Below are 57,671 nucleotides of genomic sequence, written 5' to 3'. Positions count from 1 at the left end.
AAAGTATTGAAAACGCTGATTATAACTATGGCTATAGTTCACCCCTCCTGCATATGTACCAACCCATATTATCCCTTGACTATCTTTATATAATGAATATATTGAATAATGGTTCAAAGCTCCCTTTTCACCTAATTCTCCTTCTTCAACTATAGCTTGAAAAGTTCTTTTATGCAATCTATAAAGCCCATTGAATGTGCCTACCAGCATATAATCTGCATTCAATTCAATAATATCCCTTACTTCTCTATTGATAACAGAGTGCGCAGATAATGGATAAGTCTGTACAATACGCGTAACCGGATCATATTTCTGAATACATAAACCTGCCATAACACTCCAGATAGAACCATTGGAATCCACTCTCAATAGGCTAATCAGGCCATCTTCAAGTATCCCTCCTTGAATAGATGTCGGATAAATATGTTCAAGCAACTTCCAATTTTCATTATATACAATAATACCATGGCGTCTGGTCCCTAAATAATATCTGTTCCCACACTTCACAAATGCGGAAAAAAGGAAATTAGCTGGAGCTGTCTGCTTTATATCAAAAGAACCTGAATTTGAATTATACAGTAAAATATCACTTTCAGTAAATGCAGCCAAATCACCATTATCGTCCAGTCCAAATCCCAAGATATGTTTCTTTAACTCCCTCCCATATAAAAAAGACCTTATATGCTGAGTATAATGATCCATCATATCAAGTCCATTTTCATGAAGAATCCACAAAGTCTTGCTTTTATCCTGGATAATCCGCCGTATTCTGTTCCCCCCTAAAGCCGGTTTGGTATTTGAGGACAAGATATCAATATGCTGCCCATCATAACGATTTAGACCATTATCACTCCCCAACCAGACAAATCCATCTTCATCCTGAAAAATGGATAATATATAATTATGCGCAAGACCCTCTTCGGTAGTCAAGTGATCGAAGAACAGTTTACTTGTTGAAAGTTGGGCGTTTCCGGACAAGTAACAAACAAGTGCTAATATCAGCAATATATATCGGTTAAACATGGTACAAATATACAGTTTATTCCTCAAAGATACAAATCAGATAGTTTTTGAGACATAACATAAAGTTCTATAATTCAACCTATTCTAACTTTGCGAATATAAAAAAAGAAACTATTAACTTTAATAATACACAAGCTATGAAATCTCAAGTAACTCTTAAAATGATTGCACAAAAGTTGAATCTGTCAACCTCTACTGTATCCAGAGCTTTAGCAGACCAATGGGACGTTAACTCCCAGACAAAGAAAATTGTTACAGATTTAGCCATCGAACTAAACTATAAACCTAATATTATGGCTGTAAAACTCAAACAATGCCAGAAGAACAACTCCAAAGCAGAAAAACAACCTAAAATCACAATTAAGGAGATTGCCCGCCAACTCAACATCGCTCCTTCAACAGTTTCACGTGCTTTGGCCAATAAAGAAGACATCAGTCTTAAGACTCGTAAAAAGGTACAAGCCTTGGCTAAAAAGCTTCATTACTATCCCAATCCTATTGCTATAGTTTTAAAACAACAACATACAAAACGCGCATCCGCATAATTACAATAAATGATGAATAAAAAACTTTTTTGCATAATCTGCTTTTTATGGCCTTTACTTGCATATTCACAAAAGTATCATTCCTTTCGTCCTGGAGAATTATGGCTAGATAATAATGGAGTACATATCAATGCTCATGGTGGAGGTTTTATCTTCTACAACAATAAGTATTATTGGTTTGGGGAGCATAAAATAGAAGGAGAAAAGGGAAATTATGCCCAGGTAGGGGTACATTGTTATTCATCTTCCGATTTATATAACTGGAATGATGAAGGCATAGCATTAAAAGTCAGCTCAGAACCGAATAGCGATATTGCACAAGGGTGTATCCTTGAGCGTCCTAAAGTAATTTATAACCCCAATACAAAAAAATTCGTTATGTGGTTCCATTTAGAACCTAAAGGAAAAGGATACACCGGAGCATTAAGCGGAATCGCCACAGCTAATAAAATTACGGGACCATACACTTTTATCAGGAGTACCCGCACAACCCCAGGATGTTATCCCGTAAATGTCCTGGACTTACACAAATGTCCTGTAAAACAAAGCACAATTGACAAGAAACTATATGGTGGTGGATTAAACGGGGAACATCCTGATACACTGAATATTCTTGGGCGGGACTTTAAAGAAGGACAGATGGCGCGTGATATGCAATTATTTGTTGATGATAATGGAAAAGCTTATCATATTTTTGCCTCAGAGACCAACAGCACAATACATATAGCAGAACTTACTGATGATTTCCTAGATTATACAGGCAAATATGTCCGGGCATTTGTTAACAGATATATGGAAGCACCTGCCATTTTCAAAAAGGACGGATTATATTATTTTATGGGTTCTGGTTGTACCGGATGGAAACCTAATGCAGCGCGTAGTGCTGTCGCTCCTTCCATATGGGGACCATGGACAGAATTGGGCAATCCTTGCCAAGGGGAAAATAGCGAAACCACTTTTCACTCGCAAAGTACTTATATCCTTCCAGTGTCCGGTAGAAAAAATGTCTTCATATATATCGGAGACCGTTGGAATCCTCAAAATGCCATTGATGGGCGATACATATGGTTACCTATTGATTTTCAAGATAACAGATTCAATATTCATTGGCATAACGAATGGGACCTAAAATATTTCGATTGCAAATAGCTATTGCAATTTCCTAAAGTAAGTATACACACAGACATATCCAATATAAAAATACTCCTCAAAAGTTATTCTATTCCAACTTTTGAGGAGTATTCTGTTTTTATAGAGTAAGATTATAACTCCAGAACTTCAATATGCCTGAACCTGCCATCCTTCTTATTTCAGTAGCATTTTATAACGCAACAATCCTTCCAGAAAATAATAGTCAGCATAAGAAAGAGGTACATCCACCTCGCTCTTTTCCGGGAAATTACCTACACTATGTTTCAGTATAAAATTACAATTGGAGCCCGGTTCTGCCAAATAGTCTGGCGAAGCAAGTGTACGAAGCTGCTTCTCTGCCATAGACAAATAACTTTTTCCTGCGTTTGCATCTTCTGTAAAAGTACTCAATTCAACAAAGGCAGAAGCCATAATCGCACCAGCTGAAGCATCCCGATATTCATCACCGTCAGGTGCATCAAAATCCCAATAGGGAATACCGTCGGCAGGTAAGCGTGAAAGTAACATATTTCCTACGCATTCAGCCTGAGTCAAATATTTCCGGTCCTTTGTCATCCGATACATCATAGTATAGCCATATAAAGCCCATGCCTGCCCACGCCCCCAAGAAGATTCATCCGCATATCCCTGTACAGTTTGTCTATTACGTACATGTCCGTCAGCCGGGTCATAATCAACCAGATGGTAAGAAGAATAATCATCTCTAAAATGATTTTTCATAGTAGTATCTGCATGGGTTCTAGCTATATGGCCCAAAGAATCATTTCCAAAAGTATTGGAAGCAAACATCAATAATTCCAGATTCATCATATTATCAATGATAACAGGATATTTCCAATCACGAGTTTTCGGAACAAAATCCCAACTGCGAATAACACCCGTGAGCGGATTGAAACGAGTAGCCAACGACTTTGCTCCTTGATAAAGCACTTTCCTATAATCTTCATTTCCCGTCAGGCGAAGGCCATTGCCATAACTACAGTTCAACTGAAAACCAACATCATGATCATGGGTTACGTATTGAATAGAATCAAGCTTCAATGTGTTTTTTTCAGCTAACAGCTTAACAGCGTCGCTTTGTGTATATTCATAAATATACCAGAGGGAACCAGGATAAAAGCCGCTACACCACCAATAAATTGTAGAAGGTTTGAATGTACTATCCCGGGCAATGGATTGTGGCATAGTCTTATTATCCAAGCGTGTATCCATTTCAATATATTGCTGTTCAGCCACATAAAACACACGGTCTATCATCTCATCCATTGATTCTTGTTTTGAACAGGAAACCAAAACAACAAGTAAACTAAATAAAAGCAATTTCTGTTTCATAAGTTTGTTTTTATTGATTTATAAATAAGCAATTTATCCAACAGGCACCAACATAACTTTCAGCAAAGACTTCCTATTTGCAGCAAGTTGCGTTTCAAATCCTACGCGTATGCTCCCCGGATTAGGTTCATCATAATCATGAAGAGGATTATTTGACCAGATTTTCATCTCAATATCTTCCAGAGCTTCAACAGTTAGCAACATCCTCTGTCCGTTTTTATTCAGTTCTATCTGATTTCTACCAACAATCTTAGCATCTGCCGGAGTTACCATTATCCATGTAACCATAGCCTGTTCCTCACCTGTAGTCAATTCATCCTCTACAATCAAGCAATCTCCTTTATCCAGATAAATAGTACGTGTCGTTTTCTTTATACGACCAGCGAAGACATCTGTCAAATCAACTCTTGCACCTTTCCGTTCATTGGTTTCAAACGTCTGTTCAAAAGTAGCATGGCCATTAACCAAATGCCGTTTACCATTTATCGTAAGAGTATTATGCGCCATATTGTTGAGACGAAATACATCCCAACGCTGTCCTTCCTGAGATTGATTCCATAAATCCACACCCTTGCTCTCCAGACTGAAATAATTCTGCATTCCAAGATCCATTGCCCAACGCACACCGTTCTTCTCATAAACAAACGATCCAGCATCCATATGCGCATGAGGGGTACGAGGGGAGCCTCCTTTTACAGCCAGATAACTATCTTTCTGACTATCCCATCCACCTCTATAGATGAAAACAGGTGTCGCCCCACGATTGCACCAAAAACGGCGTACCGGCTGCTGAATATTTTTCAGATCCTGGTTCAGAGCAAAAATCATCAAACATGGCAATAAACGCTCTTCAACAAATTCAACAGATGTATTTTTCAAATGCTGATTCTCCAGCCACAGCAAAGATAAATCATTTAATCTTTTGGCAAACCAAAACATCATCATATTGCACTTTACTCCATTAACTGCATCCGAAAAATTGAAATACTCTCCACTTGGCGCCATCATATATTCCATAAAATAAGCAGAATTCAAAAACCCCGGAGCATCGGCAAGTCCCTTATCATCACCAAAGGCACTTTCCAAGGCTGCTATCAGCATGACTTGAAAGCTGGTACCGTATCCCCAATAATGAAAGCCTTCCGGATAACCTCCGTCCGGTCCATATACACCCAGCACTTTCAGATTACTCTTCAGGCACTTCTCTATGACCGCCAAGGCCTTACCTGGAATTTCTTCGTATAGGGCTATCGCCCCATAAGTCAATCCAGCATTGCATACCGAATTCCAATTACTGGCTGAAGTGTAAAAACTCGCATCTGGAGCAGCTGCATCAAGCCCTTTCCTTACAATAGCATCGCAAATAATACTACGTGTTTCCGGGCTTAAATAATCATAAAGCCAATCATACCCAATAGATAATGCCATCACCATTTCACCAACATCCAGAAAATGAGAAGGATTCCAGTCACTAAAATGACTTACCGCCAACATCTCCCGTTCGGCACGTTGTGCATATCTTTCATCGTTTGTCATACGATATGCATATGAAAGATAAAAAATACGTTTAAACGCCATGCGAGATACTCCCAATAAGCGCTTCCCCTCCAAAATACATTCTACCGGTTCTTGAAAAAACATTGCAGTACATTCACGCAAAATACGTTCATGGACACTTGCCAACTGAGGATATTCGGCCATTGCTTCTTTAATAGCCTCACTTCCACCTAAAGGCCACAATAGGCGAGGATGAACCGCTATATTTTCATATTTAAAGGACTGTGCACATAAACATACAAAATAAAGTATACCAATAAAAAATATACAGACCTTTTTCATCACTTCACGTATTGTTGCAGATAAAACGTTCGGGGTCTATCCAAAGGAGCCTGCCGATTAAAATTCTGATTATCAGGAATACCATTTTTTCTACCTACTCCTTTTTGCATTAGTGAGCGTAACTCAGGCAAATGTTGCTGATAAATCAGACGCGGTAATACCTGGTGTTTCTTACATAACGAAGCTGCCATACCTACAACTTCTCCCATCATTCCCGTTGTACGCATCACACGTACAGTACCCAAGGCCACATGGGTTACGCTAATATTACGTCCAGCCATAAAAAGATTATCAATATTCCTGGAATATAAACAACGGTAAGGTACAGCATAAGGATATATATGTATATGTTCGGTCTCCGCCTTAAAGGGAGCTGCTGGGAAATGGCTTGCATTTGTTGAATCGGGAAAGTGCAAATCAAGACTCCAGGTAGTGGTAAAGGAAGCATCTTCATGAAATACATTCTTGTCAATATCATCCTGCTTCAAGATATAATCTCCCAGCAAGCGCCTTGACTCACGTTTACCTGCAATATAAGCAACCCATCCCAATTTACGTTTTAAATATTCATGATTATTCTTCAACTCATTCTTCAAGAAGCTCCAATTGGAATATACCACCAATAAACCATAATCACGAATCCGCTCAAAATCATCAATCTGATTAAAGTTCATTCCTGTTTCCCATTGCCATTCACCCATAGTCACTTTCTCGCAGTTATCCTCATTAAAAGTAATCCCATAATTGAACCTTGGGAAACCGCTTTTCTTGTCGGTTTCAACAGAATACCACTGTACAGATGCTCCCATCGTCATCTTGTCAGCCTTTTCCGGAGCTAAATCCTCTCCATATTCTGCTCTGGCCTCACGCCCCATACGATAATCTGCCCCTGCCAGATAACCTATCGTACCATCTCCTGTACAATCTGAAAATAGAGGAGCACTTAAAATCTGTTCCTCCCCAGTTTCTATATGCTTAATGATAACCGCATCAATTTTTTTACCTTTCATCTCAACCTTGATAGCCCGACAGTTAGCAAACAAGGTAATGTTTTCTTCATCAGCAATCATTTTTGATTTTTTCTCATCCTCATAATTTTCCGCTGATTGCGCATTCCCCTCAATAGAATGACCAAACTCGCGTATCATTCGTCCCAAACCTTTATTAGGTCCTACTTCAATGGTTCCTCCCAAGTGGACACGAATTTCAGAACTATTGTTTCCTCCCAATACCGGACGGTCATTCACCAATGCGACCTTACAGCCTAAACGTGCAGCTGCGGTTGCAGCACATATACCGGCGATACCACCGCCAACCACTACCAGATCATATTCAGATGACTCTATCGGCTCAAATGGTAAATCCAGCATATTCCTCCGAAAGGCCTCTAATTCTTCTTTTGGCTCAGGAGGTAGCTTTCCCATATCTGTGGTCATATAAATAGCATCACACCTACCGTTAAAACCAGTCAGGTCATGCAAGGAGAGGATACTTTTTCCCGCTTTTACAGATACCTTACCTGCACTTTGCCACTGCCATTGTTCACCTTCATCACCTAATACTGGCATAAGTCTCTTATTATCTATTTTCAGAATGAACCTGCCAGGTCCTTTCGCTTTGCTCCAGGGAGAAGTCCAGTTATAAGTACGGGCATACACATAGTAAGTTCCATCTTCCGGAAAGTTGATGGTTGTAGATGCATCCTCAACCGGTATACCCATTCCGTGAGCCATCAGATAAGGAGAGCCCATCAAGTCCATAAACTGTTGGTCAACAACCCAGCCGCCTTTATTTTCAAAACTTTCAGCTTCTATCCAAAGGTGAGAAGCCATTACTATTTGAGAAGCAACCAATGTAACAAATATGAATAAACTACGTTTTATATTCATCTTCAAAATGATATTATATTATGGCATCCTTAAACGCCAGAAGTATTATTTATAAGAAAAAAGCAGGAAGAAAAATATTATTTTCTTCCTACTTTCAAATAAAGGAATGAAAAATTTCAGTTTCACAAAACGTTTACTGTATCGCTACCTCATTAGGAACAGTAGGCCAATACGGATTCTGATAAAGAGGAGAATCTTCTATGTTCCCACTTTTTGTTGTATAATCAAAATGATATATACTCAAAGGAGACAAATAATGAGCCATTTTCCAATGGTATCCATCAAATACTGTGGATGTATTAGTCTTCTCATATGGACGAAGATAATTGCTCAATTCAGGTGACGACACATTTGAAGTTCTGTTATCTGCTCCCCAAATCAATAAGCTCTCCCCTGTCTTTGGATTCTTATAAGCCGGATCATTATGCATTTCACCCCCCCAGAAGTTTATACCTTCAATGTGATAAGGGGTAGTAATCATCTGATCCATTGCCCTCCAGCGATGTAAGTCCATATCTCTCAAACCTTCCGCCATCAATTCACAGCGACGTTCACGACGGATATTAAACAGAGTAGCATCAACTACTACATTTGCAGAATAAGCTCCCCAGTCGTTTGCCTTTTCTTTCTGCATATCAGTCATGGCGATAGTCTTTTCAAAATCAGCACTTACCCCAGCTCGATTACGCAGAATCTTCCAATATTCAGCAGCTGTGGCATCTACTGTTCCATTCGCTTCATAGCTTGCTTCCATATAGTTCAACAATGCTTCAGCCGCACGGAATATCGGACAACCAGTAAATCCCTTGCTTTGCATACAATGAATTTGATCGAAAGAACCTCCTTTACGAAGAGCATATCCTGTGGAATAACACCCATTATCCACACTTGCCAAAATGTCCGGCATCGGTTCAACAGGCACAGCTTGCGTACCGGCCGAGTTCTTTACCAGAATATTTTTCTGCCCTGGTTCTTTCAAGAAAAGACTTAGACGAGAGTCACGGTCTTTACGCACATCAGCAATAGTCAAATCTCCATGATAACCACTACCAACAGCGTATATAGGCATACCATTTTCCATCAAGAAGCCTTCCACTAAACCACGTGTGACCCCTACTCCATAATTGCTCTTATTTACCATCTCATTCACATTATGACATACTCCCAAAGCCTGGCTATACTCCCTCCATAGCAAAACTTCCTTGTATTTTGAAAGGTCGGTATCATAGAACATCGCCATAAACGGATTTTCCGGTTCACTTACATCCTGGGGGACCACTCCAGTATTAACAGTCAGGCTTCCTTTGTAAGTCTCCGCCACTTCCTTAGCAGCCTCCATAGCGATCTTCAAAAAATATAGGCTTTCTGATTCTACACTTCCAGTAGGATATTCATAATTTGCATTGTAGTCCTTTGCCTTTCCCGGCCATCCCGGACCATTAGGAACAAAAGGAGTATCCTTAAAATATTTCAACCAAGTACCTTCATATAAAGCTACACGGGATTTCAACAATATAGCAACATCACGACTTATACGAGTTTTTCTGCCAATCTTACTTGTACTTTTCATCAACTCGCCAGCCTTGTCCAAATCAGATATAATGAAACGGGCTACTTCATTGCGTGGAGCACGTTTGCTGGCCTCAATCAATGCACTTTCCTGGTCAGGAAGGACAGAGGTCACAATCGGGAAATCCCCCATCAGCTGCAAACGCTTAAAATATTCATGGGCACGAAGAAAATAAATCTCACCTATATATTGCTTAACATCCACCTCATTTCCTCCGATGGCTCCTGCTTCATACTTAGGTAGGACTTGTTCCAGAAAGTAGTTACATTTACGGATATTATCAAAATAATATCCATCCGACGTATTCTGCTGTGAAACCATCCAGCGATCCAATGTGTAACGGCTACTTGAACCTCTTGCGGCTTGATTATCGGTATCTTTATCTTTTCCATGTATCCCATAATCTGCCGCAGTCGTATGAGAAGGCAAAAAATCCACATACAAATTATTAGCATAAGCTTCCAAATGAGAAGCATCCGAGAAATAAACATCCGGAAATATATTAGATGTCGGCTTCTCATCCAAGAAATCATTACAAGAAGTTGCACACAAACCAAACGCCAACACAACTCCTGCATTTTTTATCATATTATACTTCATAGTCTTTCTAAATAATTATAATGTTACATTAACACCTACTGATAAAGATTTCGAAATCGGATAAGCCTGTCCATTAAGGCCTGCTCCTGTCGAAACACCGCCAAAAATAGTCTCAGGGTCTAACATATCCGGCAATTTGGTACCTGTCCAAAGATTTTCACCAGAGAAAAATACGCGAAGTTTCGCTATTCCAAATCTACTGGTCAAATTGGACGGTAAGGTATAGCCTATCTGCAAATTCTTCAAACGAATATAAGAGGCATCTTGCAAATAACGGGTCTGCTTTTGGACATTCTTAGAATTTCCTTGCAAAGGACGTGGATAATACGAGTCAATATTAGTATCAAGGCCATAATAAGGTTCTGCCCGGTAATAATCCAGATGTTGTTTAAATCCAACAGCATACCATACATTTTCGCAAGTAGCCCCCCAGAAGTAAGAGTTTCTTGTTGTTGGCCAATAATCACGTTTCATAACTCCCTGGAAGAAAGCACGGAAATCAAAACCTTTCCAATCTGCACTCAAATCAAGGCCAAACTGAAAACGGGGAGTGGAATTACCTATTTTCTTCAAATCTCCATGATCATCAAATTTATTGGCACCCGGATCAATTTTACCATCTCCATTCAAATCAGCATACATTATATCACCAGCACTCCAATTAGTCCCCAGTTTGCTTTGTCCCCCATTGGGCAAACTGGCGATATGAGCATCTATTTCCTCCTGAGATTTTGCAATACCAATAGTTTCATAACCCCATATCTCACCTGTCAAGTGACCGGAAGTATAGGTACCGATTGTCAGATTGGGATTAGGATAATTCAGAATTTTCGTTTGAGAATCAGACAACAGGAAAGTAGCACTATATCCCAAACCATTCTTCAACCGATCTTTCCAGGTCAAACTGAATTCAAATCCGTAAGTTTTCAAGTCTGTATTATTTGTTTTAGGTACATCTGTCCCCAAAATCTCCGGTAATGTCGGTGCCGGGCCTACCATATCCGTTGTTTTACGTACAAAATAATCAAAGCTACCCGTCAAACGATTATTAAATACTCCCCAATCCAAACCTACATTCCAACTCTTCACCCGTTCCCATGTTAATGTAGAACTGATTAGACCCGGCATTTTGGCAATATTAGGTTTTTTGCCATCCTGCAACCACGTACCGGCATTAGTGCTTATATTCAATACCTGATACGTAGGATAAGGTTTAGAAGTGTTCTGATTACCCAATTCCCCATAAGAACCACGCAGTTTTAATGTATTCACAGTTTGTGCCAATGATTCCCAAAAATTTTCACGGGCGACATTCCATCCCAAAGAAAATGAAGGGAACACATTCCAGCGGTTGTCACTACGAAAACGGGAAGAACCATCATAGCGTAAATTGATTTCAGCCAAATAACGTCCTTTATAATCATAGTTGATACGACCGAAGAAACCAGCAGTGGACCAGCGAGTGGTAGAACCACCAATTGTAGGAGTAACAGCATTTCCCTTATAATCCACTCCTGTCGTTATATCAATCTCATCATAACCATTTACTATAATCCCTTGTCTTCCTCCACTGAAAGCATGCCATTTGTTGTGCTCCATCTGGAAACCAGCCATTACCTTAAAGTTATGGTCATCTCCCACTTTAAAACCATATTCTGAATAAGCATTCAAATTAACATAATCTGTTCTTTCCGTATTCTCACGCACACCGGAGGTGTTTCCTTTAGAGTTTATCGTTGCTTCACCCAAAGCATTATGCACATAGGTATAATAAGTAGATTCATGCCAATCGTATCTTTTTGACCTATAGTTAAAGTCAATATGTGTCACCCAATTCTTAATAGGCTCCAGCACCAACCCCAACTGCTGATACATATAATCTGTCTGTGAAGTAGTACGCCCACCATCTTGTAATGCTAAGATTGGGTTGGAATTACCAAACAGATAACCGTTACTATCATATATCGGAAGAACCGGCCAGGTCTGGCGTGGCATATCTTCAAAGAAGGCAGACCCCATCTTAGTAGGTTTGCCATATTCAGTACGAGTAAATCGGGTACCTACATTCAAACGCGCCCACTTTGTCAAGCTGACATTCATCTTGGCATTGACAGACATACGTTGGAATTTTTCCTGATTCACTTTCAACAGACCATTCTGATCCAAGATATTACCGGATACATAGTAATTCATCTTATCCGTACCCCCACTGAAACTAAGATTGTGCTCTTGAGAGAATGCATGATCCTGCCATAAAGCATCATACCAATCAGTATTGGCATTACCTTTTGACCAGGAATCTTCCCAGTTTACTCCATCTGATTTAACCGGAACAGGATCTTTCAGTATACCATTCTGGAAATCCAAGATACGTTGCATGGTAGGGTCATCAAAACGAGCTCCTCCATTATTATTGAGAGCTGCTTCGTTATAATACGCAGCGAACGAATAAGAATCCAGTATTTCAGGAACTACAATCGGAGTGACCCAACGGAAGTTGTTATTATAATTCACCTTAGCCTTTCCCTTAGAACCACTTTTAGTAGTAACCAAGACAACACCAAACGGTGCACGGGAACCATAAATGGATGATGCTGCAGCATCTTTCAAAACAGAGATATTTTCTACATCCTGAGGGTTAATGGAATTCAAGTCTCCTTCCATTCCATCAATCAGTACCAAGGGACTGCCAGAAGAACCATCACCGATTGTACCGGTGCCACGTACATTCATGCTCCCACTCTGATTCAGTTCACCACTCGTAAATGAAATCTGCAATCCAGGAACGACCCCTTGCAACCCTTGAGAAAGGTTAGTAATGGGACGCGCTTCTAAAGACTTGGAATCTACGACTCCTACCGAGCCTGTCAGATTCACCTTTTTCTGTGTACCGAAACCCACAACAACCACCTCGTCCAATGTTTGCGAATCATCTTTCATCGTAACATTCAGAACATTCCCGGTTACTACAATTTCCTGTACCTTATAACCGATATAAGAAAATACCAGCGTTTTTCCTTTTTGGACATTCAAAGAGTAATTACCATCCAAATCCGTGATGGCCCCTGTACTTCCTCCCTTTACTGCCACAGACACACCGATCAATGCCTCTCCTGCGGAGTCTGCAACATGCCCTTTTACAGTAATGGTACCAGCTTGCTCTACGGTTGCAACTCCAGTAGTCGATGTTTCTGCCGCCAGCATGGGAGTTGCCCCCAATACAGCCAGCCAAACTAATGTTTGCGCTAATTTCTGTCTGCGTGCTTTTATCAGACAATGCCATAAATTTTCTTTCATAAGTATCTTATATGATTTAATGATGCCACAAATGTCTAATCTTTGCCGATAAAATAAAAGAATTTCCAGTTAAATCACCGGGAACGTTTTCAAAAGAAAAGTCTGTAAAATATATCAGCCAAAACCGTAAAGAGTTTATAAAGCGATGCGACTAGACTATAGATGAAAAAGAATTATTATCTTTGCCACGCTCAACTTAAAGTGCATAAGATTACTTTTGCGCTTAAATATAACACTTGAAAACATGGTATTATTTTCAGAAGATCATATACAGGAAACCAAACGCAGGGGAAGAATTGAGGTCATTTGCGGTTCCATGTTCTCCGGCAAAACCGAAGAGCTGATAAGGAGACTGAAACGGGCAAAATTTGCCAAACAACGCGTAGAGATATTCAAGCCTGCCATAGACACCCGTTATTCCGAAGCCGATGTCGTATCGCATGACAGTCATTCCATAGCCTCCACTCCCATCGACTCGTCTGCCAGCATTCTGCTCTTCACTTCAGAGATAGATGTAGTGGGCATTGACGAAGCCCAGTTCTTTGACAGTGGCCTGATTGATGTATGCAACCAGCTTGCCAACAATGGTATACGCGTCATTGTTGCCGGACTGGACATGGACTTCCGGGGTATTCCATTCGGTCCTATGCCGGGACTGTGTGCCATTGCAGACGAAGTTTCCAAAGTACATGCCATCTGTGTGAAATGCGGCCAACTCGCCTCGTTCTCCCACCGTACCGTCAAGAACGACAAACAAGTACTGCTGGGGGAAACCGAAGAGTATGAACCGCTATGCCGAGAGTGCTATCAGCAAGCCATCCAAGCCGACCAAAAGGAAAGCGGTCATTAACAAATACAAAAAACAGAGCATTATGGAACGCAAAAAGATTACATTCGACAGTTTTATCCGCGGTGTCATACTCGGTGTCATCATTATCGGCATCCTTATGCTCTTCAAGCGTTTGAGCGGCGTATTGCTGCCATTCTTCATCGCATGGCTCATAGCCTATCTGATTTACCCCCTGGTCACCTTCTTCCAGTACAGATTAAGGCTCAAGAACCGGGTCATATCCATTTTCTGCGCCTTGTTCAGTATTCTGATTGTAGGAGGAACCGCGTTCTATCTGCTCGTGCCTCCCATGATGGACGAATTCGTCAGGGTAAAAGATTTGGTAATAGACTACTTTTCCAACGGAACCCACGACGGCAATGTGCCCAAAACACTCTCTGAATTCCTCCGTGAGAACATAGACACCCAGTTCGTCACCCAATTGTTCAAGGAAGAGAATATGCTGAACGCCATCAAGGAAACCGTTCCCCGGCTCTGGTCCTTGTTGTCAGAATCCGTCAATCTGCTGTTCAGCTTCTTCACTTTCTTCCTCATTCTTCTCTATATAGTTTTCATATTGCTGGATTACGAAAGCATTGCCGAAGGATGGACCCACCTGGTACCGCAAAAATACCGGCCTTTCGTAGTCAGTGTGATGAACGATGTAAAAGACGGCATGAACAGATACTTCCGCGGACAAGCATTCGTGGCATTGTGTGTAGGTATTCTGTTCAGTATAGGTTTTCTGATTATTGATTTCCCACTGGCCATTGGGCTCGGCTTGTTCATCGGCGCTTTAAACCTAGTGCCTTATTTGCAGATTATCGGCTTTATACCTACCATCGTGCTGGCCATACTGAAAGCAGCGGATACGGGAGGGAACTTCTGGATTATCATTGCATCAGCCCTTGCTGTATTCATAATAGTACAAGTCATTCAAGACGGATTCATCGTACCGCGTGTCATGGGGAAGATTACGGGCCTGAACCCTGCCATCATCCTACTGTCTTTATCAATTTGGGGCTCATTGATGGGTATGCTGGGTATGATTATAGCACTTCCGCTTACCACCCTTATGCTCTCCTACTATCAACGTTTCATCATAAACAGAGAAAAAATTCATAAGTTTGAACAGACTGATAATCAACAAGAAGAGTAAAAGCAGAAGTCGTTCCCAAAACTTTTTTCCTTAATCCATTTGTTTTTTAAACAAAAGTACCTATCTTTGCACCCGCTTAACAGCAATAAGGTCTGAATCGCTAGCTCAGCAGGTAGAGCACAACACTTTTAATGTTGGGGTCTTGGGTTCGAGCCCCAAGCGGTTCACCAAAGAAAAGCAATTATCTAAAATAGATAATTGCTTTTCTTTTAAAGGCACCTACGACGTAATGAGTTAGTTGGAAACTTTATAAGCATACCGATGCTTCAGAACAAAAAGCAGAATCACAATGATTGTCAAAGCCTCCGAGAGTGGCATTGCCAACCAGATTCCCGACACATCCAAGAACTTCGGCAACAGAATAAAACTCGGAATAAGGAAAACAAAGCCACGCAACAAAGCAAAAATCGTAGCCGGCTTTATTCTTTCAACACTCTGAAAATAACCTACCACAGCAATATTCACAATGAAAAAGACAAAGCCGCTTGCAAAATAGGGGAAACCGTGTATCGCTATCTTCGCCGCTTCACTGTCAAGACTGATGAAAAGACCGACCAGCAGATAAGGATAAACAGTGAATGCCACCGTTGCAACCAAACCGCAGACCACAGCCGTCAGCAACGCAATACGTTCCGCCGCCATCACTCTTTCCTTGTAGCCCAATCCGAAATTATAGCTGATAATAGGTTGGGCAGATTGTGCAATAGCGTTACCTACCATGAAAACAAAAGGAATATAATAGCACGCTATACCGAATGCCCCTACACCATCGTCCCCCAGATAGGACATAAATACCTGGTTCCCGACGAACATAAGCACAGCAAGCGTTGCCTCTCCCAATAAGGCAGAAGAACCGATACGGCACTGGTAACCAATATTCCGCACGGAAAGCCGCAGGCTCTTGACACTCCATTTGAGTGGTTGTAAGCGCAAATGCCGAGCATAAAACAGTAAATAGACCATCGCCACCAGTCCGCCAACCATGATGCTGATGGAAGTGGCAAATGCCGCTCCCATAACTCCCCAGCCAAGAGGAAAGATAAACAGCCAGTCGAACAACACATTGATTACAGCCGTAATCAGGCTGCACAACATAGCCAGCTTTGGAGCACCGTCCAGACGAATGACGAACAGCGACACCGTTATCCATATCTGAAAGACCCATGACGGAACAAACCACAGCAGATAATCCGCCACCATAGGCAGTAGATGTTCGGAAGAGCCGAGCATCCGGGCTGTTTCTGCCGGAAAAGCCATCATCAAAGCAGAGGGTATCAAAGCAACAATCGTTACAAACAGTAATGCTTGTGTCACATTCAACCGAGCAGACTTGCTTTTGCCTCTCGACAATTGGATAGAAGCGACCACAGAACACCCGGCACCAACCATAAGCCCGATTCCCGTAAAAAGCATCAGTAAAGGGACACAGATATTTACGGCTGCAATCCCGTCGCTACCTACTCCATGCCCGACAAATATCCCGTCAATCGCTGTTACGGCCGACATACTGAGCATACCCAGCAACGTAGGAACAAAATATTTCCGAAACAATGTAAACACATTCAGTGTACTCAAATCAATTGCATCTCTTTTCATGTTCAACTATATTTATAGGTTATTGTCTTGCACAAAAGCAAAAAAATGCCGGATAAAATGATTGGTTTTACCCAGTCATCTTATCCGGCATTTTTACAGCCCTCCGATGAGGATTACAAAACTCTTTTGGTTTTCTAATTCGCGTGCAAAGGTGGGACTTATTTTTCAAGTATCCAAATATTCATGATTTCTTTCACTGAAAAAGCAGCAAAACATGAACATTATCTACCACCATATCACTCTTTTGAAGGTAAACACACAGCCAATGAAAGACAGTCTATCAGTCTTTCATTGCTCTAACATAGGCTGTCAATACACTGAATAAATGATAGTTAGACATGCGCACTATTGTGGTACGGCTTCTTCATGCTTGTGAAGAAGCCGTACCACAATAGTGAAGAAGTTGCATCACAACCGTGCACAATAGTCATTAATAAGCTTTTAGTAGGAGAAAGAGCTGTTCTTTGCGGAAAGAAGACCAGCCATTTGCACAAGAAAAAACAGTATGCAAGCAAAGTTTGCCTACATACTTGCATAGCGTCTGCTTACATACCGTAAAACGCGATATAACAAACAATTAGAAAGCACCATGCAAGCATGTAAGCAAAATGTGTGGTAAACCTATTGTATATCTTTTCATTTTGCGACGACTCCATAGTAAACCATGTTATCAATACGCTTCTGATAAATCTGGTTATTCTGCAGCAGATACCCCAAGGCCAAACACAAATCCACATCCCTGAACTTCGTCAGTTTCTGTAATTCAAAGATTGTACACTTCTTAAGATTGCACAGAATGGAATATACCATTTTCATATTATTGGTCGCCTTCTCAATATTCTTCATATTATTATCTTATTATTAGTTCCTTTCTTAAAATGATATCCTATATTATCTACTCAAATATAAGATAAAGACAGAGCAATGACAAACATTGCCCATTCTTTTCATTTCAGATAACATTCTTTGAACTACATATACCTAAAATCTGCAAAAAATATAGAACTTTATAAATATCAACACTTTATAGAAAGGTATATTCACATTATACTATATCCGGAAACGATTATGCTGGTATAATCAAGGTACTATTATATGCTTGCCTTCGGGAGTGACTACTACCGAGCCCATTTTGATGTAATGTTTCCCTTCCGGCGAAACTATTACCTTTGTTTCGCTACTCTTGTCGGAAGATTCTTTTTTCTCGTCCATGAAACTCTTGTCCCGCGAAGTGGTAACCGGATAAGTATCCTCCAGATAGCTCTTCATTTCGTCCACTTTTCCGTCTTTGAACCACACCTTGACAGCCGACCACCCCGCAGGAGTATAAGCACGGAATGTCCAAGCCTCTCCCTCCTTATTCAAATCTCTAAATGCAGGCTCTCCTAAAATGGTACACACCTCTTTAAAGCTCATACCACGTTCAATGCTGCTCAACTGCTTATAATCAAACCCGTAGCTCTCATAAATGCCACAGCCCGTCACCAAGACAGCGAGTAACAAGCCTAAAACAACTGACATCTTTTTCATAATAGAAAGTTTTAGTATTTATCCATACAGCAAATGTAGTATGATAAAAACCTCCTTTTCCGTGATTCTCTCTATTTATACATAGGGATTTCCCTATCTTCGAAGTTTATTCCTATCTTTACAACCTATGTACAAAGAATATCATCCCAGCCCCCTGCTCTCCCCCTATATTGACAAATATTGGGAGTTTAAAGGACAACCCGGATACGGCATGCATATCAACATCCTGCCGGACGGATGCACAGACTTTATATTCACGTTGGGTGAAGCCCCTAAGGCCGTACACGACAGCCTCGTTATGCAGCCCTACCATACCTACTTCATTGGAGCCATGACCAAATATTCCGAATTAGTGACCCATACGGTAACAGTCCATATGCTGGGAATCCGTTTTCTGCCTTGCGGAATACTTCGTTTCATGGACCTCCCTTTGCAGGAGCTCACCAACTTGCGGTTAAACGCCGATGAGCTTACAAGCCTCTTTACCCACTCTTTTGCAGAGAGACTGGGCGAACTGGGAACCATTCAAGAGCACCTGGTCTTTATTGAAAACTTCCTGCTTCAAGCCTTATGCCGATACAGTCCAAAAACAGAACGGAGCATGCTGTTCGCCATACAGCAAATCAACCGATGCAAGGGTGACTTGTCACTCCTCCGGTTAGCGGAGGAGACTTGCCTATGCCAACGCCATTTCGAACGGAAATTCAAGCAGCACACCGGACTTACACCCAAAGAGTACAGTCGGATTATGAAGTTCAAACATGCTGTAGACTTGTTGCGAAGTACCTCTTTCGACAATCTGCTGTCCGTTGCCATCAAAGCAGGATATTATGATGTTTCCCATCTCTCAAAAGAAATCAAAAAGATGTCCGGCAACGCGCCAAGCCAGCTTCTCACTTCCGCTCCATTGGAAGAAGGGACTTTGAGTTATGTGAAAACATAAAAGTCGATTTTTTACAATAGCTCTTCCTATTACCATGCCTATATTTGCAGCAATCAAATCAATAAAAACATCCAATATGGCAACATTAATCGAGAAAGCAGCAGAAATCTTGGCAAGATGCGAAACCGTCGTCATCACTTCCATCAACCAAGAGGGATATCCCCGCCCCGTTCCAATGAGCAACATCAAGTCGGAAGGGGCCACAACCGTATGGTTGGCGACCGGCAAAGACAGTCTTAAAACAAAGGAGTTTGCAGCCAATCCGAAAGCAGGTTTGTGCTTTCAGGAAAAAGGAAACAGCGTAGTGCTCACCGGTGAGGTGGAGATTATAGAAGACGAAGCCACCAAGCAGGAAATGTGGCAAGAGTGGTTCAGCGCACACTTCAGCAAAGGCCCGACAGATCCCAATTATGTATTACTGAAATTCAAAGGACACCATGCCACCATTTGGATTGACGGACATTTTGTACGCAGAAATCTTTAAGAAGAGCATTCAGTTCCTCATCTGATGTCTTGCATGGGGGGATGAAAACTATAGCCCCTTCGTTATCACCGGCAATCCGAAACCTCCTTTCTGCAAAGTCAGGACTTTCGGTTTGCCTTTTCGTGCTTTGTTGTATGTGGCTGTGGAAACATGCAAGGTCTCTATCGCTCCATCCTCGAAAGCCACCTTTAAGTAATATTCCTTACGTACTCCGTCCGACACATAACGATGCTTGCCTACTTTACGTCTCTTTTCATGTTCTTTTATCAGCTTCTCAAGTACAGTGACCGTCACCTCCTTTGTCGAAGCAGGAGCCGCCATCCGATAATTCCCTACCAGAAAAAGCGAACAACTGATGACACCCACGCACACCACATGGCACAATATATTCACTGCCTTTTGCTCCATCGTTGTCAGCCATATCCATTTTTTATATAGAGGAAGTGTAACGACTGCCACCACAAGTCCCACCCCTACGGGTATCCACACAGCAGCCAACGTATCTTCATAGATGTTATATCCAATGCAGCCCAAAGCTACGACCAGTACAAACATCAGAAAACGGAGTATTTTTATAAACAGTTCTTTCATTGCCGCGTTTATATTTTGCAAATATAGGAAAAATATCATTCGACCGACTGTCAAATCTGTTCAATCTACATGAACTTACTTGCTTGATAGAATGTTATAACTACAATAACTAAAACAGAAAATATCATGGAAAAGAGCTTAATTCATAGTAATGAACTGCATTTTATCAGTAAGAAACGCATTCATCAAGCAGTAGAGAAAATGGTTGAGTCATTGGATTTGGCTGCGGGTTCCACAACCGGCTTCAACATCTATGCAGTAGTGGAGAGCTATTTCACGGATTTGGAAAAACGAAAAGAAATCAATCAGCTGCTCAACCTGGAACAAGATGTCTGCGAAGAAATAGAGGCAGAATTAAGTTATAAATAAACTACGGAGTTACCGACTACTATTAAGTTACGGGCTACAAGTTGTCCTGCAGTATGATAATGCAGGACACTTGTAGCCCGTAACTTATAGTAGCTGATAGCTAGTAAATTGAAACTTGTAGCCCACTCAGTCTTTCGCCTGATGCACCGTCAACTGCGGGAATGGGAAGTCGATACCTTCCTCGTTGAATACGGAGTAAATCTTCTTGTTCATATCAAAATAAACGCCCCAGTAGTCTCCGCTCTTCACCCAAACACGAATCACCACATTCACACTGCTGGCATCCAGGGCATGAAGAGCCACAAACGGCTCGGGAGTATTCAAGATACGGCTGTCTTCGGAGATGATACGACGCACGGTGTCTTCCACCTTATCATAATTTTCACCGTATTCCACACCGATTACCCAATCTACACGACGCGTATCCTCACGGCTGTAATTAGTTACTGTACCACTGCTCAACGCACCGTTAGGGATATAGATTACCTTATTGTCGGCTGTGGTCAGAATCGTATGGAAGATTTGAATTTCACGTACCGTTCCGGACACTCCCTGGCTTTCAATCCAGTCACCTACCTTGAAAGGACGGAACAGCAAGACAATCAGTCCACCCGCAAAGTTCTGCAAGTTTCCGGAAAGTGCCATACCGATAGCCACACCGGCAGATGCCAGCAGAGCGGCAAATGAAGTGGTTTCCACTCCCAGTTTGCCGATAACGGCAATGATTAACAGAATTGTCAGCAAGATATTGACCAAACTTTTCACAAAGCTCTGGATACTGGCATCCACATGTCTTTTTGCCAATAACCTCGCCAGCATTTTCCGAAGAAGGGATATTAAGAATCGCCCCACCACAAAGATTAGAACGGCTCCAATGATACGCCCACCGGCACTTACACTCCAATCTATCAATTGCTGAAGAAATATTTGTAGCTTGCTGAAACCATCGTCAGCAGTTTGGGCGGCAAAGGCTGCCATGAATAAGGATAATAACATAACTATATTTTTAAAATTAACGCTACAAAATTAACAAATAACTCTGATTTTCGTTCACTTAGCTTGTCTTTTTCAACGGAAACTCCTACTTTTGCTCCCGATTTCAACTAAGGGGTGCCCTAATACGACGGGCTGAGATCATACCCATTAACCTGATCCGGGTAATGCCGGCGGAGGGAAAAGAAGAAAAGTTCCCCTTTTCTGTATTCATCTAAACGAAACAATTGCAAATGAAGAGACATGCAATGGCGACCTGCCTCCTTATGGCAGCACTGGGTGTCTGTGCGCAGACACAAGAGCAAGACAGTCTGCGGGTGATAAACCTACAGGAAGTGGAAGTCATCTCCACACGTGCCACAAACAGCACACCGGTGGCATTCACCAATATAGGCAAAGAACAACTGAAAAAACAGAATTTCGGACAAGACCTGCCGTATCTATTGAGTATGACACCCTCCGCCATTACTACCAGCGACGCCGGTGCCGGGGTGGGTTACACCACACTGAGAGTCCGTGGAACAGACGGCACACGCATCAACGTCACCGCCAACGGTATTCCCATCAACGACGCGGAGAGTCACACGGTATTCTGGGTCAACCTGCCGGACTTCGCCTCCTCCGTCAAGGATATGCAGGTACAGCGCGGAGCAGGTACCTCAACGAACGGTGCAGGAGCTTTCGGTGCCAGCATCAACATGCAGACGGGTGATTTTTCCATGAAACCCTATGCAGAATTCAACGGTTCCTACGGCTCCTTCCATACGCACAAGGAGACGGTGAAAGTGGGAACGGGACTCATCAACAATCATTGGTCGTTCGATGCGCGGCTCTCCAACATCAGTACGGACGGGTATATAGACCGGGCGTCTGTGGGACTGAACTCCTATTATCTGCAAGGAGGATACTACAATGACAATACCTCCGTCAAACTGATAACCTTTGCCGGCAAAGAGCGCACTTACCACGCATGGAACTATGCCAGCAAGGAGGAGATGGAACGTTACGGACGGCGTTATAATTCCTGCGGATTCATGTACGCCACCGACCGGGACGGCCATGTATACAACAAAGAATATTATAAAGATGACAACGGCGAGAAGCATTACCTCACGGACGAAGGAGGTGCACTGCATTTCTATGACGACCAGACCGACAACTATACGCAAAAGAATTACCAGCTGCTATTCAACCACAATTTCACCTCACAATGGAACCTGAATATCGGCCTGCACTACACCAAAGGCGACGGATACTATCAAGAATATAAAGGCGAACGCTCGTTGGCAGAGTACGGCATGTCGCCTTTCGAATACAACGGCGGCAAGATAGAAGTAAGCGACCTTATCCGCAAGAAGGCAATGGACAACTGGTTTGGCGGCGGAATCTTCTCCGTAAGCTACAAAGCCGACCGTCTGCATGCCTCGCTAGGCGGTGCACTGAACCGCTATGACGGCGACCACTTCGGAAAAGTGCTTTGGGTAAAGAACTATATCGGCGAACTGAATCCCGACCACGACTACTACCGCAACAACGCCACAAAGAATGACGGAAATATTTATCTGAAAGCCAATTATGAACTGGTAAGCGGCCTCAGCGCCTACCTCGACCTGCAATACCGCCACATCAACTACAAGATAAACGGACTGAACGACAAGTACAACTGGACTGCCACCACTCCGGGAATGCAGAAGCTGGACATCGACGAAGACTTCGACTTCTTCAACCCGAAAGCCGGACTGTCCTGGCAAATCGACCGCAACCACCGCCTATACGGTTCGTTCAGCGTAGCCCATAAAGAGCCTACGCGCAACAACTACACCGACGGCTACTTCACCGAACATCCCAAGGCTGAGCGCTTGTTCGACTACGAACTGGGATATACCTTCGCCAACTCATGGCTCCATGCGGGTGCCAACTTCTACTATATGGACTATAAAGACCAGCTGGTACTGACGGGGGAGCTGAACGAGATAGGCGAAGCCATGGCCAGCAACGTGCCCGACAGCTACCGCATGGGTATCGAGCTGATGGCAGGCATCCGGCTGGACTGCGGTTTCCAATGGGACATCAATGCCACACTCAGCAAGAACCGTGTGCAGAACTTTACCGAAACTCTTTTTGAAAACGAGGAGGCCGGGTCGGAGGCATGGGTCATCAAACACGGGGATACCCCCATCGCATTCTCTCCCGACTTCATACTGAACAACCGCCTGGGCTATACGTTCAAGGGATTCGAGGCCTCGTTGCAGTCACAATATATCAGCAAGCAATACATGAGTAACGCCAAGCAAGAGGAGTGCACGCTGGATGCTTATTTCGTAAGCAACCTGAATCTGTCCTATACCTTCAAGTTGCCTAAAGTAAAGTCGGTAACCATAGGGTGCACCATCTATAATCTGTTCAATGAAGAATACGAAAACAACGGATACGCAGGCAGCGGATACTATCTCGACGATAACGGAGGAAAAGTCCGTTACAACTATGCCGGCTACGCTGCCCAAGCGGGAACGAATGTACTGGGACATATAGCTATTAATTTTTAAAACCCCTCGTTCCCTTGAAGGGGAGGGAGGATAGTCTTTCTGTTTTTATGGAACACGCTCTTGAAATTATCGGTACACTTGTCGGATTGCTCTACCTCTGGTTGGAGTACCGGGCAAGCATTTATCTTTGGATAGCGGGCATCATTATGCCTGCCGTTTACATCTTCGTCTACTACGATGCGGGGCTGTATGCCGACTTCGGGATAAATATCTACTATCTGGGGGCTGCTATCTACGGGTGGATGATGTGGAAATACGGTACGTTTCTGCGCCGGAAGATTCTACGGCAGAAAGCCCCGGTGCAGCAGGTGGAGGACAGAAGAACAGAAGGACAGAAGGAACTCCCCATTACGCGGATGCCGGTGCGCTATCTGCTGCCGCTGACTGTCATATTCGCTGCTGCCCTTTTGGGCATTGCGTGGATATTGGTGAACTTCACGGACAGCAATGTGCCCTGGCTGGACTCTTTCACCACTGCCATGAGCATCATCGGCATGTGGATGCTGGCACGGAAATATGTGGAACAATGGTGGGCATGGATTGCGGTGGATGTAGTGAGCACCGGGCTGTACATCTACAAAGGACTCGATTTTACGGCCGGACTATACGGCCTTTATACAATTATAGCTATCTTTGGCTACTTCAAATGGAGGAAAATGATGAACAAGGATGAAGGATTAGAGATTAGGGATTAAGAAAGATATGAAAAACGAACTATCAACGAGCAACGAGCAATTATTAACTATTGATGCCGTAGTTTTGGCGAATGGGGAATATCCTGCAAGTCCCCTACCTTTAAAGATATTGGCAGAAGCGCCTTACGTGGTCTGTTGCGACGGCGGAGCGGACGAATACATCCGCCGGGGCCATACTCCCGACGTAATCATCGGCGACGGTGACTCCCTCAGTGATGAAAACCGCCGGAAGTTCGGACATATCCTGCACCGCATCAGCGACCAGGAAACCAACGACCAGACCAAAGCCGTCAATTTCCTGCTGGCGCAAGATAAACGCCGCATCGCCATCATCGGTGCCACGGGCAAGCGTGAAGACCATACCCTGGGAAATATCAGCCTGCTCATCGACTATCTCCGCGCCGGAGCCGATGTACGTACCTATACCGATTACGGCATCTTCATCCCCTGCCGGGGTACCCGCACCTTCCCAAGCCATCCCGGACAGCAAGTATCCATCATCAACTTCACTGCACACGGTCTGCATGGCAAAGAACTGGTCTATCCCCTCAGCGACTTCACCAACTGGTGGCAAGGCACACTCAACGAATGCACCGGTACGGAATTCACCATCGAGGCGGAAGGGGAATACCTGGTATTCGTCACTACTTCTTCGCTTCCGCCACTTCAACAAAGTACACGCTGATACAAATCATGGCAATGGCAGCGGCTTGCGTCCAGCTGAAACGGTCTTGCCCCAAGGTGAGGGAAACAACGGTAGTCACCACCAATATCAGATAGCTGTACATGGCTACAACCGTCGTCTTGAGATACTTCAAGCCCACCGGAACCAGAAAGTAACTGAGGTAAGTAGGGAAAACCAGCACAAAAGCCAGCACCGCCCACGGCACCCAGTGCCACTCCCCATGCAAGGCATCCGTAAGCAAGGGTGCATCCCAGCCTATAATGGACGACACTATCAATCCCATTACTGCCGCACCGCCAAAGATGTACTTCATCATCGTCACTACCCCGACCTCTTCCAGCAATTTCTTGCTCACAATCAGGTAAACGGCAAAGACCAGCGAACTTACCATGCAGAACATGTTTCCCGTAAATGCATCGTGCGCCAAGTCGTCACTGCCTTGCGTAAGGATGCACAGCAACGCACCGCCAAAACCCAGCGCTATACCGATAATCTTCATCAGCGTAGCCTTTTCGTGCAGGAAAAAGACGGATATCAGAAAGACCCAAATGGGTTGCATAGAGTTGAAGATGGCACTGGAAACCGGAGTCGTCTTGCTGATGCCCAGCAGATAGCAGAACATGAATCCGTAGAGTCCGAAGGCTCCCAGACAGAACAGCCCTATCCGTTGCCGCTTTGTGGCCGGTGCCTCCTTTACAAACCAGCTTGTTATCCAAAATGCCACGGCAGCAAAGACACAACGCACCGTGACACCCGTCAATGCACCCAGCCACAAAGGGAGCAGAAATTTCAATCCATTCATATTCAACCCCGCCATGACGCGCGACGCAACCATACTGAGATTGGCTTCCAGTTTCTTATCTTTCATCAGCTTCGTATTTTTCCCCTCAAACAATTCATTACTTTGAAATGTTTTAGGAGAAAAAGGAGATAACACTATGGCAAAAGTTAAAGAAGAACAATCGTCTCAGCAAACAAAGCAAGTCCTCGCATTCTCCACCCGGCTACGCCATGACCTTAAGAAAGCCTGCCGGCAACTGGATGAGGGAGAAGGACAAGAGGACGTCACAATCAGTAAGGAGGTGAAGGCATGGCTAAACAAATAATCTGGTCGCCCCTCGCCAAAGAGGCGCTGAAGGGCCTGCTGATTTCCTCGCAAGAAAGAGATGGCAACAAACGGTGTGGCGGGGTTCTGTACTCCTTATTCCAAAATGCATTGTACCGCGTCACGCTGAATCCGTTTATCGGACAGCCCACCGAAGCAGAGAACATACGGTACATCATCCCGCATCCCGACTATACGCTTCTTTACCGGCACAGTCTCCGGAAGATTGAAGTGCTTGTGCTATGGAACAACCATCATAAGTTGGGCAGCATGATAGACCTCATCCGGGAAGAACCCGATACAGAATAAAGCAGCCAATCTTGTCAAGAGCAAATTTATGGAAGATTAACGGAACAGACGTATTATCGTCCGTTCATATAGCCGGAACAAACCATGTATCCGTCCCGAACATATCATCTGTTTATCCTCGACATACCGTCTGTCGGCGCTGAACATATCATCCGAAAGCCCGGAGCTTTTCATCCGAAACATCCGAGCTTTTCGTCAAAAACATCCGAGCTTTTCGTCAAAACCACCGGGATTTTCCAAGCAAATGCCTGCCATTCCGCTTGCTGAAGTGGAGGATTAAATCTGTAAAGCACCGGTTTAGGAGAGTAAACCCTAAGCTTTGGCTAATGAAGTGACGGAAGAACACAACAAAAAAGGAGAAGCGACGCCTCTCCTTTTATGCTAATTTAAAATTGAATCTGAACTAAGATTGCAGTTACAAAGATACAACATCCGAAAGGCAATGTCAAGCAATCCGGTGTTTTTCTTTACTGACGTCCCATTCTTTATACATGCATCAGATATTGCTTGAAGTCCGCAAAGTCCTTCGACATTGGCAGGCTCTTCTTCTCGCCGCGCATAAAGGCCTGAAGCTTGGCAGGTATTTCTACGGCTTCACCGATAATCTTCTCCACTGTATCCTTGAACTTCGCCGGATGGGCCGTTTCCAGGAATACGCCCGTTTCGCCGGGTTTCAGTCCTTCGGCCAGGGCCCGGAAGCCGCAGGCTCCGTGCGGGTCGAGCAGGTAATGGTCTTTCTTCCACACTTCTCGCATGGTTTCGGCAATCTGCTCGTCGGTATAAGTGGCACCGCTGATTTCGGCAGAGATGGCGGCATGGCTGCCTCCGTAAAGGTCGAGTACACGGGCAAAGTTACTCGGGTCGCCCACATCCATCGCGTTGGCAATGGTGGCAATACTGGGACGCGGCGTATAAACACCCGTCTGCAAATATTGGAAGAAGATATCATTGCGGTTATTGGAAGCGATAAAGCGTTCCACGGGCAGTCCCATACGCTTGCCGAAGAGGCCGGCAGTGATGTTACCGAAGTTACCGCTGGGTACACACACGACGGCATTGCCTCCCTTGCCGGCACGTTTCAGTTGAGCATAGGCATAAAAGTAATAGAATGCCTGCGGCAAGAAACGCGCCACGTTGATGGAATTGGCACTGGTCAGTTGCAGATGTTCGTTGAGCTCGCGGTCCATAAAAGCGGATTTAACCAAAGCCTGGCAATCGTCGAACGTACCATCGACCTCAATAGCCGTGATATTCTGCCCTAAGGTAGTGAACTGTTTCTCCTGGATTTCACTGACTTTTCCCTTCGGGTAGAGCACATAGACGTGTATGCCTTCCACACCGAGGAAACCATTGGCAACGGCACTGCCCGTATCACCGGAGGTAGCAACAAGCACATTGACTTGCTTCTTGCCCTCTTTCTTGATAAAGTATCCCAGCAAACGCGCCATGAAGCGGCCGCCTACATCCTTAAAGGCAAGCGTCGGACCATGGAACAGCTCAAGCGAATAAATATTCTCCGTCACCCGGACCAGAGGGACATCGAAACTGAGTGTGTCATACACAATCTGTTTCAGCGTATCGGCAGGAACATCCTCGCCAAAGAAAGCATCTGCCACGCGGTAGGCTATCTCCTGAAAGCTCAGCGTATCGATGCTGTCGTAAAACTCCTGCGGCAAGGGTTTGATTGTAAAGGGCATGAAAAGCCCCTTGTCGGCAGCCAGTCCCTTTACCACGGCCTCTTCAAGAGTGGCTTCGGGGGCTTGTTTGTTGGTGCTATAATATTTCATATTAAATTAAAAATTAAAGAATTAAAAATTAAAGGCTGCGCTATGATGCTGAATGGTAATCAGCACATTGGCATATTGGCACATTAGCGCCACATTATTCCTTCATAAATTCATTGATAAACTCGTCTTCTTTCATCAGTCCGTAGCTGCCGTCGCAGGCTGCCACTTCGTCGAATGTTTGCACGCCGTCAGGCTCTATACCCGGATACCAGATGAGAAACGGAATGGGTTCGGCCGTATGCGTACGGAGCTCGCAGGGAGTGGGATGGTCGGGCAATACGGCGATGGCAACGGGTTCCTCCCAATCCTTCACAGCCTCGTAGACAGGACCTACGGCACGGCTGTCCAGATTCTCAATCGTCATAATCTTCAAGGGGACGTTTCCTTCGTGACCGGCCTCATCACTGGCCTCGATATGCAGGTAGACAAAATCATCCGTCCGCAATGCATCAAGGGCGGCAGCCACCTTATTCTCATAGTTGGTATCATAAAGCCCCGTCGCACCTTCTACGGTGATGCGCCGCAATCCGGCATAACAGCCGATGCCGTTAATCAAATCCACGGCAGAAATCACAGCACCACGCTTCACCTGCGGGAACTTGTCTGAAAGGCGCTCCATCTGCGGACGATAACCGGGACTCCACGGCCAGATGCTATTGGCAGGGTCCTTACCCTCGGCCTTCCGCTTCATGTTGACCGGATGGTTTTCCAGCAACACTTGCGAACGGAGAATCAAATCATTAATCAAATCGGCAGTCTGCTTCGGAGTAAGCTCTGCACCGCCTTCGGGGACCGAAATATTCTCCGTACCCTCCATCGGCTTCACCATCAACGGACGGAAAGGCCTCAAAGGGACATCGTGGGGCGGCGTACAGTCAATGCGCTTGTCCCCTCCTTTTATTACCAGCAGATGGCGGTATTGCACGCCCGTATGGAAATGCACGCGGTCATCACCCAAATGCTCCTGAAGGTATTTTACCAACACATCCGCTTCCTCTGTAGTAATGTGCCCGGCAGAATGATTCTTGATATTGTCTCCCTCGATGCAGATAATGTTGCAGCGCATCGCCATCTCACCCGGCTGCAAGTCCACACCGATACTCGCCGCCTCCAATGGACCGCGGCCTTCGTACACCTTCGGCAGGTTATAGCCCAGAACGGACATATTCGCCACCTCACTGCCGGGATGAAATCCCTCGGCCACCGTCACCAGCCTTCCCACACGTCCCATGCGTGCCAGCTTGTCCATATAGGGAGTTGCAGCCGCCTGCAGCAAGGTTTTGCCTCCCAGAGCCTTCACGGGCCAGTCGGCCATACCATCACCCAATATAATGATGTGTTTCATCTTTCTATATTACGATTTGGATTAAACGTTTGCAATGCTCATAATATCCGCAAATACCCCCGCAGCCGTTACACCCGCACCGGCTCCGTAGCCTTGTATCATCATCGGATATTCCTTATAACGTGCCGTGGTCAGCAGGATGATGTTATTGCTGCCTTCCAGCCCGTAGAACGGATGGTTGGCGCCGACTTCCTGCAAACCGACAGATGCTTTGCCATTTTCCAGTTTGGCTACGAAACGCCAATGCTTGTTCTCGGCTTCCAACACCTTGCGGCGGGCTTCGAAATCGGCATCGAGGCTCGGCACTTTCTTCCAGAAGTCATCCAGGGAGCCTTCAAAGAAGTCATCGGGCACAAAGAGGTTCTTCTCAACATCGCTCTGTTCCAAACAGTAACCGGCCTCGCGTGCCAGAATCACCAGTTTGCGGATAACATCCTTTCCGCTGAGGTCGATACGCGGATCGGGCTCGGAGTAACGTTCCTCCTGCGCCATCTTAATGGTCTTGCTGAAAGGAATGTCGGCACTGATTTTATTGAAGATATAGTTCAACGTACCGCTCAGCACGGCTTCAATCTTCAATATCTTATCACCGCTATGGATAAGGTCGTTAATGGTATTGATGATGGGGAGTCCGGCACCTACATTGGTTTCAAACAAGTACTTCACACCGCGTTGGCGGGCAATCTGTTTCAGTTCACGGTAGTTCTCGTATTCGGAAGAAGCGGCAATCTTGTTAGCAGCCACTACCGAAACATTGTGCAGCAGCAAGTCCTTGTAAAGGGAAGCCACGCCTGCACTTGCCGTACAGTCCACAAAGACAGAGTTAAAGATGTTCATACCGATAATCTCATTACGCAGCGTTTCCAGAGAGCTGTCCTTTCCCTTCTCCTGCAGTTCTTCACGAAAACGTCCCAAATCGAAACCTTCGCGGCTGAACATGGCCTTGTTTGCATCGGCAATGCCCACTACATTCAATTGCAGGCCGTTCTCCTGCATCAGCTTCTGGCGCTGGCTGTGGATTTGTTCTATCAGACTGCCACCTACGGTTCCTATACCACAGATAAAGAGATTCAGTACCTGATATTCCGACAAGAAGAAAGAATCATGGATGACATTCAGCGATTTGCGCAACGACTTGCTGTCCACTACAAACGAGATGTTGGTTTCCGAAGCACCCTGCGCACAAGCAATCACATTGATACCGTTACGCCCCAACGTACCGAACAGCTTTCCGGCAATACCCGGCGTATGCTTCATGTTTTCGCCTACGATGGCCACGGTAGCCAGGTTCTTTTCTGCCTGAATAGGAGAAATTTCTCCCATCTCTATTTCTTTGGCAAACTCCTCGTTCAGCACCTCGCAAGCCAGATCAGCATCCGCATTGCGCACACCGATAGACGTTGAATTCTCCGAAGAAGCCTGGGACACAAGGAACACACTGATGCCATTCTTTGCCAGCGCCTTGAAGATACGGTAGTTCACACCGATGACACCTACCATACCAAGGCCTTGCACTGTAATTAGGCTCGTATCATTGATGGATGAAATACCCTTGATAGCCTTGCTTTGCGGGTCGGAAACCTCTCGCTTGATGACAGTTCCCGCCCCCTCCGGGTTGAAGGTATTCTTTACCAAAATGGGAATGTTCTTGTGGCAAACCGGATAGATTGTAGGCGGATAGACCACTTTCGCACCGAAGTTACAAAGCTCCGTAGCTTCCACATAGCTCAATTCATTGATAGTGTATGCCCTGGAAATCACACGCGGGTCAGCTGTCATGAACCCGTCTACATCCGTCCAGATTTCCAGACTGTCAGCATCCAGTGCGGCAGCAATAATTGCCGCTGTATAGTCGGAACCACCTCTACCCAGGTTCGTTACCTCTCCCGTCATTTTGTCTGTGGAGATAAACCCCGGAACCAATACGCGTTTGGGCAGGCTGCTGAATGTTTCGTGCACCAACGAATTTGTCAGCTCCGTATCCAGCACATGCTTGGAATGCTTCTTCTCCGTCTTGATAAACTTGCGTGAGTCAAACCACTCCGCTCCCGTCAGTTGTGCCACGATGATAGATGAAAGCCGTTCGCCATAGCTCACAATCGTATCGGACGTCTTCTGCGAAAGGTCCTTTATCAGATAAATACCCTGAAAGATGTCCTTCAGCTCGTTGAGCAGCTCACCAATCTGGCGTTGCAAGGCAACCTGCGCCTCGCCTGCCGGAATCACTTCCTTAATCATTTCCACATGACGATAGACAATCTCCCGGAACTCATTCTCGTAAGAAGCATCACCGGCTGCCGCCATTCTAGAGGTGTTTATCAACTTGTCCGTGATGCCGCCCAATGCGGACACCACCACGATAACCGGTTCATCGACTGCTTCTACAATTCTCTTGACGCTCAAAATACTGTTCACGGAACCTACGGACGTTCCGCCGAATTTCATTACTTTCATTTCTCTTTATATTGTTGAGATGGTTGATACAATGTGTCGGAAACAAGCTGCTACGGCTTGCATTGACTTTAATTAAATGGAAAAACTGCTTGAAAATGGTGTAACACATAGAAACACAAAATACTATCCCTAACCCCTAAGGGTCATGGTCCACATGGATGTGACTGTATGTTGATAGTACTTGTTCATAGTCTCTTGTTTCTATCATTTATGATAAGTGTTGCAAAAGTAACAATAAAAACATTCAATCTATCACTTTTTGCGACTTTTTTGCGATAAAAATACAGAAAGCCTCTAAAAAGGCAAGAAATATGCACAACTTACGGCTTACACTTTCACACTTTCCATACCTTTTTTCTGTATATCCGTTTATTCTTTTCTAACATTTTGCTATCATTCTCAATATATATCATTATATTTGCATGGAAAACATGAAAGAAAAGTGCGCATGAACCCAGAAAACACTTCCGTTTTGCTAATATACACCGGTGGAACTATCGGAATGATAGAGAATGCAGAAACCGGCGCCCTGGAAAGCTTCAACTTCGAGCAGTTGCAGAAACATGTTCCCGAACTTCAGAGATTTGCGTTCCGTATCGACACTTATCAATTCGACCCGCCCATGGATTCCTCGGACATGGACCCCGATGCCTGGCGCAAACTGGTACGCATCATCAGCAACAACTACAACCAATATACAGGCTTCGTCATCCTGCATGGCACAGACACCATGGCCTACACAGCTTCTGCACTCAGCTTCATGCTTGAAGGGCTGAACAAGCCCGTCATCCTAACCGGCTCGCAACTGCCCATTGGCGTGCTCCGCACAGACGGCAAGGAAAACCTGCTGACCAGCATCGAAATAGCCACCGACCGCCACTCCAACGGACAGCCCATCGTACCCGAAGTCTGCATCTTCTTCGAAAACCACCTGATGCGCGGCAACCGTACCACCAAAATGAACGCGGAGAACTTCAATGCTTTCCGTTCCTTCAATTATCCGGTACTCGCTTCCGCCGGTATACATATTAAATATAATAATGTGCAAATTCATACGCACGGCACTCCCCACGAACTGGAGCCTCATTATCTGCTTGATACCAACATCGCCATACTGAAGCTTTTTCCAGGTATTCAGGAAAATGTCGTGGCAGCCATACTTGCCACTAAAGGACTGAAGGCCGTAGTCCTCGAAACCTACGGTTCCGGCAACGCTCCCCGAAAGGAATGGTTTCTACGCCGCCTGCATGATGCCTGCGAACAAGGCATCATCATTGTCAACGTCACCCAATGCAGTGCCGGCACTGTTGAAATGGAGCGCTATGAAACCGGTTACCAACTGATGCAGGCAGGAGTTGTCTGCGGATATGACAGCACAACGGAATCTGCCGTAACCAAGCTGATGTTCCTTCTGGGGCACGATTATCCGCCTGCCGAAATACGCGAACTGATGGGACGACCGCTGGCAGGGGAAATTACCGTGTGAAGCACAACTATCACTGCACCGGGGTCAATTCTCCCGTCACAGAATCTATTATGAAACCGCTGACATTGATATCATTCGGTATCAGCGGATGATTGATAATAGCTTCCACCGTACCTTTTACCGATTTCTCCGTATCTTCGAATCCATACAGCCAAGACTCGAAATCCACTCCGCAGAAACGAATCATATCAATCGTCTCTTGCTTGATGCCCCGGGCCTTCATATGCTCTATCATCTGGGCGCTGCTCATGTGGCACGCACCGCAATCGGAGTGGGCAATAACCATCACTTCCGTCACGCCCAACTCGTAAATGGCCACCATCAGGCTACGAATGACACTACCGAACGGATGTGAAATGATTCCACCCGCATTCTTTATCATCTTCACATCGCCGTTCTTGATGCCCAAGGCTGCCGGCAGTAAAGCGGTCAAACGGGTATCCATACAAGAGAGGATGGCAATCTTCTTATCCGGGTATTTATTCGTGATGTATTTCTCATACCCCTTCTCGGCTACAAAACGCTTGTTGTATGCAAGAATATCTTCTATCATGGCTTTTATAACATGTTATTGTTTTCTACTCACAAAAATAAAAAAACTCTATGGGAGTCTGCAAGCCCTGCATCGAAAAATTGTACCTTTGGGCAATCATTTTAGAAGAGAATGCACAACTATGGCTAAAGAGAAGACGGTTTATGTATGCAGCAACTGCGGACAAGACTCTCCCAAATGGGTAGGCAAGTGTCCGTCGTGCGGAATGTGGAACACGTATGTGGAAGAGGTGGTACGGAAAGAAGTGGTGAACAAGCGTCCCGTATCGGGCATAGAGACCGCCAAAGCCAAACCCATAACCCTCCATGAAATTGTAGCCGATGACGAACCGCGCATTGACCTCCATGATGCCGAACTGAACCGGGTACTAGGTGGTGGTCTTGTACAAGGATCTCTTGTTTTGATTGGCGGCGAACCGGGCATCGGGAAATCCACCCTGGTGCTACAAACCGTACTCCGCATACCGGAAAAACGCATCCTCTACGTCTCCGGCGAAGAAAGTACCCGCCAATTGAAACTGCGTGCCGACCGCTTGACAAGTGCTTCCAGTGATTGCCTCATCGTATGCGAAACTTCCCTGGAACAGATTTACGTCCATATCAAGAACATCCGCCCGGACATCGTCATCATCGACTCCATACAGACGATTTCTACCGAAACCCTTGAATCGTCGCCGGGGAGTATTGCCCAGGTACGGGAATGTTCCGCCTCCATCCTGCGCTTTGCCAAGGAAACGCATACGGCGGTCATCCTTATCGGGCATATCAATAAGGAAGGAAGCATAGCCGGCCCCAAGGTACTGGAACATATCGTGGATACCGTACTCCAGTTCGAGGGCGACCAGCACTACATGTACCGCATCCTGCGTAGCATCAAGAACCGCTTCGGAAGCACTGCCGAACTGGGTATTTACGAAATGCGGCAAGATGGATTACGGCAGGTGAGCAACCCATCCGAACTACTGCTGAGCCAGGACCATGAAGGTATGAGCGGCATAGCCATCGCCTCCGCGATAGAAGGCATCAGACCGTTCCTCATCGAAACGCAGGCATTGGTCAGCAGTGCCGTATATGGTAACCCACAACGCTCTGCCACAGGGTTCGACATCCGCCGCATGAATATGCTGCTGGCCGTATTGGAAAAACGTGTAGGCTTCAAGCTGGCACAGAAAGACGTCTTTCTCAACATTGCCGGCGGATTGAAAGTGAACGACCCGGCAATAGACCTTGCCGTCATCAGCTCTATCCTCTCCAGCAACATGGACACGGCCATAGAGCCGGAGGTGTGCATGGCGGGAGAAATAGGTCTGTCAGGTGAAATCCGCCCAGTGAACCGCATAGAGCAGCGCATCGGAGAAGCAGAGAAACTTGGATTCAAGCGATTCATACTTCCCAAGTATAATATGCAAGGACTGAACACGAAGAAGATTAAAATGGAATTGATACCGGTACGGAAGGTGGAAGAAGCATTCCGTGCCCTATTCGGATAATCATTATGATACAAGAATACCAACTGCGCGTATTGCCCGAAGTAGCGGCAAACGAGCAACGCCTGAAAGAGTACTTAGTACATGAGAAAGGACTGAATGCACGGGAGATAACAGCAACGCGCATCTTGAAGCGCAGTATCGATGCCCGCCAACGGACAATCTATATCAACCTCAACGTACGGGCATATCTGAACGAAATGCCGAAAGAGGACGAATATCAACATACCTTATATAATAATGTAGAAGGAAAGCCCCAAGTAGTAGTGGTAGGCGCCGGTCCCGGAGGACTCTTCGCCGCCCTGCGACTGATAGAGCTCGGTCTGCGCCCCGTCATTGTGGAGCGTGGAAAGGACGTACGGGAACGCAAGAAAGACTTGGCGCAAATCAGCCGCCAGCAACTCGTCAACCCGGAGTCCAATTACAGCTTCGGAGAGGGAGGTGCCGGAGCTTACTCGGATGGCAAGCTGTACACACGCAGTAAGAAGCGTGGCAATGTAGACAAGATTCTGAACGTCTTCTGCCAACATGGAGCCTCCACTTCCATTCTGGTAGATGCACATCCGCACATAGGTACGGACAAACTGCCGCGTGTCATCGAAAACATGCGGAACACTATCATCCAGTGTGGTGGCGAAGTCCACTTCGAAACACGCATGGACGCCCTGCTCATAGAGAAGGATGAAGTCAAAGGCATTGAAACAAATACCGGCAAGACTTTCCTCGGCCCGGTGATACTTGCCACCGGTCACTCCGCCCGGGACGTATACCGCTGGCTTGCCGCCAACAATGTAGAGATTGAAGCTAAAGGCATTGCCGTAGGCGTACGACTGGAACACCCTGCCACCTTGATAGACCAAATACAATATCACAACCGGAACGGACGGGGAAAATATCTGCCTGCCGCCGAATATAGTTTTGTAAACCAGGTGGACGGACGAGGAGTATATAGCTTTTGCATGTGTCCCGGCGGCTTCGTTGTGCCCGCCGCCAGCGGTCCCGAGCAGATTGTAGTCAACGGGATGAGTCCCAGCAACCGCGGTTCCCGTTGGAGCAATTCGGGAATGGTGGTAGAGCTACGCCCGGAAGACATAGAGCAATTTACTATTGACAATCTACAATTTACAATTTCTATGCAGCACGACAGCACGGCTAATTGTCAATTGCCAACCGTCAACTCCCAATTAAGCATGATGTATTTTCAAGAGTATCTGGAGCGCCTCTGCTGGCAACAAGGCAATATGAAGCAGACAGCACCGGCACAGAGAATGGCAGACTTCACTAAGAAAAAACTGAGTTACGACCTGCCGGAAACTTCGTATGCACCGGGACTGGTTTCCTCACCTCTGCACTTCTGGATGCCTTCTTTCATTGCAGAACGCCTGAGCAAAGGTTTCCAGCTATTCGGGAAATACAGCCGTGGTTTCTTGACGAACGAGGCGACAATGATTGGAGTGGAAACCCGTACTTCGGCGCCGGTACGCATAACAAGAGACAAGGAGACACTGCAACATGTACGCGTAAAAGGATTGTTCCCTTGCGGAGAAGGCGCCGGATATGCCGGAGGCATTGTTTCTGCCGGAATTGACGGCGAACGATGTGCGGAAGCGGCAAAGGCATTCTTTGATTAAGCTATAATATTTACATCCAAATTTTGATTTTTCACTTTTTCTCGTTTAATTTGTAAACTATTATCACATATATGTTGTTATATTGTATTTATTATGAGGTTCATCATAAACATTGTATGCTTTCTATTCCTTTTGCCTCTCATAGCTACGGCGCAAACATATAAATACATAGGGGTGGAAAACGGATTGAGCAACCGCAGAATCTTCGACATTCAAAAGGATTCGGTAGGTTACATGTGGTTCCTCACCAACGAAGGCATAGACCGGTACAATGGAAAAGACATCAAGCATTATAAATTAATAGAAGAAAACAAAGAGTCAAGTTTCCCCATCCATCTCGGTTGGCTATATTTTGAAGAGAAAGGGAAATTATGGGTCATAGGTAAAGCCGGTCGCATTTTTCAATACAACCAAGAACACGATGTGTTCAACAGAGTATATAAACTGCCCAAGACACCGGTCAATATCAGCTACGGCTATATGGACTGCAATCACAGGATTTGGCTCTGCAGCAGATACAGCATCGCTCTCTACGACACACAAACCGGAGAGGTCCATCAAATGTCCAATGAACTGAAAAGCAGCATTACAAGTATCGAACAAGTGGACAATAACCACTTCTTCATGGGTACCGACAAGGGATTGCGATATGTCAAACTCGAAAATGAGACATTGCAGATTGTCCCTCTTGAACCTCTTGACAAAATCCAGGCCCAAATCAGTTCACTCTATTTCCACCAAGAATCACAAAGACTTTTCATCGGTACTTTTGAAAAAGGCGTCTTTGCCTACGACATACGGCAACAACGGATTATACACTCCAATACGGATTTGAGCGATGTAAACATTGCCCGAATCAAGCCTCTGAACCAGACAGAGCTATTGATAGCGACAGAAGGTATGGGTATACACAAAATCAACATGAACTCGTGTATCTCGGAACCGTACATCGTCTCCAGCTACAAAAGCCACAATGAGATGAACAGCAATAACATCAATGACATTTATATTGATGAAGAAAAGCGGATATGGATAGCCAACTACCCGGAAGGAATTACCATTATAGACAACCGGTACAAAAGCTACAACTGGATAAAGCATTCTATCGGAAACAGACAATCGCTGGTCAACGACCAGGTACACTCTGTCATTGAAGACAGTGACGGAGACCTATGGTTCGGAACAAGTAACGGAATCAGCCTTTATCAATCGAAAACCGGGCAGTGGCATTCATTCCTGAGCTCCTTCGACCATCAACTGAAAAACAAGAATCACATCTTCATTACGCTATGCGAGGTATCACCCGGCATTATTTGGGCAGGAGGATATACTTCGGGAGTATACAAAATAAATAAAAGGACACTCTCGGTAGAATATTTCTCCCCTTACCTGCTCAATCCGGACAACATTCGTCCTGACAAGTATATCCGCGACATTGTAAAAGACTCCAAAGGATATATCTGGTCCGGAGGGTTCTATAATCTGAAGTGCTTCGATTTGTCCCTGAATTCCGTCCGTCTGTATCCCGGAATAAATTCCGTCACCGCCATTACAGAAAAGGACGACGGACACATGTGGATTGGGACAAGTGCCGGACTGTATCTGCTGGACAAAGAGTCGGGTAGATTCCAATATGTCGCCTTGCAGGAAGAGACGACCTACATCAACACACTTTACCAAGCGGAAGACCTCTCTTTATATATAGGAACAAACGGCTCCGGAGTGGTTGTCTACAACGCAAAGGACAATACGTTCAAGCATTATCACAAGGACAATTGTGCCTTGATTTCAAACAACATCTACACCATACTCCCCGAGTCGGACGGGCATATCCTGATGAGTACCGAAAACGGAATCAGCAGTTTCCACCCTACGGAGAAGACATTCCACAACTGGACCAAAGAGCAAGGGCTGATGTCCTCCTGCTTCAGTGCCTCTTCCGGAACGCTACGCAAGAACAAGGGTTTTGTCTTTGGCAGCACAGACGGAGCCATCGAGTTCCCCGAAGGAACCCGTTTGCCCAAGTACATCTACTCTCCTATGATACTCAGCGATTTTCAGATACTCTATCAGACTGTCTTTCCCGGCAGTCCGAATTCCCCCTTGAAGGAAAACATCAACCAGACAGACCGGTTAAAGCTGAAATATAACCAGAACACTTTTTCCCTCAGCATTTCATCCATCAATTATGACGCGCCGGACAATGTCGCTTTCTACTGGAAGCTGGAAGGCTTTTACGATGACTGGAACCGCCTGGGTGAAGAAGGGCATCTCCGCTTCACCAACCTTGCCTCGGGCGATTACAAACTTTACATACGGGCGGTATCCAAGGAAGAGCCGTATCTTTATTTTGAAGAGCGAAGCATCGACATCAGCATTGCGCGCCCCGTCTGGTTCAGTTTTTGGGCCATAGCCTGCTATGTCCTGCTGACAGTACTGATGTCCGTTGTCGGTTTCCGTGTCATGGCACTGAGAAAACAGAAAAAGATATCCGATGAGAAAACCCGTTTCTTTGTCAATACCGCGCATGATATCCGCACGCCATTGACACTGATAAAGGCACCTCTGGAAGAAATGCTTGAAAACAAGACACTGAACGAAGCCGAGACCAACAATATGCACATGGCACTGAGAAATGTCAACTCCCTCCTGCGCATGACTACCAATCTGATAAACTTTGAACGGGCAGAAGTATATTCCCCTCATCTGTACATAGCAGAATATGAACTGAATACTTACATCAAGGAGATATACAACAATTTCCAGACCTATGCCACCATAAAACATATCACTTTCAGATACGAAAGCAATTTCAGCTACATGAATGTATGGTTCGACAAAGAGAAGATGGACTCTATCCTGGAAAATGTCATATCCAATGCTCTGAAGTATACTCCCAAAAATGGCGATATACTCATTTCTGTTTATGACATGAAAAGTTCCTGGAGACTGGAAGTCAAAGATAATGGAATAGGAATTCCCGCCAAAGAACAAAGAAAACTGTTCAAGATGCACTTCCGTGGAACAAATGCCATCAACTCCAAAATAACGGGAAGCGGTATCGGTCTGATGCTGGTGCGGAAGCTGGTAAGCCTGCACAATGGAAAAATATACATTGAGAGCACCGAATGCCAAGGCAGTACTGTCAGAATCATCCTTCCCAAAGAGAAAGAACAGTTCAAGAACTTCACTCTGTCCGTTAAGGATAAGAAGACCTTCTATGAACCGGATGTCCCCACCGTTCCTTTGAAACTTGCCGGAGAACTCCGGACTGAAGACAATGACAAACTGCATCGCATCCTGATTGTGGAAGACAATGACGAGCTGCGCAGCTACCTCTTTCAGTCCTTCTCCCCGATTTACAATGTACAAGTATGCAACAACGGCAAGGAAGCGCTGACCATTGTAAAACAATTCTGGCCGGAACTGATTCTTTCCGACATCATGATGCCGGAAATGCGAGGCGACGAATTATGCATCGCCATCAAGAACGATATTGAAACATCCCACATCCCGGTAGTACTGCTGACGGCACTAGGAGATGAAAAGAACATTCTCGAAGGACTCCATATCGGTGCGGACGAATATATTGTAAAACCTTTCAGCATAAACATACTGAAAGCCAGCATTGCCAACCTGCTTGCCAACCGCGCATTGCTGCGCAAGAGATATGCGGATTTGGAAATCAATACAGAAGAAGAGCCCTCCACAACTACCACTTGCTCCAACAGTCTCGACTGGAAATTCATGTCGAATGTAAAGAGACATATCGAGGAGAACATGGATAATCCCGATTTCACAGTAGACGTATTGTGCTCGCTCCTGAACATGAGCCGTACCAGCTTCTACAGTAAACTGAAAGCGCTGACCGGCCAGGCACCGGCAGATTTCGTACGGAATATCCGTTTGAAACATGCTGCTGAGCTGTTGAAAGAAGGGAAATATTCCGTGACTGAAGTAGCAGAAAGAACCGGTTTCTGCGATGGGAAATACTTCCGGGAAGTCTTTAAGAAATATTTCAATGTCAGCCCCAGCCAATATGCGAAAGGAGACACTCCCCGTTCCCCAAAAGGAGAGGGAGAATAGTTCTGCATAGGAGAATTTTTCATTTTGCAGCCCCGCACAGACAAACCCTAAAAAATAATCCGTATTTTTGCAGAAACAAAAAAACGAGAATGACTCCTGAAATAGCAATCGTCGACTCCAACACCCTCTCCTGTCTGGGACTGCAGAACTTGCTGGAGGAAATCATCCCGACAGCCATCATCCGCTCTTTCCGTTCCTTTGGCGAACTGATGGATGATACGCCTGACATGTATGTGCATTATTTCATCTCTTCACAGATTTACTTCGAGCATACCGCTTTCTTTCTGGAGCGCAAGCCCAAAACCATTGTGCTGGTCAATGGTGAAACCGTCCCCCAACTGTCGGGCATGCCGACGCTAAACATCTATCAGGACGAACAAAATCTGGCAAAAAACATTCTGCAGCTGCGCCAATACGGAAACCAATACAGACAAAACCACGGAAAGCCGGCACCCGCCAGACACTCGGATATGGCAATAAATACAGCCGCCGGGCACGACCTTTCCGCCCGCGAAATAGAAGTGCTGGTGCTGATTACCAAAGGTCTCATCAACAAGGAGATTGCCGACAAACTGAACATCAGCCTGACCACCGTCATCTCACACCGCAAGAATATCACCGAGAAGCTGGGTATCAAGTCCGTGTCCGGGCTGACTATCTATGCCGTGATGCACGGATATGTGGAAGCGGACAGAATATAATCCTACAACCGGATACATCAGAAGCGAAGTCTTTTCAGAAAAACTTCGCCCCAATTAGTGTGCTAATGTGCTAACATCTAATCGTTCCTCCGTGGGGTAAAAATCGTTCCACCATGGTGGAACGATTTTTACCCCACGGAGGAACGATATTTTCCGCATGATGGAACGATTTAAGATTAGCACTCCAGGAACGAAATCCTAATAAATGAGGATTGTCCCTTCCGCAAGAATCCCTTTACTTTGCAGGCGCTAAAAAACCAGTTTATGAATAGATATAGAATTTTGACCGGTATCTTCTGCCTCCTGGCAACCGGCAACGTACTTGCCGAAGAGGCAGACACCTTGAAAGTGGTGGATGTAGAGGAAATAACCGTCATCGCCGCCCCCAAAGAAAACCGGAAACTGCGCGAGCAGCCCGCCGCCGTCACCCTGCTTTCGCAGCAGGACATGCAGAACGCACAGGTGAACTCCATCAAGAATCTGACATCCGTAGTGCCCAATATGTTTATCCCCGACTACGGCTCGCGACTGACTTCGGCAGTCTATATCCGCGGCATCGGCTCGCGCATCAACACTCCCTCCGTAGGACTTTATGTAGACAATATACCTTATATAGACAAGTCAGCCTTCGACTTCAGCTATGCCGACGTAGAGCGCATCGACGTGCTACGCGGTCCGCAGGGCACGCTCTACGGGCGCAATGCCATGGGCGGATTGATTAAGGTGCACACCAAATCGCCCTTCTCCTACCAGGGGACGGACTTCCGCATGGGGGCAGGTACGTACAATGCCTATAATACCTCGCTGACCCACTATCACCGCCTTTCGGAACGGTTCGCCTTTTCCACCGGAGGTTTTTACGATTATCAAGGAGGATTCTTCCGCAACACGGTGAGGGACGAGAAAGCGGACAAGGGGCAATCGGCAGGCGGACGCATCCGCGCCATCTACCTCCCCTCGGACAACTGGAAGGTGGACCTAAACATCAACTACGAATACAGCGACCAGGGTGGCTACCCGTATTTCTACCAAGGCAGCCTGGCCCCCGAAGCACAGAGCGAGCCGCTGAAGCCCTACATCGGAAAAATCTCCAATAACGCCCGTAGCAACTACTACCGCAACCTGCTGAACACGGGTCTGAACCTGGAATACCAGGCACAGCACTTCACGTTGAGCATGGTCACCGGCTACCAGTTTCTAAAGGACTGCATGGACATAGACCAGGACTTCACCGCCAACGACATCTATACCCTGCAACAGAAACAACGCTCCCACGCACTGAGCGAGGAAATCATCTTGAAGAGTAAAAGCGGTAGCCGCTGGCAATGGACCACCGGCGCCTTCGGCTTCTACCAATGGCTGAATACGGAAGCTCCCGTCACTTTCAGGGAAGCCGGAATGGGGATGCTGAATCAGATGTTGGGCAGTGTCATCCCATCGCAAATACAAGTAGAGATGGGACCATCCATGAGTATGAATATCCTGCCCTCACTGGGCATCAGCAGCCGGACCATGCCCATCGGGGGCAGTTTCGACACTCCGCTGCTGAATGGGGCACTCTTTCATCAATCCACCTTCAGAGATTTATTCGGGCTGAAAGGAGTGTCGTTCACTGCCGGGTTACGCCTGGATTATGAGCGTATGAAGATGGATTACAACTCCGGCACCAGCCTGGACTACAAGGTGGGCATCAAGGGAGAAATGAAGCGGGGCGACGTCGTCATCCGCGAAATAGAGATGATGCCGGAGACGGCGCTGACCGTAGAGTCGCGCTACCAAGGAAACATTGATAAGGATTATCTTCAGCTGTTGCCCAAGTTTGCTTTGCAGTATGACTTTGCGCGAAACAGAGGAAATGTTTACGCTACGGTCAGCAAAGGTTACCGTTCGGGAGGCTACAACGTGCAGATGTTCTCCGACTTGCTGCAATCCAGTTTGAAGAATGACATGATGCGACAAAGCAAAGAGGCGATTATGCCCAACGTGCCGGATGCCTACAAAGAGCTGGTGGGCAAATACTTCCCCGATGCGGGAGAGAATCCGGATGCAAAATCCGCCACCGTCTACAAGCCCGAACAGACCTGGAACTACGAAATAGGAACACACTTGAATCTGCTGGACGGACGTCTGCATGCCGACGCCGCCATCTTCTGGCTGGAAACCCGCGACCAGCAGATTTCACGCTTCGCCCCAAGCGGACTGGGACGCGAAACGGCAAATGCCGGCAAAAGCCGCAGCCAGGGGGCAGAGGTTGCCTTGACGGCTGCCGTTGCTACGGACTTCACGCTGAATGCAAGTTATGGTTATACCTATGCCACCTTTAAGGATTACATCACCAACGAGAAAGTGAATGGGGAGCTTCAGGAAATCAGCTACAACGGCAAGTACGTACCCTTTGTTCCCAAGCATACCATGAACGTGGGCGGTCAGTACATCTTCCGCATCCGTCCGGGGCACTGGCTGGACCGCATCCAGCTGAACGCCAACTACACCGGTGCCGGGCGCATCTACTGGACCGAGAAGAATACCGTGAGCCAAGCCTTCTACGGCACGCTGAACGGACGTATCAGCTTCCAGAAAGGACATGGACAGATTGATTTCTGGGTGCGCAATGCCCTCAACAAGGATTACGCCTCCTTCTACTTCGAGAGTATGGGGAACGGATTTATGCAGAAAGGACGTCCCGTGCAGGCAGGGATAGAGCTGCGATGCAGATTCTAATTTCCTTATTCATTGATAGCTCCGCAATGCGGGCAGACTCCCTTCTCCCTCAGTTTCTGCCCGCATCTGCCACAACGATAGCGTGAAGCCAGCAGCGAAATGCGAAGCCTTTTGAGGAATACCCATACAAAAGCGGTCAAAAACAAGTATCCGACGTAGATAGATGTAGTCAGGATAAAGAAAAAATAACAGAAGATGCAGCAGGAGGCCAGCCCCAACAGATAGAATACGGCCGCCGCCGGACTTAACTGGCGAAACAAATCGTCGAGTACCGCCAGCAACACCACTATAAACAGCCAGATACCCATCAGAAAAGCAGAAAGCACAAGCGGTACCTTGAACGGCGACAAGGTAGGATTAAAATAGAAGTGTTGCCACGTCTCCGGCGCAAACACTTGTATAGATTCGTAAATAGTGGCACAGAACGCCATCAGCAGACATAGCAACAACGGATAGAGACTGTCTATATCATTAAAGTACACCATCCTCAACTGTTTGCGCCGAAAAGCCCGGAACAGCCAGACTGCCACAAACAAGGCAAAAATAATGATAAAATAAGAGGCATGGGTATCACTGAACAAGTAGATGGCCTGCGAAATGCTGTCTGTAGGAACAAAGGCATGCATCATTTCGGACTCCCGCAACCAACCCTGCACTTCCTGCGAATGGGCAAGCTTCACCCATACACTATCCACACTGTCGGCAGGATGGATGGCGAACTCGGCAACCACCACGCGGTCTCCCCGATAAAGCATATTATAGCAGTCCTTCACGGGCAGACAAGCCAAATTCACAGAATCTGCCAGCACTTCCAGATTGGTATTCCAAGTATAATGCCGCTCAAAAAGATAGGCCAGCGAATCACGCGTCTCCTTAGACAGATGTTCATCTTCAAGATTAGGACGGGAATAATGGCAGGAAACTAAAGCAATGAAGCATGAAAAATAAAGAATGCAGAATAGGAGGGAACGCAGTGAACGCAAAGGATGTTTGTCCCTGCCCGCTTCCCGGTACCGGTCATTTGCCAGCCTTTCATTATGTGCCCGTTCCTCACTCCTCATTTTCAAGTCTTTATTAGTAATTCCTCATTCTTCGTCCTTCATTAAAGCGGCTCTTCATGAGCAATGACTTTCATCTGGCAATTCTTGCAATCAAAAGACAAGCGGAAACGCTTGCCGTCCGTCCCAACCAAATAATAAGGTTCCCTATAAGGAGAATGTCCTTTCTGATAGGTGGGACACCATCCCATACTGAAACGCAGGCAATGTTTGCAGAACATGAGTACAGCATCCGGAACCGCTTGTGCCTCGTAGGCAGGTGCTATAGACGAAAGTCCATGCTCACGGTAAAAACTCCGGGCAGCACTGTTCATCACATTGCCCAGATAGGTCAGTGAAGTAGCAGGGAAAGCATGGCTTGTCGGTTTCCAGACAGCCAACTCACGACGATAAGTAACACGCCGAGCCACAATCAGCCTATCCATCACCTGCCGACGCCAGTCTGCCACCACGGAAGCAGGAAGAAACCAGTTTTCAGAGAGATTGAGCCTGATACCCGACGCCTCTTCTGATAAATGCCCGGCTACCTCGAAAGGGGTATTCCCCAACTTAGCCAGTTGGCTGCGCAGATTATCCGCCTGTGGCGTGCGTGCCGGTTCTTTCGGATAAGGGAAAGAGAGTGTCACGCGGTTATCATCTTCGTCCGCAGCCGTCAGGCTGAAACCGAAAGAAGTATCTGCCAACTCCCAACAAACACCGATTTTGCGTTCGGAGGATTTACGGGTAAGGATACGTTCAAACTCCTGGTCGAAATTGCGATAAAGCCGTGTACGAGGTTTGATGCGAGGCACTTCCCCTGCCGGATAGAGTTTGTTACCATCCACCCGGTTGATGCGGAAACCTTGCAAACGTCCCTGCTCATCCAGAAAACAGACACCGTCTCCGTTGTGGAAAGGCTTTACGCCTGCCACCGTAATATATCCACCGCGCTGTTCCTTCAAAGTGCCCATCTCCTCTCCCAAAGATTTGGGCGTATCGAACGAAGTGATCTCCCCTCCCCTTCCTTGCAGGAAATAATGGGTGAAACCGCGGCTGAAACTCTTGTCCAACTGTGGCTGGAAATCGAAACGGCAGGTGCCCGAAGAAGCACGGGCATATTCCTTGCGACGGGCAAAAATGGCATCGAGCTTCCTACGGTAAGCCGCCGTCACATTCTTCACATAGGTCACATCCTTCAAGCGGCCTTCTATCTTCAGCGAAGTGGCTCCGGCATCCAGCAGTTCTTCCAACACCTCGCTTTGGTTGAGGTCCTTCAAAGAAAGCAGATGCTTATTACGCACAATGGTCTTGCCATCGGCATCTACCAGACTGAAGGGTAAACGGCAGAATTGCGCACATTCCCCCCGGTTGGCACTCCGTCCGAAACAAGCCTGGCTGACATAGCACTGCCCGCTATAACTGACGCAAAGAGCCCCGTGTACAAAGACTTCGAGCGGCACGTCGGGACACGCCTCATGGATACCGCGTATCTCCTGCAAAGAAAATTCGCGTGCCAACACCACCTGACGGAAACCGGCATCGGCAAGGAAACGTACTTTCTCCGGCGTACGGTTATCCATCTGCGTACTGCCATGCAACGGAATGGGCGGCAAATTCAACCGCGTAATCCCCATATCCTGTACAATCAGTGCATCCACACCGATGCGGTACAGCTTCCAAATCATCCTCTCCGTCTCTTTCAGCTCTTCTTCTTTCAGAATGGTATTGACCGTCACATAGATACGGGCATTATACAGATGGGCATGCTCCACCAAAGCGGCAATATCCTCCAAAGAGTTGACAGCAGCCGCACGCGCACCGAACTTGGGTGCACCGATGTATACCGCATCTGCCCCATGATTCACAGCTTCTATGCCACACTCCAAATTCTTGGCAGGAGCCAGCAGCTCTATTTTACGTTGCTTTATCATCGTTTAGTTACGAGTAACTCACCCTATTTCATTAATATTATACGGCGTCTCCTGATATACAAAATAATTCAGCCAATTGGAGAACAACAGATTGGCATGGGCACGCCAACGCACCAGCACTCCTTTGTCCGGGTCATCGTCCACATAGTAGTTACGGGGTATCTCAATGGGCAGGCCCTTATTCAAGTCACGGCGATACTCTGTATCCAATGTCAGCGGGGAGTATTCCGAATGGCCGGTCACGAAGAACTCACGCCCTCCACGGGCCACCGCCATATATACACCAGCATCCTCCGACTCGGAAAGCAGCGTCAATTCCGGAACCTTCTGTATATCTTCCCGGCGCACTTCCGTGTGGCGGCTATGCGGCACATAGAACATATCATCAAATCCACGGAAAATGGGATGCAACGGTTGCAAGGTACGATGTTCAAAGATACCGAACATCTTCTTATCCAGTGCATACTTCGGCACTCCATAATGATGATAGAGCCCTGCCTGCGCCGCCCAGCAGATGTAGAGCGTAGAGGTGACATGCGTACGCGCCCAGTCGAAGATTTCAGTAATCTCATCCCAATAAGTCACCTCCTCAAAATCCATCTGCTCTACCGGAGCACCGGTGATAATCATGCCATCGTACTTTTCACCGCGCATCTTGTCGAAATCCGTATAGAATGTTTTCATGTGTTCTATCGGAGTGTTCTTGGAAGTATGGCTTTTTATCTTCATGAACGAGATTTCCACCTGAAGCGGAGTATTGGAAAGCAGACGCACCAGGTCCGTTTCCGTTGTAATCTTTAGCGGCATCAAGTTCAGAATCACGATACGCAGCGGACGGATATCCTGCTGGGTTGCCCGGGAATTGTCAATGACAAAAATATTCTCCTCTTTCAGCAACTCGATAGCGGGTAGTTTATCGGGTAAATTTAAAGGCATGAGTTTATATCTATGGTTTAACTTATTACTGTCTACGATTTTAGCGTGTAAAGTTAGGCAAAAAATCAGAGTGTGATAAATAAATTATAAAAGTTTTATCGATTTATCCCTCTTCATTTAACACGTTTAATTACATTTGTACCCGAAACCTATTAAAAGTTATTAAAAAATAAGATTAAAAAGCACTGCGGCATCAAGCGTGATACTGATAATTAGCATCCAAAAGCGTAAAAGACTTTTCCATACCGGTTATAGCTCTGCTAAATCCATATTTTTAAGACAAGGTTCATTGAGTATAATTGGGAAAGCGGAAAAACCGTTGCCCCACAATAATAATATAATGAAGAAACTTATTCTTGCAAGAGGAGTCTTGGCTGCCTCTTTATTCTGCTGCATGTCCTTAGGGAATACAGCTTGTGTGAACCGGATTGACGAAGAATCAGAAGCGGAAATCGAGGAAGGGACGACACCTATCACGTTCTCTATCAAAATGGAAAAGGCCAGTACCAAGGTCACAAACACCGCCTTTGAAAAAGGAGACAGAATGGGCTTGTTTGCAACCACTTCCTCCGGCTCCATCAAGGGAAAACGGTATATTGACAATCTGGCCCTGGAATATACGGAAGGCTCCACACTGGTTCCCAAAAAGACAGTATTCTATCCGGAAGGAGATGTGTCACTGGACTTTATCAGTTACCACCCTTACCAAACCGAAGGGGTAGCTGCCGGTACACCCGTTCTTCCCGTATCTGTGCAGATAGACCAGAGCAATGAGAAAAACCGCGCACAAAGTGACTTCTTGGTAGCTAAAGCGCAAGGAATCACCAGTAAAACCAAATCTGTAACCCTGGAGTTCCAACACAAGCTGTCCAAACTGGCAATCTCTCTGACACCCGACGCAAGCAACTCTGCCAATGATTTGCTGAAAGCCAATCCGCGTATCATCGCAACCGGGCTCAAGACCTCGGCCGATTATAATCTGGAAGACGGGACTTTCAGTAATCTTACGGGGACACAAGACATCATAGCCTCCGGCGAATGGAGCGTCAAAGACAACAAACTTACCGGCAAGGAATTCATCATCATACCCCAAACGATAAATGATGGCAAGCAATCCTTCATTATGGAGTGGAGCGGACGTATATACAGTTGTGCAATACCCGAAGTGGAAATGAGTAGCAGCACGCAATGTATCATTAACATATCAGCCATGCAGAGCAACAGCAACGTACTGAGCAGTTTTGCCGGAAAAATCAAGGAATGGAGCAGCCTCCCTCCCATCGACACCGACAATATGGAAGATTACACTGCCATACATATCTCCGCTCTCTCCTTTTCTCTTTCAAATGTGTACAGAATTTATCACGAAGGGATACCCATTGCAGAAGTCTGCAAGGAATATCTCAAATCAGCGTCATTGACTTCCAGAGCCGTTATAGCCTATCCCATAGGCGAAAATGAAAAGACCGACCTGAGCAATGGAGTCATCCTACAGCTTGCAGACCGTAAAGACACCATCTGCGGAGGAAGAATAAGCTGGAATACAGACGACTATGGATTTACCTACACTAAAGGGGAATATACCGGCATAGACAAGCTCTATATAGACAATAACCATAAGCTACTTCTGGATAAACCGGAAAACGCCATCAAAGTGAATGTGGCATGCTACACCCTTCGAGACATCAGAAAAGGAGTGTCTACCGAATACCCCATTGTCAAGATTGGAGCCCAATACTGGATGGGTAAAGAGCTCCATGCCACCACCTACCGTGACGGAGCTCCCTTGAAAAAACAGAGTGACTTGGGAACAGACAAAGCCGGATATTACAAGCCGGACAAATATGACATTTATTTTTACAATGGAGAATCCATACTGGCAGGAGAGCTGGCTCCCGAGGGCTGGAAAATTCCATCGGATGCAGACTGGGAACAGCTGAAAAACTACACCGGCAACGATGCCTCCATACTAAAAGCAGGAGAATGGCAGGCAATGGTATCCGGTGAAGTTGCCCCCGTCAACAACCATACCCGGTTCAATGCTTTCCCGGTAGGAATGTGGTACAACAAAGGACACAACAGCCCCAATAAAATGACCGCCTTTTGGAGTTGGGATCATACAAAGCATACCCTTTCGGAAAGCACCATTTATTTTCTCGGCGAAAGCGACGAGTTTGTATCAAGCACTGCCCATGTCACCGGTAAGCCCTACTATAAAGCTCTTTCCATCCGCTGTATAAAAGAATAGCCGGCAATTTCGGCATTTCTCATTTCTTTTTTGTATTTTTGTTCCCAATGTGCAAGATTTTTGCCAATCGGACAAAGATAACGAAAGAGAAATGAGAGTAATCGACCTGATAAACAGTAACGAAAAAACAGCTTTTTCCTTTGAAATATTGCCACCACTGAAAGGTACGGGCATCGAAAAGCTGTATCAAACCATAGATACGTTACGGGAATTCGACCCCAAATACATCAACATCACCACGCACCGCAGCGAGTACGTGTACAAAGACCTCGGCAACGGATTGTTCCAGCGAAACCGCCTGCGCCGCCGCCCCGGCACCGTAGCCGTAGCTGCTGCCATCCAGAACAAGTACAACATCACCATGGTGCCGCACATCCTTTGCAGCGGCTTCACCCGCGAAGAGACGGAGTACGTGCTGCTCGACCTGCAATTCCTCGGCATCACCGACCTGCTGGTGCTTCGTGGCGACAAGGCAAAGCACGAATCCTCTTTTATCCCCGTGGGCAACGGTTACCACCACGCCGTCGAACTACAAGAGCAAATCAATAACTTCAATAAAGGTATTTTTGTGGACGGCTCCGAGATGAAAGTTACCAATACCCCGTTTTCATACGGTGTGGCGTGCTATCCGGAAAAGCATGAAGAAGCCCCCAACATGGATACAGACATCTACTGGCTGAAGAAAAAAATGGAAATGGGTGCAGAGTATGCCGTGACCCAGCTCTTCTACGACAACCGGAAATATTTCGACTTCGTGGAACGTGCCCGTCAAGCCGGTGTCACCATCCCGATTATCCCGGGCATCAAGCCCTTCAAGAAGTTGTCACAACTCAGCATGATACCCAAGACGTTCAAGGTAGATTTGCCCGAGGAACTGACCCAAGAGGTTCTGAAGTGCAACACCGATGCGGAAGCTCAGCAAGTGGGTATCGAATGGTGCGTGCAGCAGTGCAAAGAGCTGATAGCCCATGGCGTCCCAAGCCTCCACTTCTACTCGGTAGGAGCCACAGACAGCATCAGGGAAGTAGCCAAACAAATCTACTAAACAATGGACAATCAACAGTTGACAATTGACAACTGGCAGTGTCACAAGTAATAACTTATAACTAATTAACCCGTGTTCAGTTTCAAGGACATAATAGGCCAAGAGGTAGCCAAACAAAGGCTGATACAAGAAGTGCAGGAAGGACGTATTCCCCACGCACAACTTTTCTGTGGCCCTGCCGGAGTAGGAAAACTCCCATTGGCACTTGCCTATGCCCGCTACATCTGCTGTCCCAACCGGACGGAAACCGATGCCTGCGGTACTTGTCCCTCCTGCGTAAAATGGAACAAGCTGGTGCACCCGGACGTACACTTCGTATACCCTATCGTCAAGAGTGCCAAAGGGAAAAAGGAAGTCTGCGACGACTATATCGCCAACTGGCGGCACCTGCTGCAGAACAGCCCCTACTTCGGACTGAACCATTGGCTGAACGAGATGGATGCCGAAAACGGACAAGCCATCATCTATGCCAAGGAAAGCGACGAGATAACCCGCAAGCTGAGTCTGAAATCCAGTGAAGGAGGTTACAAAGTCACCATCGTATGGCTACCCGAAAAGCTGCATGAAGTATGCGCCAACAAGCTGCTGAAACTGCTGGAAGAGCCACCCGAGAAAACGATATTCCTCCTCATCTCCGAAGCTCCGGAAATGATACTGCCCACCATCCTCAGCCGCACGCAGCGCTTCAACATTCCCAAGATTGAAGAAGCCGACATAGCCGAAGCCCTGCAGCAGAAGTACGGAGTGCAGCCCCGCGACAGCGAGACGATAGCCCACCTGGCAAACGGAGACTTCATCAAAGCATTGGAGACCATCCATCTGAACGAAGAGAACGAACTGTTCTTCAACCTCTTTGTCAGCCTGATGCGACTCTCCTACCAGCGCAAGATACGGGAAATGAAACAATGGAGCGAGCAGCTTGCTGCCATGGGACGCGAACGGCAGAAGAACTTCCTGGACTACTGCCAGCGCATGACCCGCGAGAACTTCATCTACAACCTGCACCGCAAGGAGATGAACTACATGACGCTGCCCGAACAGAACTTCGCCACCCGCTTCGCTCCCTTTGTCAACGAACGGAACGTCATGGGGATCATGGACGAACTAAGTGAAGCACAACGCCACATCGAGCAGAACGTAAACGCCCGCATGGTGTTCTTCGACTTCTCTCTCAAAATGATTGTTTTATTGAAACAATGAAAAGTGGCAAAATAATGAAATGCAAAGTATCAAATCGTAAATAGTAAATAGTCAAATAGTAAATAAATAGATGATGGAATTTAAACTACATAACGGAAGCGGAGGTCTCTGCTGCAAGAGTTGCGGCAGGCAGGACAAGCAACTGAACACCTACGACTGGCTGGCAGACATTCCGGGCAATGCCGATGAGAGCGAGCTGGTAGAGGTTCAGTTCAAGAATACCCGCAAGGGATATTTCCGCAACAGCAACAAGATACCTCTGGAGAAAGGCGACATCGTAGCCGTAGAAGCCACCCCCGGACATGATATCGGTGTGGTGACCCTGACCGGACGTCTCGTGCCGCTGCAAATGAAGAAAGCCAATATCAAGTCTGAGGCAGACATCAAACGCATCTACCGCAAGGCGAAGCCCGTAGATATGGAGAAGTACAACGAGGCAAAAGCCCGTGAACACTCCACCATGATACGCTCGCGTCAGATAGCCCTGGACCTCAACCTCAACATGAAGATTGGAGACGTGGAATATCAAGGAGACGGCAACAAGGCCATCTTCTACTACATAGCCGACGAACGGGTGGACTTCCGCCAGCTCATCAAGGTACTTGCCGACGCTTTCCGCGTGCGTATCGAGATGAAACAGATTGGTGCCCGCCAGGAAGCCGGACGCATCGGCGGTATCGGTCCCTGCGGACGCGAGCTGTGCTGCGCCACCTGGATGACCTCCTTCGTATCGGTATCCACCAGCGCGGCGCGCTTCCAGGACATTTCACTGAATCCGCAGAAGCTTGCCGGACAATGCGCCAAACTGAAGTGCTGCCTCAACTACGAAGTAGACTGCTACGTGGAAGCACAGAAACGCCTGCCCTCACGCGAGATTACCTTAGAGACCAAAGACGGTGAGTTCTTCTTCTTCAAAGCCGACATTCTGAGCAACCAGATAACCTACTCGAGCGACAAGAACATCCCCGCCAACCTGGTGACCATCAGCGGCAGACGCGCCTTCGAGATTATCGGTTTGAACAGACGTGGCATCAAGCCCGACAGCCTGATAGAAGAAACCCATCGTTCCGAACCCAAAAAGCCGGTGGACTTGCTGGAACAAGAGAGCCTCACCCGCTTTGACCGCAGCCGGAAAGGCAAGAGTGGCAGTGACGGCAACGGTGGCGAGAACAGCAACAACAGCCGTAACAAGAGAAAGAAAAAGAGTGGAAACGGTCGTCCGCAAGGAGGTGAGCAGCAGGGTGCTCCGCAATCCAACAACCAGAGAGAACAATCCAGGCAAGACCGGCAACCGAGACAGAAACAAGACCGGCAAGCACCCAAACAAGGTGAACAGCAACAAGGCGAACGTCAACAACGGAACAATAACAACCGTCGTCCGCCCCGTAACAATAAGCCCAAACCTCAAGGTGAAAGACCTGCCCAAAATGACAAACCGGCTCAAGAATAGGAATCTCTGCCTGAAAGGTATCATACTACTGTTTGTCGCAAGCCTGCTGAGCGCTTGCGACAAACAGACTGTATACCATTCCTTCCAATCCCTTCCCACCGAAGGCTGGCTGCGCGAAGACACGCTCTCTTTCGACGTGAAGGTCACCGACTCACTGACCTACTACAAACTGTCTTTGGAAGTTCGTAACCGAAGCAACTACCCCTATCAGAATCTACCTCTATCCATCTGCTACACCACCGCAGATTCCATTCCGTCACCCACGGACACCATACAGCTAATCCTCGCGGACAAAGAAGGAATCTGGAAAGGTGACGGCTGGGGAGGTCTCTATCAGACTGCCGTCTCCGCAGGAAGCGTTCGAATCGGCAAACCCGGCACCTACCTCTTTAAAGTGGCCTATACGCTACCGGACGAAAGGCTGCAAGGAATCAATGACATCGGCATCAAACTGAAGAGATAGGAACTCCCTATTGTTCTTTATTACCTTCTTCTAACAACCACCTCAGTCTCCCACTCACGTCTCCTTGAAGCGGAAACGGGCGGGGTATCATAACTTGCCCTCTTACCTCGTAGCGTTACGTCTTTTACGCCAGGATGTAACGACCGTTACACCAGCATGTAAAGGGCGTTACAATATAGCGTAAAAGTCGTTACGATACAGCGTAAAGGACGTTACAATGCGATGTAACGGCCGTTACATTACGATGTAAACAATGTGTAAATGCAATGTAATGATAATCAAGTCCATTCGTATGTCCCACAAGGAAACGGTCATAACTAAATTCGGCGATTACGTCCCGCATCAATCCGCAGGAAAATAAACAGCAGGATTGTGAATCCCCAAAGAGAAGAACCTCCGTAACTGAAGAAAGGCAACGGGATACCGATGACGGGGGTCAGTCCCAGCACCATGCCTATATTGATGAATAGATGGAACAAGAATATACTAAGCACAGAGTAACCATACACCCGGCCAAAGGGAGATTGCTGCCGCTCGGCCACGGCAATCAGCCGTAAAATAAGAATAAGGAACAGTAACAGTACAGCCGTAGACCCTACGAATCCTTCCTCCTCACCCACGGTGCAAAAAATGAAGTCCGTATCTTGCTCCGGCACATACTTCAGCTTTGTCTGCGTACCATTCAAGAAACCTTTGCCGGTCAGCCCCCCGGAGCCGATGGCTATCTTCGACTGGTTCACGTTATAGCCGGCACCAGCAAGGTCCTCTTCCATACCGAGCACCACCTTGATACGTATCTGTTGATGGGGCTCCAGCACTTTATTGAAGAAGTAGTCGCTGGAGTAGAGGAAACCTATCGAACCCAAAGCAAACAGCCCAATCAGAAAATAAGATAAATGGCGCTCGCTTAAAGAAAGAAAGACAAGATACCCGACAACAAGTGCACAAAGCCCCCACTGCACCCACACCAAGTTGAAGGGTACCACGTATTCCGAAATCAGATAAGCCACGAGCAGCACTCCCAGCGAACCGCCGATAATATTCCGCGTGGGTTCCCAACGTTTTTTATAAACCCATACCATGCCTCCGGCAAAAAGCAGTACCATCAGCAGCACGGCAAATTCTCCGATAGGCGTCGGCGTATCGGCAATCATCACCGCATCAAAACGGATACCCACCACGAAGTAGACCACTGCACATATACCCGAGAACAGCACCACGCCCGGCATTCCCTCCCGATAAAGCATCAGGAAAAATGCAGAGTACACCAATGCCGAACCCGTCTCCCGCTGCAGGATAATCAGCAACATGGGGAAGAGAATCAGGAAAGCCAGCATAAGAGAGCTTTTCCAGTTCTTCATCGTAAACGAGTAGGCGCTCATATACTTGGCAAGTGCCAGCGCCGTGGCAAACTTGGCAAACTCCGCCGGCTGCAAACTGACCGGCCCCAGGATGAGCCACGACCGCGACCCTTTTGTGTCGGGCGCAATGAATATCGTGACAATCAGCAACAGCATCAGCCCTATATATATAAGGTAGGAGAACATGTCATAGAGGGAATCGTCCAGCATCAGCAGCACAAACCCCAGCCCGAAGGAACATATAATCCAGACAAACTGCTTGCCGGCACGCGTAGAGAAGTCCAGAAAGTCACGGTCACCATAATCATAACTCGCCCCACAGACACTGAACCAGCCGAATACAATCAGCAGCAGGTAAACGACAATCGTCACCCAGTCCAATGATTTCCATATGCTATCTCTCCTTGTCACCAATTTATTTACGATTTTACGATTTACTATTTACTATTGAAGTCACTCACCGTTCATCCCCAACCCCTCATCATCATCTCTCCTCATCTCCGTAAAGTATCACCCGGTTACTGAATTCTTCCGCCCGTATCTCATTCTCGGGCGACAACTTTCCATGCAGATACTGGTCCATCATCATGGCACCGATAGGTACGCCATACGTGGCACCGAAACCACCGTTCTCCACATAGACGGCAATGGCTATCTTAGGGTTGTCCA

Annotated in this window: 45 protein-coding genes, 1 tRNA gene and 1 riboswitch (2 of these 47 cut by a window edge); of the genes, 24 read left to right on the top strand and 22 right to left on the bottom strand. The window is 46.3% G+C overall.

The genetic code is table 11. The features are described from left to right. Nucleotides 1–930 carry the beginning of a hybrid sensor histidine kinase/response regulator transcription factor gene (locus DW800_RS14935; protein WP_243634922.1) on the bottom strand. The gene continues 2,928 nt to the left of window position 1, outside the view, so 930 of the gene's 3,858 nt are visible here — the first part of the coding sequence; its start codon is at nucleotides 928–930; the stop codon falls past the left edge of the window. A gap of 230 nt (nucleotides 931–1,160) precedes the next feature. On the opposite strand from DW800_RS14935, the gene DW800_RS14930 reads away from it, so the two are divergent. Together DW800_RS14930 and DW800_RS14925 are read left to right on the top strand one after the other, a co-directional pair. Then, nucleotides 1,161–1,568, top strand: a complete 408-nt coding sequence (locus DW800_RS14930; protein WP_117689286.1) for a LacI family DNA-binding transcriptional regulator — start codon at nucleotides 1,161–1,163, stop codon at nucleotides 1,566–1,568. A 12-nt stretch (nucleotides 1,569–1,580) separates the two neighbouring features. Then, nucleotides 1,581–2,717: a glycoside hydrolase family 43 protein gene (locus DW800_RS14925; RefSeq protein WP_117689287.1), complete on the top strand. Its 1,137-nt coding sequence runs from the start codon at nucleotides 1,581–1,583 to the stop codon at nucleotides 2,715–2,717. A gap of 156 nt (nucleotides 2,718–2,873) precedes the next feature. Here the strand turns inward: DW800_RS14925 and DW800_RS14920 are convergent, their stop codons facing one another. The 5 genes from DW800_RS14920 to DW800_RS14900 all read right to left on the bottom strand — a co-directional run bounded on the left by DW800_RS14920 (nucleotide 2,874) and on the right by DW800_RS14900 (nucleotide 13,247). Then, nucleotides 2,874–4,052 carry a glycoside hydrolase family 88 protein gene (locus tag DW800_RS14920; protein WP_119958171.1) on the bottom strand — a complete coding sequence of 393 codons (1,179 nt, stop codon included), beginning with the start codon at nucleotides 4,050–4,052 and terminating at the stop codon, nucleotides 2,874–2,876. A gap of 33 nt (nucleotides 4,053–4,085) precedes the next feature. Continuing rightward, nucleotides 4,086–5,891, bottom strand: a complete 1,806-nt coding sequence (locus tag DW800_RS14915) for a heparinase II/III family protein (RefSeq protein WP_119958170.1) — start codon at nucleotides 5,889–5,891, stop codon at nucleotides 4,086–4,088. Continuing rightward, complete coding sequence (locus tag DW800_RS14910) at nucleotides 5,891–7,780, bottom strand: FAD-dependent oxidoreductase (protein WP_119958169.1); 1,890 nt, start codon at nucleotides 7,778–7,780, stop codon at nucleotides 5,891–5,893. The genes DW800_RS14915 and DW800_RS14910 overlap by 1 nt, the downstream gene beginning before the upstream one ends. A gap of 133 nt (nucleotides 7,781–7,913) precedes the next feature. Then, a complete protein-coding gene (locus tag DW800_RS14905) occupies nucleotides 7,914–9,950 on the bottom strand; it encodes a RagB/SusD family nutrient uptake outer membrane protein (RefSeq protein ID WP_117689282.1) in 2,037 nt (678 codons plus the stop codon). A 15-nt stretch (nucleotides 9,951–9,965) separates the two neighbouring features. Then, on the bottom strand, nucleotides 9,966–13,247 hold the full coding sequence (locus tag DW800_RS14900; RefSeq protein ID WP_243634921.1) for a SusC/RagA family TonB-linked outer membrane protein: 3,282 nt from the start codon (nucleotides 13,245–13,247) through the stop codon (nucleotides 9,966–9,968). A gap of 244 nt (nucleotides 13,248–13,491) precedes the next feature. Between DW800_RS14900 and DW800_RS14895 the strand changes: the two genes are divergently transcribed. The 3 genes from DW800_RS14895 to DW800_RS14885 all read left to right on the top strand — a co-directional run bounded on the left by DW800_RS14895 (nucleotide 13,492) and on the right by DW800_RS14885 (nucleotide 15,405). After that, on the top strand, nucleotides 13,492–14,097 hold the full coding sequence (locus tag DW800_RS14895) for a thymidine kinase (RefSeq protein ID WP_005828444.1): 606 nt from the start codon (nucleotides 13,492–13,494) through the stop codon (nucleotides 14,095–14,097). A 22-nt stretch (nucleotides 14,098–14,119) separates the two neighbouring features. Then, nucleotides 14,120–15,235 (top strand): AI-2E family transporter, encoded by a 1,116-nt coding sequence (locus DW800_RS14890; protein ID WP_057282121.1) that lies wholly within the window; start codon nucleotides 14,120–14,122, stop codon nucleotides 15,233–15,235. 94 nt (nucleotides 15,236–15,329) lie between these two features. Continuing rightward, a tRNA-Lys gene (locus DW800_RS14885) sits at nucleotides 15,330–15,405 on the top strand. A 64-nt stretch (nucleotides 15,406–15,469) separates the two neighbouring features. Here DW800_RS14885 and DW800_RS14880 read toward each other — a convergent pair. The 3 genes from DW800_RS14880 to DW800_RS14865 all read right to left on the bottom strand — a co-directional run bounded on the left by DW800_RS14880 (nucleotide 15,470) and on the right by DW800_RS14865 (nucleotide 18,361). Then, nucleotides 15,470–16,831 (bottom strand): MATE family efflux transporter, encoded by a 1,362-nt coding sequence (locus DW800_RS14880; protein ID WP_119958167.1) that lies wholly within the window; start codon nucleotides 16,829–16,831, stop codon nucleotides 15,470–15,472. A 636-nt stretch (nucleotides 16,832–17,467) separates the two neighbouring features. Continuing rightward, nucleotides 17,468–17,677 carry a winged helix-turn-helix domain-containing protein gene (locus DW800_RS14870; RefSeq protein ID WP_005835016.1) on the bottom strand — a complete coding sequence of 70 codons (210 nt, stop codon included), beginning with the start codon at nucleotides 17,675–17,677 and terminating at the stop codon, nucleotides 17,468–17,470. 234 nt (nucleotides 17,678–17,911) lie between these two features. Further along, nucleotides 17,912–18,361: a hypothetical protein gene (locus DW800_RS14865; RefSeq protein ID WP_005835014.1), complete on the bottom strand. Its 450-nt coding sequence runs from the start codon at nucleotides 18,359–18,361 to the stop codon at nucleotides 17,912–17,914. Nucleotides 18,362–18,488: 127 nt separating this feature from the next. Between DW800_RS14865 and DW800_RS14860 the strand changes: the two genes are divergently transcribed. Together DW800_RS14860 and DW800_RS14855 are read left to right on the top strand one after the other, a co-directional pair. Continuing rightward, a complete protein-coding gene (locus DW800_RS14860; protein ID WP_119958165.1) occupies nucleotides 18,489–19,304 on the top strand; it encodes a helix-turn-helix transcriptional regulator in 816 nt (271 codons plus the stop codon). A gap of 76 nt (nucleotides 19,305–19,380) precedes the next feature. Continuing rightward, nucleotides 19,381–19,788, top strand: coding sequence for a pyridoxamine 5'-phosphate oxidase family protein (locus tag DW800_RS14855; RefSeq protein WP_005835009.1), 408 nt, complete (start codon nucleotides 19,381–19,383; stop codon nucleotides 19,786–19,788). 48 nt (nucleotides 19,789–19,836) lie between these two features. Here the strand turns inward: DW800_RS14855 and DW800_RS14850 are convergent, their stop codons facing one another. Then, nucleotides 19,837–20,379, bottom strand: a complete 543-nt coding sequence (locus DW800_RS14850; RefSeq protein ID WP_005828477.1) for a hypothetical protein — start codon at nucleotides 20,377–20,379, stop codon at nucleotides 19,837–19,839. A 126-nt stretch (nucleotides 20,380–20,505) separates the two neighbouring features. On the opposite strand from DW800_RS14850, the gene DW800_RS14845 reads away from it, so the two are divergent. After that, on the top strand, nucleotides 20,506–20,748 hold the full coding sequence (locus DW800_RS14845) for a hypothetical protein (protein ID WP_005828479.1): 243 nt from the start codon (nucleotides 20,506–20,508) through the stop codon (nucleotides 20,746–20,748). Between the two features lie 126 nt (nucleotides 20,749–20,874). On the opposite strand, the gene DW800_RS14840 is transcribed toward DW800_RS14845, so the two are convergent. Then, the gene (locus DW800_RS14840) at nucleotides 20,875–21,744 is read right to left on the bottom strand and encodes a mechanosensitive ion channel family protein (RefSeq protein ID WP_016274197.1); all 870 of its coding nucleotides are present in this window, start codon (nucleotides 21,742–21,744) and stop codon (nucleotides 20,875–20,877) included. Nucleotides 21,745–21,844: 100 nt separating this feature from the next. Further along, a riboswitch (TPP riboswitch) is annotated at nucleotides 21,845–21,941 on the top strand. A 33-nt stretch (nucleotides 21,942–21,974) separates the two neighbouring features. Here DW800_RS14840 and DW800_RS14835 point away from each other — a divergent pair. From DW800_RS14835 to DW800_RS14825, 3 genes are read left to right on the top strand one after another with little or no spacing between them, the layout of a single operon-like run. After that, nucleotides 21,975–24,287: a TonB-dependent receptor gene (locus DW800_RS14835; protein ID WP_119958164.1), complete on the top strand. Its 2,313-nt coding sequence runs from the start codon at nucleotides 21,975–21,977 to the stop codon at nucleotides 24,285–24,287. A gap of 47 nt (nucleotides 24,288–24,334) precedes the next feature. Beyond that, nucleotides 24,335–24,982 (top strand): nicotinamide riboside transporter PnuC, encoded by a 648-nt coding sequence (gene pnuC, locus DW800_RS14830; protein WP_035458096.1) that lies wholly within the window; start codon nucleotides 24,335–24,337, stop codon nucleotides 24,980–24,982. A 7-nt stretch (nucleotides 24,983–24,989) separates the two neighbouring features. Next, nucleotides 24,990–25,667 (top strand): thiamine diphosphokinase, encoded by a 678-nt coding sequence (locus DW800_RS14825; RefSeq protein WP_119958163.1) that lies wholly within the window; start codon nucleotides 24,990–24,992, stop codon nucleotides 25,665–25,667. On the opposite strand, the gene DW800_RS14820 is transcribed toward DW800_RS14825, so the two are convergent. Beyond that, the gene (locus DW800_RS14820; RefSeq protein ID WP_117703582.1) at nucleotides 25,627–26,535 is read right to left on the bottom strand and encodes a DMT family transporter; all 909 of its coding nucleotides are present in this window, start codon (nucleotides 26,533–26,535) and stop codon (nucleotides 25,627–25,629) included. The genes DW800_RS14825 and DW800_RS14820 overlap by 41 nt on opposite strands. 70 nt (nucleotides 26,536–26,605) lie before the next feature. Here DW800_RS14820 and DW800_RS19685 point away from each other — a divergent pair, with 70 nt between their 5' ends. After that, nucleotides 26,606–26,773 (top strand): hypothetical protein, encoded by a 168-nt coding sequence (locus DW800_RS19685; RefSeq protein ID WP_016274202.1) that lies wholly within the window; start codon nucleotides 26,606–26,608, stop codon nucleotides 26,771–26,773. Beyond that, a complete protein-coding gene (locus tag DW800_RS14815) occupies nucleotides 26,758–27,081 on the top strand; it encodes a hypothetical protein (RefSeq protein ID WP_016274203.1) in 324 nt (107 codons plus the stop codon). The genes DW800_RS19685 and DW800_RS14815 overlap by 16 nt, the downstream gene beginning before the upstream one ends. 36 nt (nucleotides 27,082–27,117) lie before the next feature. Here DW800_RS14815 and DW800_RS19830 read toward each other — a convergent pair whose 3' ends face one another. The 4 genes from DW800_RS19830 to thrA form a co-directional block, all read right to left on the bottom strand. After that, nucleotides 27,118–27,264: a hypothetical protein gene (locus tag DW800_RS19830; RefSeq protein WP_207814339.1), complete on the bottom strand. Its 147-nt coding sequence runs from the start codon at nucleotides 27,262–27,264 to the stop codon at nucleotides 27,118–27,120. A 302-nt stretch (nucleotides 27,265–27,566) separates the two neighbouring features. Next, nucleotides 27,567–28,868 (bottom strand): threonine synthase, encoded by a 1,302-nt coding sequence (thrC, locus tag DW800_RS14810; protein WP_117703564.1) that lies wholly within the window; start codon nucleotides 28,866–28,868, stop codon nucleotides 27,567–27,569. Between the two features lie 94 nt (nucleotides 28,869–28,962). Then, the gene (locus tag DW800_RS14805; RefSeq protein ID WP_117703565.1) at nucleotides 28,963–30,213 is read right to left on the bottom strand and encodes a cofactor-independent phosphoglycerate mutase; all 1,251 of its coding nucleotides are present in this window, start codon (nucleotides 30,211–30,213) and stop codon (nucleotides 28,963–28,965) included. 21 nt (nucleotides 30,214–30,234) lie between these two features. Further along, a complete protein-coding gene (gene thrA, locus DW800_RS14800; RefSeq protein ID WP_117703566.1) occupies nucleotides 30,235–32,667 on the bottom strand; it encodes a bifunctional aspartate kinase/homoserine dehydrogenase I in 2,433 nt (810 codons plus the stop codon). Nucleotides 32,668–33,115: 448 nt separating this feature from the next. Here thrA and DW800_RS14790 point away from each other — a divergent pair, with 448 nt between their 5' ends. After that, complete coding sequence (locus DW800_RS14790; RefSeq protein ID WP_005834979.1) at nucleotides 33,116–34,153, top strand: asparaginase; 1,038 nt, start codon at nucleotides 33,116–33,118, stop codon at nucleotides 34,151–34,153. Between the two features lie 10 nt (nucleotides 34,154–34,163). On the opposite strand, the gene DW800_RS14785 is transcribed toward DW800_RS14790, so the two are convergent. Next, nucleotides 34,164–34,706 (bottom strand): beta-class carbonic anhydrase, encoded by a 543-nt coding sequence (locus tag DW800_RS14785; RefSeq protein ID WP_005834976.1) that lies wholly within the window; start codon nucleotides 34,704–34,706, stop codon nucleotides 34,164–34,166. A 121-nt stretch (nucleotides 34,707–34,827) separates the two neighbouring features. Between DW800_RS14785 and radA the strand changes: the two genes are divergently transcribed. The 5 genes from radA to DW800_RS14760 all read left to right on the top strand — a co-directional run bounded on the left by radA (nucleotide 34,828) and on the right by DW800_RS14760 (nucleotide 45,331). After that, nucleotides 34,828–36,195 carry a DNA repair protein RadA gene (gene radA / locus DW800_RS14780; protein WP_005834974.1) on the top strand — a complete coding sequence of 456 codons (1,368 nt, stop codon included), beginning with the start codon at nucleotides 34,828–34,830 and terminating at the stop codon, nucleotides 36,193–36,195. A gap of 5 nt (nucleotides 36,196–36,200) precedes the next feature. Next, nucleotides 36,201–37,823 carry an NAD(P)/FAD-dependent oxidoreductase gene (locus DW800_RS14775; protein WP_117703567.1) on the top strand — a complete coding sequence of 541 codons (1,623 nt, stop codon included), beginning with the start codon at nucleotides 36,201–36,203 and terminating at the stop codon, nucleotides 37,821–37,823. Nucleotides 37,824–37,916: 93 nt separating this feature from the next. Then, on the top strand, nucleotides 37,917–41,909 hold the full coding sequence (locus DW800_RS14770; protein WP_117703568.1) for a two-component regulator propeller domain-containing protein: 3,993 nt from the start codon (nucleotides 37,917–37,919) through the stop codon (nucleotides 41,907–41,909). Nucleotides 41,910–41,998: 89 nt separating this feature from the next. Continuing rightward, entirely contained in the window at nucleotides 41,999–42,610 is a 612-nt protein-coding gene (locus DW800_RS14765; protein WP_005828517.1) for a helix-turn-helix transcriptional regulator, read from the top strand. 264 nt (nucleotides 42,611–42,874) lie between these two features. After that, on the top strand, nucleotides 42,875–45,331 hold the full coding sequence (locus DW800_RS14760) for a TonB-dependent receptor (protein WP_117703569.1): 2,457 nt from the start codon (nucleotides 42,875–42,877) through the stop codon (nucleotides 45,329–45,331). Nucleotides 45,332–45,336: 5 nt separating this feature from the next. Here DW800_RS14760 and DW800_RS14755 read toward each other — a convergent pair whose 3' ends face one another. From DW800_RS14755 to metA, 3 genes are read right to left on the bottom strand one after another with little or no spacing between them, the layout of a single operon-like run. Beyond that, nucleotides 45,337–46,392, bottom strand: coding sequence for a hypothetical protein (locus tag DW800_RS14755; protein ID WP_005828525.1), 1,056 nt, complete (start codon nucleotides 46,390–46,392; stop codon nucleotides 45,337–45,339). 41 nt (nucleotides 46,393–46,433) lie between these two features. Then, nucleotides 46,434–48,299: a peptidase U32 family protein gene (locus DW800_RS14750; protein WP_119958162.1), complete on the bottom strand. Its 1,866-nt coding sequence runs from the start codon at nucleotides 48,297–48,299 to the stop codon at nucleotides 46,434–46,436. A gap of 18 nt (nucleotides 48,300–48,317) precedes the next feature. Next, nucleotides 48,318–49,235 carry a homoserine O-succinyltransferase gene (metA, locus tag DW800_RS14745; protein WP_005828529.1) on the bottom strand — a complete coding sequence of 306 codons (918 nt, stop codon included), beginning with the start codon at nucleotides 49,233–49,235 and terminating at the stop codon, nucleotides 48,318–48,320. A 340-nt stretch (nucleotides 49,236–49,575) separates the two neighbouring features. On the opposite strand from metA, the gene DW800_RS14740 reads away from it, so the two are divergent. From DW800_RS14740 to DW800_RS14720, 5 genes are all read left to right on the top strand, one after another. Continuing rightward, nucleotides 49,576–51,483 (top strand): fimbrillin family protein, encoded by a 1,908-nt coding sequence (locus DW800_RS14740; RefSeq protein WP_022402253.1) that lies wholly within the window; start codon nucleotides 49,576–49,578, stop codon nucleotides 51,481–51,483. A 91-nt stretch (nucleotides 51,484–51,574) separates the two neighbouring features. Beyond that, entirely contained in the window at nucleotides 51,575–52,528 is a 954-nt protein-coding gene (gene metF / locus DW800_RS14735; protein ID WP_005834956.1) for a methylenetetrahydrofolate reductase [NAD(P)H], read from the top strand. Nucleotides 52,529–52,600: 72 nt separating this feature from the next. Beyond that, on the top strand, nucleotides 52,601–53,728 hold the full coding sequence (holB, locus tag DW800_RS14730; protein WP_005834952.1) for a DNA polymerase III subunit delta': 1,128 nt from the start codon (nucleotides 52,601–52,603) through the stop codon (nucleotides 53,726–53,728). Nucleotides 53,729–53,801: 73 nt separating this feature from the next. Next, the gene (gene ricT / locus DW800_RS14725; protein ID WP_181981456.1) at nucleotides 53,802–55,178 is read left to right on the top strand and encodes a regulatory iron-sulfur-containing complex subunit RicT; all 1,377 of its coding nucleotides are present in this window, start codon (nucleotides 53,802–53,804) and stop codon (nucleotides 55,176–55,178) included. Beyond that, nucleotides 55,156–55,641, top strand: coding sequence for a gliding motility lipoprotein GldH (locus DW800_RS14720; RefSeq protein WP_009037256.1), 486 nt, complete (start codon nucleotides 55,156–55,158; stop codon nucleotides 55,639–55,641). Before ricT ends, DW800_RS14720 begins: the two co-directional genes overlap by 23 nt. Nucleotides 55,642–55,958: 317 nt before the next feature. Here the strand turns inward: DW800_RS14720 and rodA are convergent, their stop codons facing one another. Both rodA and mrdA read right to left on the bottom strand, forming a co-directional pair. Next, nucleotides 55,959–57,416, bottom strand: a complete 1,458-nt coding sequence (gene rodA, locus DW800_RS14715) for a rod shape-determining protein RodA (RefSeq protein WP_061412063.1) — start codon at nucleotides 57,414–57,416, stop codon at nucleotides 55,959–55,961. Nucleotides 57,417–57,486: 70 nt separating this feature from the next. Continuing rightward, nucleotides 57,487–57,671, bottom strand: partial view of a penicillin-binding protein 2 gene (gene mrdA / locus DW800_RS14710; RefSeq protein ID WP_034523063.1) — the 3' end only. It continues 1,684 nt past the right edge of the window; the window shows 185 of its 1,869 coding nt (coding positions 1,685–1,869); its start codon lies off the right edge, out of view; its stop codon occupies nucleotides 57,487–57,489.

The organism is Bacteroides sp. AM32-11AC, from assembly GCF_003603515.1.
GTDB classification, from domain to species: domain Bacteria; phylum Bacteroidota; class Bacteroidia; order Bacteroidales; family Bacteroidaceae; genus Bacteroides; species Bacteroides uniformis.
The sequence above is the reverse complement of the archived record's forward strand: the minus strand, read 5'-3'. Positions and strand labels throughout refer to the sequence as shown.

What these genes read in the sequence shown, in the direction of transcription:
- DW800_RS14790 (WP_005834979.1), top strand. Translation starts at nt 33,116, where the DNA reads ATGAACCCAGAAAACACTTCCGTTTTGCTAATATACACCGGTGGAACT.
- DW800_RS14840 (WP_016274197.1), bottom strand. Translation starts at nt 21,744, where the DNA reads ATGTTATTATCCTTATTCATGGCAGCCTTTGCCGCCCAAACTGCTGAC.
- DW800_RS14775 (WP_117703567.1), top strand. Translation starts at nt 36,201, where the DNA reads ATGATACAAGAATACCAACTGCGCGTATTGCCCGAAGTAGCGGCAAAC.
- DW800_RS14755 (WP_005828525.1), bottom strand. Translation starts at nt 46,392, where the DNA reads ATGAGGAGTGAGGAACGGGCACATAATGAAAGGCTGGCAAATGACCGG.
- DW800_RS14925 (WP_117689287.1), top strand. Translation starts at nt 1,581, where the DNA reads ATGAATAAAAAACTTTTTTGCATAATCTGCTTTTTATGGCCTTTACTT.
- DW800_RS14905 (WP_117689282.1), bottom strand. Translation starts at nt 9,950, where the DNA reads ATGAAGTATAATATGATAAAAAATGCAGGAGTTGTGTTGGCGTTTGGT.
- metA (WP_005828529.1), bottom strand. Translation starts at nt 49,235, where the DNA reads ATGCCTTTAAATTTACCCGATAAACTACCCGCTATCGAGTTGCTGAAA.
- DW800_RS14825 (WP_119958163.1), top strand. Translation starts at nt 24,990, where the DNA reads ATGAAAAACGAACTATCAACGAGCAACGAGCAATTATTAACTATTGAT.
- DW800_RS14805 (WP_117703565.1), bottom strand. Translation starts at nt 30,213, where the DNA reads ATGAAACACATCATTATATTGGGTGATGGTATGGCCGACTGGCCCGTG.
- DW800_RS14820 (WP_117703582.1), bottom strand. Translation starts at nt 26,535, where the DNA reads ATGAAAGATAAGAAACTGGAAGCCAATCTCAGTATGGTTGCGTCGCGC.
- thrC (WP_117703564.1), bottom strand. Translation starts at nt 28,868, where the DNA reads ATGAAATATTATAGCACCAACAAACAAGCCCCCGAAGCCACTCTTGAA.
- DW800_RS14910 (WP_119958169.1), bottom strand. Translation starts at nt 7,780, where the DNA reads ATGAATATAAAACGTAGTTTATTCATATTTGTTACATTGGTTGCTTCT.
- DW800_RS14845 (WP_005828479.1), top strand. Translation starts at nt 20,506, where the DNA reads ATGGAAAAGAGCTTAATTCATAGTAATGAACTGCATTTTATCAGTAAG.
- DW800_RS14770 (WP_117703568.1), top strand. Translation starts at nt 37,917, where the DNA reads ATGAGGTTCATCATAAACATTGTATGCTTTCTATTCCTTTTGCCTCTC.
- radA (WP_005834974.1), top strand. Translation starts at nt 34,828, where the DNA reads ATGGCTAAAGAGAAGACGGTTTATGTATGCAGCAACTGCGGACAAGAC.
- DW800_RS14860 (WP_119958165.1), top strand. Translation starts at nt 18,489, where the DNA reads ATGTACAAAGAATATCATCCCAGCCCCCTGCTCTCCCCCTATATTGAC.
- DW800_RS14760 (WP_117703569.1), top strand. Translation starts at nt 42,875, where the DNA reads ATGAATAGATATAGAATTTTGACCGGTATCTTCTGCCTCCTGGCAACC.
- DW800_RS14865 (WP_005835014.1), bottom strand. Translation starts at nt 18,361, where the DNA reads ATGAAAAAGATGTCAGTTGTTTTAGGCTTGTTACTCGCTGTCTTGGTG.
- DW800_RS19830 (WP_207814339.1), bottom strand. Translation starts at nt 27,264, where the DNA reads ATGTTTCGGATGAAAAGCTCCGGGCTTTCGGATGATATGTTCAGCGCC.
- DW800_RS14855 (WP_005835009.1), top strand. Translation starts at nt 19,381, where the DNA reads ATGGCAACATTAATCGAGAAAGCAGCAGAAATCTTGGCAAGATGCGAA.
- DW800_RS14890 (WP_057282121.1), top strand. Translation starts at nt 14,120, where the DNA reads ATGGAACGCAAAAAGATTACATTCGACAGTTTTATCCGCGGTGTCATA.
- DW800_RS14915 (WP_119958170.1), bottom strand. Translation starts at nt 5,891, where the DNA reads ATGAAAAAGGTCTGTATATTTTTTATTGGTATACTTTATTTTGTATGT.
- DW800_RS14850 (WP_005828477.1), bottom strand. Translation starts at nt 20,379, where the DNA reads ATGAAAGAACTGTTTATAAAAATACTCCGTTTTCTGATGTTTGTACTG.
- DW800_RS14750 (WP_119958162.1), bottom strand. Translation starts at nt 48,299, where the DNA reads ATGATAAAGCAACGTAAAATAGAGCTGCTGGCTCCTGCCAAGAATTTG.
- DW800_RS14765 (WP_005828517.1), top strand. Translation starts at nt 41,999, where the DNA reads ATGACTCCTGAAATAGCAATCGTCGACTCCAACACCCTCTCCTGTCTG.
- thrA (WP_117703566.1), bottom strand. Translation starts at nt 32,667, where the DNA reads ATGAAAGTAATGAAATTCGGCGGAACGTCCGTAGGTTCCGTGAACAGT.
- DW800_RS14870 (WP_005835016.1), bottom strand. Translation starts at nt 17,677, where the DNA reads ATGAAGAATATTGAGAAGGCGACCAATAATATGAAAATGGTATATTCC.
- DW800_RS14785 (WP_005834976.1), bottom strand. Translation starts at nt 34,706, where the DNA reads ATGATAGAAGATATTCTTGCATACAACAAGCGTTTTGTAGCCGAGAAG.
- DW800_RS14930 (WP_117689286.1), top strand. Translation starts at nt 1,161, where the DNA reads ATGAAATCTCAAGTAACTCTTAAAATGATTGCACAAAAGTTGAATCTG.
- DW800_RS14740 (WP_022402253.1), top strand. Translation starts at nt 49,576, where the DNA reads ATGAAGAAACTTATTCTTGCAAGAGGAGTCTTGGCTGCCTCTTTATTC.
- pnuC (WP_035458096.1), top strand. Translation starts at nt 24,335, where the DNA reads ATGGAACACGCTCTTGAAATTATCGGTACACTTGTCGGATTGCTCTAC.
- DW800_RS14900 (WP_243634921.1), bottom strand. Translation starts at nt 13,247, where the DNA reads ATGAAAGAAAATTTATGGCATTGTCTGATAAAAGCACGCAGACAGAAA.
- DW800_RS14895 (WP_005828444.1), top strand. Translation starts at nt 13,492, where the DNA reads ATGGTATTATTTTCAGAAGATCATATACAGGAAACCAAACGCAGGGGA.
- DW800_RS14880 (WP_119958167.1), bottom strand. Translation starts at nt 16,831, where the DNA reads ATGAAAAGAGATGCAATTGATTTGAGTACACTGAATGTGTTTACATTG.
- metF (WP_005834956.1), top strand. Translation starts at nt 51,575, where the DNA reads ATGAGAGTAATCGACCTGATAAACAGTAACGAAAAAACAGCTTTTTCC.
- ricT (WP_181981456.1), top strand. Translation starts at nt 53,802, where the DNA reads ATGGAATTTAAACTACATAACGGAAGCGGAGGTCTCTGCTGCAAGAGT.
- DW800_RS14720 (WP_009037256.1), top strand. Translation starts at nt 55,156, where the DNA reads ATGACAAACCGGCTCAAGAATAGGAATCTCTGCCTGAAAGGTATCATA.
- DW800_RS19685 (WP_016274202.1), top strand. Translation starts at nt 26,606, where the DNA reads ATGGCAAAAGTTAAAGAAGAACAATCGTCTCAGCAAACAAAGCAAGTC.
- DW800_RS14835 (WP_119958164.1), top strand. Translation starts at nt 21,975, where the DNA reads ATGAAGAGACATGCAATGGCGACCTGCCTCCTTATGGCAGCACTGGGT.
- DW800_RS14920 (WP_119958171.1), bottom strand. Translation starts at nt 4,052, where the DNA reads ATGAAACAGAAATTGCTTTTATTTAGTTTACTTGTTGTTTTGGTTTCC.
- DW800_RS14815 (WP_016274203.1), top strand. Translation starts at nt 26,758, where the DNA reads ATGGCTAAACAAATAATCTGGTCGCCCCTCGCCAAAGAGGCGCTGAAG.